The sequence below is a fragment of the Paracoccus sp. JM45 genome, from assembly GCF_003590715.1.
Lineage (GTDB): Bacteria > Pseudomonadota > Alphaproteobacteria > Rhodobacterales > Rhodobacteraceae > Paracoccus.
Genome location: NZ_QQVY01000006.1, coordinates 1 through 57,671, shown reverse-complemented (window position 1 = coordinate 57,671; position 57,671 = coordinate 1). Strand labels below are relative to the sequence as shown.

Below are 57,671 nucleotides of genomic sequence, written 5' to 3'. Positions count from 1 at the left end.
ATCTGCCACCCTGAACAATTCGACGAACATACGGGCAAGGGCATAGCCTGTCAGGAAAATGCCGAACTGCAGACCCGCACGACGCAAAGCACCTGCGCGCAAGGTGATCAACAGGATCAGTCCCAGCAGCAAACCTTCCAGCAATGCCTCGTATATCTGGCTGGGGTGGCGGGCGCAGACGCCGACAACGTCAGCACAGGTCTGGGCCGCTTGCCCCGGAAAGGCGACACCCCAAGGCATATCGGTAGGGCGTCCCCAAAGTTCGGCATTGATAAAATTTGCCAGACGCCCAAAGAGCAGGCCGACCGGCGCTACAACAGCCATCGCATCCGCCAGTCGCAGGGGCGGGATCGCGTTCATGCGGCAATAGATCGCGGTGGCAACAATGACACCCGCGAAACCGCCGTGAAAGCTCATCCCGCCTTGCCAGACCTTGATGATTTCCAAGGGGTTGGACAGGTAATAGGCTGGTTCATAAAACAGCACAAACCCCAGACGTCCGCCCAAGATCACGCCAAGAATGACCCATGTCAGCAGGTCATCAACCTTTGCGGGTTCCATCGGCGCACGGTCGCCCCAGATTGAAGGACGGCGCGTCATCAGAACAATCAATTGCCAGCCGATGATTAAACCGGCCAAATAGGCCAGCGCATACCATCGCAGGGACAGTGATAGCCCGCCCAGATTGATCGTAAAAATCTCGGGGGCGATATTCGGGAAGGGGATCATGGGGCCTCGGCTTTCGATTGCGGCGCACGCTAGCCAGCAAAGCGCCCATGTCAACATTGAACCCTGACGCATGTCGGACCATATTAAGCGCGACCAAGCTTGAAGGACAGGCAGACATGAGCACCGATAACCGCTTCTTCGATGACATTTCCAAGATGATGACCAATGCCATGGGCGTCGCCCAAGGCGCCCGCAGCGAGGCCGAGAACGCCATGAAAGGCTGGGTCGACCGTTGGCTGGCCGACCGCGACTTCGTCACACGTGAAGAATTCGAGGCTGTGCGCGAAATGGCCATCAAGGCCCGCACCGAAAATGCTGAATTGAAAGCGCGGCTGGACGCAGTCGAGGCTGGCCGTCAGGGCGACTGAACCGCCACCGACTGCTTCAATACGCCACTGCGATCATACAGCAGTACTTGTGCATCGTCTGTGACGACCACGATCCAGTCTGGCGCAAAGGTCACGGCCTGCACCTGAACATTGTCCGGCAACTTGATATTGTCGGGCAATTCAGGCAGCACGGGCTGATCCAAGCGCAGCCACAGCAGCGCGACGACCGCCACCATTCCAAATCCCATCACCAGCGTCAGCCCGGTGACAAGCGTTTTCAGGAACCTCAGTTCCGGCACCGCTTTCGCTGCTGCCTTCCAATCGGTATTATCTTCCGCCATGTCGAACCTTACTGTGATCATCCCGGCGAACCCGCCCGAACGTCTTGATAAGGCGCTTGCGCTGTCGGTGCCAGAGGATGCCGCACTTTCGCGGTCCCGCCTATCGCGTATGATCGCGGATGGTGCCGTCAGCGGCCCTGACGGCGTGGTGCGCGATGGAAAATCCCGCGTATCCGAGGGACAGGAATACACCATCACCCTGTCGCCCCCCGAATCCGTCGAGACCCTGCCCGAAGCCATTCCCCTGACCATTGTCTATGAAGACGATGACCTTATCGTGATTGACAAAGCTGCCGGTATGGTCGTCCACCCTGCCCCCGGATCGCCCTCGGGGACTTTGGTGAACGCGCTTCTGGCCCATTGCGGCGACACTTTGTCAGGCATCGGCGGCGAAAAGCGGCCCGGCATCGTGCACCGGATCGACAAGGACACCTCGGGGTTGCTGGTGGTGGCGAAATCGGATCGTGCCCATCACGGTCTTGCCGCCCAGTTCGAGGCGCATAGCGCCCAACGCCGCTATCTGGCTTTGGCACATGGCACGATCGACGCATCCGATCCGCGCCTGCGCGGCACGCCGGGGGTCAACTTCGAAGATGGTATGGTGTTGAAAATTACGTCCCGCCTAACGCGTCACCCCACCGACCGGCAAAAACAGGCGGTTTATTTCGATAAGGGCCGCCACGCCGTAACACGCGCCAAGCTGCTGGAAAGCTTTGGACGGCCACCGTCAGCCATGCTGGTGGAATGCCGGTTGGAAACCGGCCGCACCCATCAGATCCGCGTCCATATGGCCCATGTCGGCTTGGGGCTGATCGGCGATCCGGTCTATGGCGGGTCGCGCCGTGCATCAGCTAAAGCCCTGGGTGCCGCAGCGGCGGCCGTTCAGGCATTTTCACGTCAGGCACTGCACGCGGCGCATCTGGGGTTTGACCATCCTGTGACGGGTCAGCCGATGTCCTTTGACAGCCCCTTGCCCGATGATATGCAAAAACTTCTTGAACAATTACAGGCTGTCACCACTTGACGACGATGTGACCCGACCACAGGTTACAAATCGCAGATTGGCGCGCAAGATGGGCTGTCCCGGCTGACCACCGGGGGTGTCTGCGACGTTCTGACCGGAACCTGCAGGCGCCAAGGCGCGTTTTACGATCTCTGCGAAAGGCAAATTACATGGCGACTTACGGCAATCTTCCCGCCCCCAGCCCCGAACAGGGCATGAACCGCTACCTGCAAGAGATCCGCAAATTCCCCCTGCTTGAGCCGGAGGAGGAATATATGCTGGCCAAGGCATGGGCGGATCATGAAGACAGTGAAGCGGCGCATAAAATGGTGACAAGTCACCTTCGTCTGGCGGCGAAAATTGCCATGGGGTATCGCGGTTACGGCCTCCCACAGGCCGAGGTGATCAGCGAAGCCAATGTCGGCCTGATGCAGGCGGTGAAGCGGTTTGATCCGGAACGCGGATTCCGCCTGGCGACCTACGCGATGTGGTGGATTCGCGCTTCGATTCAGGAATATATTCTGCGATCGTGGTCGTTGGTCAAAATGGGCACGACCAGTGCGCAGAAAAAGCTGTTCTTTAACCTGCGCAAGGCCAAATCCAAAATTGGCGCGTTGGAGGATGGCGACCTGCGTCCTGAGAACGTGGAACGTATCGCCACCGAACTAAATGTCACCCAGAAAGAAGTGGTCGATATGAATCGCCGCCTTTCTGGCAGCGACGCCTCGTTGAACGCGCAGGTCGGGTCGGGTGATGGCGAATCTTCGGCGCAATGGCAGGATTGGCTGGAAGATACCGATGCCAATCAGGCCGAAGCTTATGCCGAGACCGAGGAACTGGACACCCGTCGCCAGATGCTGATGTCGGCTATGGATGTGCTGAACGACCGCGAACGCGACATTCTGATGGAACGTCGCCTGCGTGATGACCCCATGACGCTAGAGGATCTATCGGGCCGTTACGATGTCTCACGCGAACGTATTCGTCAGATCGAGGTTCGCGCTTTTGAAAAACTTCAGGACCGGATGCGCGTTCTGGCCCGCGAAAAGGGCATGCGGATCATGGAAGACGCGGAATAAAACCGGCTGCCGCATTGACGCGATGCGGCACTGCTTTATGTTGACGCCCAGTTGCGTCACGATCCGGAAAGCACGCCCACGATATGACTGCGCTGACGGAATTCCGACGTCTGGAAGCTCAGGGAGCTTGGAAAGAGACCCCTCGCGCAGGTAAACGCGAGGTTGTGGTGTCTTTGGGCGAAGCAACGCTGACCCTGATGGACCCGAAGTCGGATTGCCCCCTGTCGCATTGGTCATTGCCCGCTGTGGTGCGCCTGAACCCCGGACGGGTTCCGGCAGTCTATACCCCGACATCTGCCAAACCCGACGAAACGGTCGAAATCGACGATCAACTGATGATCGACGGCATTGCGCGGGTCCAGCGTGCAATTGCACATCACCGCCGGACACCTGGACGACTGCGCGGTGCAATCACAGGGCTTATACTGCTGGGCCTGCTGGGGGCGTTGGTGGCATGGTTGCCTGACGCGTTAATCCGCCATGCAGCACAGATTGCCCCGCCAGCGCAGATGCGGACCATCGGCACGGCTGTGCTGGCCGATCTGGAAACCGGTACGGGCTCGATCTGTCACAGACATTCCGGCCAACAGGTGCTGGACTGGATCACATCGCGATTGCTGGGGAAGCATACATTGGTGCAGGTCGTGCCCGGCCCACTGAATGGCGCACGTCGTCTGCCGGGAAACATGTATCTGATCGGCAACGACCTTCTTGCTTCGGCCACCGGCCCCGAGGCGACGGCAGGTCATCTGATTGCGGCCAGCATTGCCCAAGACGACCGGCAGGTGACGCAGGACGCGTTGGAATACGCAGGGGCCTTTGCGTCACTGCGGTTGATGACCTTAGGCACATTGCCCCGCCGCGCCTTGGAGGGTTACGGCAAGACGCTTTTGGAAAAGCCCCTACCGCGGCCTGATATGGGCAAACTCCCCGCCGCCTTCGAAGAACATGATCTGTCCACCGAACCCTATGCCCGCAGCCTCGATCCGACAGGTGTCACTGTCATGCCCTTGATCACCGGCGATCCGATGCGCGATGAACCTGCTGGCCGGCCATTGCTGACGGATGAACAATGGCTGGCGCTTCAGAAAATCTGCGCGGGCTGACGTTCAGACGAATTGTTCGCGCAGCAGCCGTTCTGCCAGCCCGTGGCCATCGTCGAACAGAAGGTGGTGCCTAATATCTGATGCGCTGCGGATTTCGACGCGGGTGACATGGCGGAACGACCGGCTGTCGGCATCGGCCATGACAGGACGGCGTTCGGGGTTCATCACTTCGATTACCACCTCGGCAGCTTTCGGCAACAAGGCACCGCGCCAGCGACGGGGGCGGAAAGGGGCGATCGCGGTCAGGGCCAGTACCTCGGATCCGATGGGCAGGATCGGACCATGCGCGGAATAATTATAGGCGGTCGAACCTGCAGGCGTGCTAACAAGCGCCCCGTCGCAGACCAGTTCCTCCATCCTCAGCCGCCCGTCGACATAGATCCGTAATTTGGCAGCCTGCGGACCTTCGCGCAGCAGGCTGACCTCGTTGATGGCCAGCGCCTCGTGGCAGGTGCCATTGGCGCAGGTCGCACGCATCCGCAGCGGGTTGATAACAGCTTCTTCGGCTGCGGCCAGACGTTCGGGCAAATCATCCACCGAATAAGTGTTCATCAGGAAACCGACCGTGCCGCGGTTCATCCCGTAGACCGGCATATCGCGCCCCTGCATCGCATGCAGTGTTTGCAGCATGAAGCCGTCCCCACCCAAAGCGACCACAACATCGGCCTTATCGGATGGCGCATTGCCATAACGGGCCACCAGTTCGACAAGGGCATTGCAGGCCGATGGGGCCTGACTGGCGGTAAAGTGAATGTTGCCCGTCATATACGGTATTTCCTCTGATTGCGGTGCAGCATCGGCTGCGGCCGCGCGGATGACAAGCCCCGCACGGAACAACCTGCGACGCTTGAACACCCCGACGGGTCGTTTTGTCACTTTCCGCATTCATATTGTTGCGATAGAAGGCCAGCATCCTCTGCCGCCCCAGCCATATAAGGACGCGAGACCGATGAACGCCCCAACACGCGACAACGGCTTTTTCACGGAAACCCTGGCCAGCCGTGACCCAGATATCGCCAAGGCCATCACGCAAGAACTGGGTCGCCAGCGCGACGAGATCGAGCTGATCGCCTCGGAAAACATCGTCAGCGCCGCCGTGATGGAGGCACAGGGCTCTGTCCTGACCAATAAATATGCCGAAGGCTATCCGGGCAAACGCTATTACGGCGGCTGCCAATATGTCGATATCGCCGAAAATCTGGCGATCGAGCGTGCAAAGGCGCTGTTCGGCTGCGAATACGCCAACGTGCAGCCCAATTCCGGCAGCCAGATGAACCAGGCTGTGTTTCTGGCGCTGTTGCAGCCCGGCGATACCTTCATGGGTCTGGACCTGAATTCGGGCGGTCACCTGACCCACGGTTCGCCGGTCAACATGTCGGGCAAATGGTTCAACGTCGTCAGCTATGGCGTACGTCAGCAAGACCAGCTGCTGGACATGGAGGCGATTGCCGAGGCTGCGCGCCAGAACAAGCCCAAGCTGATCGTTGCCGGCGGCACCGCTTACAGCCGGACGTGGGATTGGGCGGCTTTCCGCGCGATTGCGGATGAAGTCGGCGCCTATCTGATGGTGGACATGGCCCATATCGCCGGTCTGGTCGCGGGCGGTCAGCACCCCTCGCCCATCGGTCATGCGCATGTCGTCACCTCCACCACGCATAAATCGCTGCGCGGTCCGCGCGGTGGTCTGATCCTGACCAATGACGCCGATATCGCCAAGAAGATCAACAGCGCCGTCTTCCCCGGTCTTCAGGGTGGCCCGCTGATGCATGTGATCGCCGCCAAGGCCGTCGCATTCGGTGAAGCATTGCGCCCCGAGTTTAAAACCTATGCCGCGCAAGTCGTGAAAAACGCGCAGGCCATGGCGGATGAGCTGATGAAGGGTGGCATCGACATCGTTTCGGGCGGCACCGACAACCACCTGTGTCTGGCCGACCTGCGTCCCAAGGGCGTGACCGGCAAGGCGACTGAGGCTGCTTTGGGCCGCGCCCATATCACCTGCAACAAGAACGGCGTGCCTTTCGATCCTGAAAAGCCGTTCGTCACCTCGGGCATCCGTCTGGGTGCGCCTGCAGGCACGACGCGCGGTTTCGGCGAAGAAGAATTCCGCCAGATTTCGCGCTGGATCGTCGAAGTCGTGGACGGCCTTGCCGCACATGGCGACGAGGGCAACGCCGAAGTCGAAGCAAAAGTCCGCAATGAGGTTTCGGCCCTTTGCGCGCGCTTCCCGCTGTATTCGGGCATGTAATCTGCCCCGATGGCTGACAGGGAAACCCCCGCCACATGCGATGTGGCGGGGGTTTTCCTTTTTGGTCAGCTTGCCCAGCCGGGTTTGCGTTTTTCAAAAAAGGCGGAAATTCCCTCGGGGGCTTCGCCGCCTTCCCAGACGGCGACAAGACGGTCGATGCTGTCTTCGATCACAGCTTCGTTGATGGTCAGGCCAAGGGCGCGGCATTGTGCCTTGGCCGCGGCCACCGCACCGGGGGCAGCTTGCAGATAGGGTGCAACCTCGGCCTCGACCGCGGCATCCAGTTCTGCGGCGGGAACACTGCGGGCGGCAAGGTTCAGATTTACAGCCTCGGCCGCGCCGAACAGACGGGCAGAAAAGAAGACCCGCCGCGCTTTATCCTCGCCCATGCGGGCAAAGACATAGGGACCGATGGTGGCCGGGATCAGGCCCAGCTTGACCTCGGTCAGACCAAGGCGGGCGGTATCGGACACAATCGCCACGTCGGCCACTGACATCATACCCACGCCACCACCAAAAGCGTTGCCATGCACCCGCGCAATCAGCGGTTTGGGCAGCAGGTTCAACGCTTGCAACATCTGCGCCAGAATGCGGGCACCGGCACGCCGCGTATGGGCATCGGCGATCATCTGCGCTTTCATCCAACCCAGATCACCCCCCGCGCAGAATGTCGGTCCATCGCCTGCCAGCACAACAACGCGGACCGCTGGATCATTGCCAAGGGTGTCACAAGCCTCGATAATTTCATCCATCATCTGGCGCGACAGGGCGTTATGCTTATCTGCCCGCGACAGGGTCAGTGTGGCAACGCCGCGCGGGTCGGTTGTGATCCGGATGGTGTCAGGCATGGGTCTCCTCCCGCAGGGTTTTGGCAAAAGCGGCGGCGCGGTCAATGACCGCCATGTCCAATCCGTGGTGATAGCCTTGGCGGGACAGATGCGCGGCCAGCGCCTCGGTCGCGACATTGCCTGCGGCACCGGGGGCATAGGGGCAACCACCCAAACCACCGACCGCCGCGTCAAAGACCCGCAAGCCCCGCGCAAGGCTGGCATCAACGTTCTGTAACGCCCGACCGGCGGTGTCATGATAATGCCCCGCCAGCCGTTCAGGGGGCAGTTCGTCCAGAACCGCCGTCAGCATGGCATCAATTGCGTCCGGACGCCCCTGCCCGATGGTGTCGCCAAGGCTGATTTCATAGCACCCCATATCACGCAGCGCCGCAACGACCCGTGCCACATTGGACGGCGCAGTCGGACCGTCGAAGGGGCAGTCGGTGACCACGCTGACATAGCCGCGCAGCGGAATGCCATCATCACGGGCCGCCTTGGCGACCGGTTCGAAACGCGCCAAGGCATCGTTGATCGAGGCATTCAGATTTGCCCGACTGAACCCCTCGGACGCACTGGCAAAGATTGCAACCTCATCGGCGCGGGCGTGTCGGGCGGCCTGATATCCCTGCAGATTTGGGGTCAGCGCGGCATAGCTGATGCCCTTGGCACGGTGGATACCCGCCATGACCTTTGCGGCATCCGCCATCTGCGGCATCCATTTGGGGCTGACAAAGCTGGTCACCTCGATCCGGCGAAAGCCTGCCTGCGACAGCAGATCGACCAGCGCGATCTTATCTTCGGTGGGGATCAGGCGCTTTTCGTTCTGCAGGCCGTCGCGGGGACCCATCTCGAAAATTTCGACGCGGTCGGTCATTCGGCAACCTCATCCAACCGGATCAGGGCGGCACCGGCTTCGACCTGATCGCCATCCTTGGCCAGAACCTCGGCGACGATGCCGTCGCGGGTGGCCAGAAGGCTGTGTTCCATCTTCATCGCCTCCAGCACACACAGGCGGTCACCTGTTCGGACCTGCTGACCTTGGGTGACATGTACGGATTTGACCAACCCCGGCATGGGGGACCGCGTCAGCCCGTCACCGCCATCGTCGGTGCCAGCCCGATACAGCGGATCAACCTTTCGCAGATGCAGCGTGTTCGCCCCGAAAACACTGACACCCGCATCATGTGTAACAATGCGCTGGCGGCACGGATGACCATCCACCCACCAGCGGTCGCCCTGCCAACAGACGTCATGACTGCTGTGATTCAACGTCACGCGGAAATCTGCTGCACCCATGACCTGCAAAACCGCGCTGCCCCCGTCCCAGACGATCGTCCGGCGCAGCGGTTGCCATAACGTCATACCGCCAGAGGCCCCCGTCACGCCCGCCAACCCGATCACCCCCAAAGCGACCGATGCACCATCGGTGTCAGGCATCGCCGTCAGCCCCTCGATATCCCTGCCGATCAGGCCGGTATCGACCAGTTCCTGTCGAAAGCCGTGGTGCCGCGTCAGGGCGATCAGGAAGTCCAGATTTGTGACCAGCCCCGCAACATCCGTATCCACCAGCGCGCTTTCCAGCGATCGCAGGGCAGTTGCACGGGTGGCACCCCATGTGATCACCTTGGCAATCATCGGATCATACCAGGGCGAGATGACGTCTCCTTGCCGCACCCCTGTTTCGATACGCGCGCCATCCGGAAAGCCCAGATGCACCAGACGCCCCGTGGCGGGCAGGAAACCTGCGGGAACATCCTCGGCGTAAAGGCGCGCCTCGAAGGCGTGGCCGGTGATGGACAGGTCGTCCTGTTGCACGGGCAGGTCCTCGCCGCTTGCCACGCGCAGCTGCCATTCGACCAGATCGACGCCGGTGATCGCCTCGGTCACGGGGTGTTCGACCTGCAAGCGGGTGTTCATTTCCATGAACCAGAACCGGTCGGGGCGCAGACCGTCGCTGCCGTCGACGATGAATTCGATGGTACCCGCACCGGAATAGCCGATGGCCTCGGCGGCGCGGACGGCGGCATCGCCCATGGCCTGACGCATTTCGGCGGTCATGCCGGGGGCGGGCGCTTCCTCTATCACCTTCTGGTGGCGGCGTTGCAGGGAACAATCGCGTTCAAACAGATGCACGGCGCGCTTGCCGTCACCAAAGACCTGAACCTCGATATGGCGGGGTTGCAGGACGTATTTCTCGATCAGAACGTCGGGGTTGCCGAAGGCTGTCTGTGCCTCGGACCGTGCCGATTGCAGGGCATCGTCAAAATGCGCCGGATCATCAACGCGGCGCATGCCCTTGCCGCCGCCCCCCGCCACGGCCTTGATCAGAACCGGATAGCCGATGTCACCGGCCATCGCCGCCAGATGACCGGTATCCTGATTGTCCCCGTGATAGCCCGGAACGACCGGCACGCCCGCCTTTTCCATCAGCGCCTTGGCCGCATCCTTCAGCCCCATCGCACGGATCGCTGCCGCCGAGGGGCCGATAAAGATCAACCCCGCTTGTGCCACCTGATCCACAAACCCCGGATTTTCGGACAAAAAGCCATAGCCCGGATGGATCGCCTGGGCGCCTGTCGCCGATGCCGCATCAATGATCACCTGCCCGCGAAGATAGCTGTCGGCAGGGGCCGGACCACCCAAGTGCACAGCCTGATCCGCCATGGCGACATGGCGCGACAGGCGGTCGGCGTCGGAATAGACCGTGACCGTGGCCACCCCCAAACGGCGGCATGTATCGATGACGCGGCAGGCGATCTCGCCCCGGTTGGCGATCAGGATCTTGTCGAACATGGGCAACCTTTCATTCTGCGGCAGGCGCATGCAAATCCGGAATCACATCCGGAACAGGCCAAAGCGCGTCGGTTCAATCGGGGCATTCAGGCTGGCACGCAGGGACAGGGACAGCACCTGCCGCGATTTTCGCGGGTCGATGATCCCGTCATCCCACAACCGCGCCGAGGCATAGAGCGGGTGGCTTTGCCGTTCGAACATCTCGACCGTGGGGCGTTTGAATTCGGCTTCGTCCTTTGCCGACCACGTGCCGCCCTTGCGCTCGATACCGTCGCGCCGGACCGTCGCCAGAACGCCGGCGGCCTGTTCACCGCCCATGACGCTGATGCGGCTGTTGGGCCAGCTCCACAAAAAGCGCGGGGAATAGGCGCGGCCAGACATGCCGTAATTGCCCGCGCCGAAGCTGCCGCCGACCAGCATGGTGATCTTGGGGACATTCGTCGTGGCGACTGCTGTCACCATCTTGGCGCCGTGGCGGGCGATGCCCTCGTTTTCATATTTGCGACCGACCATAAAGCCGGTGATATTTTGCAAGAAGACCAGCGGAATGTTGCGCTGGCTGCACAGCTCGATGAAATGCGCGCCCTTCTGGGCAGCTTCGGAAAACAGCACGCCGTTATTGGCGACGATGCCAACGGGGCAGCCTTCGACATGGGCGAAACCCGTGACCAGCGTTTCACCAAAGCGCGCTTTGAATTCGTCGAAGCGGCTGCCGTCGACGATGCGGGCGATCACCTCGCGGATGTCATAGGGGGTGCGCAGGTCGGCGGGGACGACGCCGAACAATTCGTCAGGGTCATAGGCGGGGGCTTCGGGGCTTTGCCACAGGACCGTTTCGGGGCGACGGCGGTTCAGGCTGGCCACGGCGCGGCGTGCTTGGGCCAAGGCGTGGGCGTCATCTTCGGCCAAGTAATCGGCCACGCCCGAAAGGCGGGTATGGACATCACCGCCGCCCAGATCTTCGGACGTGACAACCTCGCCCGTCGCCGCCTTGACCAAGGGGGGGCCTGCCAGAAAAATGGTGCCCTGACCGCGCACGATGATGGTCACGTCGGACATGGCGGGCACATAGGCCCCACCCGCCGTGCAGGACCCCATGACGACGGCGATCTGGGGAATGCCCTTCGCGCTCATCCTTGCCTGATTATAGAAAATACGGCCGAAATGATCGCGGTCGGGGAATACCTCATCCTGATTGGGCAGGTTCGCGCCGCCGCTATCGACCAGATAGACGCAGGGCAAATGGCATTCCTCGGCGATTTCCTGCGCTCGCAGGTGCTTTTTCACCGTCATCGGATAATAGGTGCCGCCCTTGACCGTCGCGTCATTGGCCACGACCATCACATCCTGCCCATGCACCCGCCCGATGCCTGCGATCACACCCGCGCCGGGGGCTGCACCGTCATACATATCATGGGCGGCTGTGGCGCCGATTTCCAGAAACGGACTGCCAGCGTCCAGCAGGTTCGCCACCCTTTCGCGCGGCGGCATCTTGCCCCGACCGACATGGCGTTCAGTGGCCGCAGCCCCCCCGCCCGCCGCAGCGTGATCGGCGGCCTGTCGCACCGTCTCCAGCAGGTCCAGATGTGCCTGCCGGTTGGCGCGGAACTGGTCGGATGAGGGCAAGGCCTGACTGGACAGTTTCATAGCAGACTCTCTGACTGGGGGCGTTCGGTTTCCGCCAAGGCGCGCAATTCGCGGCGCATGACCTTGCCGGTGACGGTCATCGGCAGGCTGTCCAGAAACGCGATCTCGCGCGGGTAGGAATGGGCGGCGGATTGGCTGCGGGCATGGTCGCGCAGCTGATCGGCCATGTCGTCGCAGGCGGTGAAACCAGGGCGCAGCACCACATAGGCCTTGACGATCTGCGTGCGCAACGGGTCGGGCTTGCCGATCACACCGACCTGCGCGACGGCGGGGTGGCGCAGCAGGCAATCCTCGATCTCGGACGGGCCGATGCGATATCCGGCGGATGTGATGACATCATCATTGCGCCCGACGAAATGGATATAGCCGTTATGGATCATGCCCTTATCGCCGGTTACCATCCAGTCGCCACGAAATTTGTCTGCCGTCGCATCGGGGCGTTGCCAGTATCCCAGCATCATGCTGGCCGCACCGCGCCGGATGGCGATGTCCCCCTGAGTGTCGTCAGGTCGTGGCTGACCGTCATCATCAATAACAGCCACCTGAAACCCCGGCACGGCCTTGCCGATGGCACCGGGCCGCATCGCAAACATCTGCCCCGCCGCCGAGGCCACTATATTGCATTCGGTCTGCCCGTAAAATTCGTTGATCTGCAAACCAAAAGCCTGCTGACCCCAATCCAGCATAGGTGCGCCAAGTGTCTCCCCGCCGGAGGCCACACTGCGTAGCCCGTTGATCCTGACATTGGCGGCCTTCAGCATCTTCAGCGCCGTTGGCGGGAAGAAGACATTGCGGATCTTGCAGTTGGCAATCAGCCGCGCAACCGCCACCGGATCAAATTTCGACATCCGTGCCGCAACCACCGGCACCCCAAGCGCCAGCGCGGGCATGGCCACATCGAACAGCCCGCCGATCCATGCCCAATCGGCTGGCGTCCAGATCACATCATCGGGCTGGCCCAGCAGATCGTGGCTCATCTCGACGCCGGGCAGATGGCCGGTCAGCATCCGGTGGCCATGCAGCGCCCCTTTCGGCGCGCCCGTCGTCCCCGAGGTATAGATGATCACCGCCGGATCATCCGGCCCCGTGGGTCGTGTGGCAAAGGGTCCCGCGTCGGGCTGGCCATCCTCGGGGACGATGATCCGCAGATGGGGAAAACCGTCCAGCATCTGCCGGCCTTCGGCATCGGTGACCACTGTACGGATACCTGCATCCTCAAGTCGCAGAGCCAGCGCATCCGGTCCGAACAATTTGAACAGCGGCACTGAAATGGCCGCCGACTTCCAGATTGCCAGATGGGCCGCTGCCGTCCAGGACGATTGTGTCCGCAAGACGCCGACCCTTTCACCGCGCAAGACGCCCAGCTTATGGGCCAACCGGTCGGTCATATCGTCCAGTTGGCCGAAACTGACCGGTTGCGGGTTGCCGTCATAATCAATGACCGCGACGGCTGCCGCGTCATGTGCCAGACATTGATCGGCCATGTTCAACCGATCGGGCAGATCCCAGTGGAAATCGCAGCATAAGGCGTTGTAATCCACGCTGGTCAGGGTCCGCATCACTGTTCCCCGGACAGATAGGCGTTCAGCCACAGATACTGACGCGCGGTTTGGGTCAGCAGACATTGGGTTCCCGCCGGACCCGCACCCGTTCCCCCGCCCCAACGGCTGCCTTCGTAAGAACAGGCCGCATCGCGAAAGGCGATCCAGTTGCGCTGCATCTGTTGCAATAAGGGGGCCTGTTTCGGGGCAACAGAGCCCAAATCGTCCATCCGGGCATCGGCAGTTTCGGATTGGGCCATCACATCGGCATAGGCCGTGTTCAGCAATCTGTCCCATTGTGCCAATTCCTGTGACAGGCAATAGGACATGCCGACGGTTGAATATCCGCCCTCGGCGTTCATGCACAGATCTGCGGCTTTGTTGATACAGGCCTCGGGGGTGTCACCCTGTTCTGTCAGACATGTTGCCAACAGATCGTCCTGAAACTGAGGCATGCCATCCTGCGCCATCGCAGGTCCCGATAGGGCGATCACGACTGCCAAACCGGCACGCATCAGACCAGCCCTGTCAGTTCGCGCCCGATCAACATGCGGCGGATTTCGCTGGTGCCCGCCCCGATCTCCATCAGCTTGGCATCGCGGAACAGACGGCTGACAACGCTGTCGTTTAGAAAGCCCGCGCCACCCATGGCCTGCACGGCCTGATGTGCCTGCACCATGGCCTGTTCACTGGCATAAAGCACCGCGCCCGCAGCGTCCTGACGGGTAACGGTGCCCTTGTCGCAGGCCCGCGCCACTTCATAGACATAAGCCCGCGCGGTGTTAAGCGCGACATACATATCGGCAATCTTGCCCTGCATCAGCTGGAACGACCCGATGGGTTGGCCGAACTGTTTGCGTTCGGTCACATAGGGCATCACCTGATCCAGACAGGCGGCCATAATACCGGTGCCGATGCCGGACAGGACCACGCGTTCGTAATCCAGTCCGGACATCAGCACCCGAACGCCCCGGCCCTCCTCGCCCAGGACATTCTCGGGCGGGATTTCGACGTTGTCGAAAATCAGCTCACCCGTATTCGATCCGCGCATGCCCATCTTGTCGAAATGCGCGCTGGTGGTGAAACCAGCCATGCCGCGTTCGACAATAAAAGCGGTAATTCCCTTGCTGCCCGCATCGGGATCGGTCTTGGCATAGACTACAAGCGTATGTGCATCGGGCGCATTGGTGATCCAGTATTTATTACCGTTCAGGACATAGCCGCCGTTCGTCTTGTCTGCGCGCAGCTTCATGCCGACAACGTCACTGCCCGCGCCTTCTTCGGACATGGCGAGGGCGCCGATATGTTCGCCGCTGCACAGCTTTGGCAGATACTTCGCACGCTGTGCATCGGTGCCGTTCAGCTTGATCTGGTTCACACAAAGGTTCGAATGCGCACCGTAAGACAGGCTGATGCTGGCGCTGGCACGGGCGATTTCCTCGACCGCGATGACATGGGCCAGATAGCTTAGGCCGGAACCGCCCCAATCTTCGGAGACGGTGACGCCAAGCAGACCCAGATCACCCATTTCCCGCCAGAGGTCGTTGGGGAAGGCATTGTCACGGTCGACCTGACCCGCAATGGGGACGATGCGATCCTGTGCCCAACGGTGGACCATATCACGCAGGGCGTTCACATCCTCGCCCAGATCGAATTCCATCCCTCTGGTAAACATTGCAATCCCCCTCCCCGGTTATTGAACGTTTGTTCATTTCTTTTAACGCATATGCCCTGCCTGCGTCAAGACAAGCATGGTGATATGTCGGGCAGGTCTTGCCCTGCGCGGCAATGCGGGCCAGTAACCCCGCAAAGGGTGACCATAAGGTGTTCCATGCGTCTTTCCATTCTGCGCCACGCACCAAGTGTTACGGGCGGACGACTGGCCGGTCGTCGCGATGTACCGGCAGATTGCAGCGACCACGCGGCATTGACGCGCGCTGCTGCACGGGTCGGCACGCATGACCAGATCGTCTGCAGTGCGGCGCTGCGCTGTCGCCAGACCGCGCAGGCATTGGGACTGGTATGGGACCGGCTTGACCCGAAGTTGTGGGAACAGGATTTCGGTGCATGGGAAGGACTGCCTGCTGATCGGCTGCCCGATCTTGGCCCCCTACCCACGGTGGAATTGGCACGCCACCGCCCCGATGGTGGCGAAAGCTTTGACGATCTGGCCGCGCGTATCACGCCCGCCCTGCAATCACTGGATCGCGACAGCCTTCTGGTGGCGCATGCGGGAACGGTTCGGGCGGCATTGTCGCTGGTTGTGGGGCAAGCGGCGTTGTCTTTCGCTGTTGCCCCTTTATCGTTGACCATCCTGCACCGCCACGGCGACCTCTGGTCGGTCGAGGCGGTGAACTTGCCCGTCTCCAAGGACTGACCCATGGCCTTTATCGCAGTCACTGCGCTTTTCATCGATCTGGTCATCGGCTGGCCTGCATGGCTGTTCGCCCGCATCGGGCATCCCGTGACATGGCTGGGACGGCTGATCGCGACATTGGATGACCGTATGAACCACGGGCCGGATCGTCGTAAACGGGGCATGATCGCGTCACTGCTGGTCATTGCCGCGGCGATGGTGCCTGCGGCCATCCTGCAGATGTTGCTGGGCCCTTGGGCCGCGGCGGTTCTGGCATGGCCCTTGGTCGCGGCAAGATCACTGGATGATCATCTGCGCGCCGTGGCCACACCTTTGAGGATGGGCGATCTGCCAGCTGCGCGTCGGGCCGTGGCGATGATCGTGGGTCGCGATGTCTCCAACGCCGATGAACCGGCAATCGCCCGCGCCTCGCTTGAGAGTCTGGCCGAAAACGCCAGCGACGGGGTGGTTGCGCCCTTGTTCTGGGCGGTCGTTCTGGGGCTGCCGGGGATTGCGGCCTATAAGGCGATCAATACGCTGGATTCGATGATCGGCCATCGCACCCCAAAGCATGAAGAATTCGGAAATTTCGCTGCCCGTCTGGATGATTTCGTCAATATTATCCCCGCACGCCTGACCGCTGTGCTGATCGCGGTTGCGGGGATTTCCAAAAGGGCGGTGGAATGTGCTTTGGCCGATGGCCCGAAACACCGGTCCCCAAATGCAGGCTGGCCCGAAGGGGCGATGGCAGGCGCCTTGGGCGTCCGTTTGTCCGGTCCGCGCGTCTATGGCAGCCATATCAGTCAGGAACCATGGCTGAACGGCACAGCCCCCGATCCACACGCCAAAGACCTTCAGCGCGGCATTACCCTGTACCGCCGTGCCATCACCATCGGCGGGCTGTTGTTGGTGGTAATCGCGATCTAGATCCGGGTGACGGCCACGGTCTGCGTTTGCAGGTCGGCCATGCTGGTGGTGGTCAGAAAGGCCACATCAGCGGCGTCGCGCCCGACGGCAACCAGCGCCATGTTATCGGCCTGCGCCATGCCTGTCGGATCGACCAGATGCCATTCACCGTCCAGATAAACCTCGACCACGGCATGGAAATCCTGCGGTTTGACGCCGGGGGCATAAACGCTGGCAAAGCGCGTCGGAATTTGCGCCGCCCGACAAAGCGAGATCATAAGATGTGCATAGTCGCGGCAGACCCCGCGCCGGTCCAGAAACGTATCGGCTGCGGTTGTATTGGCATCGCTAGCCCCCGCGACATAGCACAGATTGTATTCGATCCAATCTCGCATCGCCGCAACCTTTCGACCGCCGCTTAACCCGCCAAAACGCGAATTGCTGTAGTGGAAAAAACGGTCGACCGGACAATAGACCGACGGCAGAAGATAGCGCAGGGCGTCGCCGGGCATATCCTCGACCTCGACCATATGCAGGTTTTCCAGATCGGGACGCGGGCGGGTGATGTGCAGTTCCGCGTTATAGCGGCACTGCAGACGGTCTTTGGCGCGGATGATGATACGCTCACCGATCCCCTCTTCAGCAGGCACGCGGGCGATGCGTTCAGGATTACCAAGATCGATTGTGCTTTGAACAACGTCCTGCCCCATGGCCCCCGCAGCCTCGATCACCAGCAATGCGGTGCCGGGCATCCGTAGCCTGTAATCAAGGACGACATCGATTAGCATCCGCATCTGCAGGCTCCTACGAGTTGGGATTATAGGTACAATGACGGGCGAGTGAATGAACGCCCGTCTTGCCAGTGTCAATCATTGCAGTCTCGATTTCGTTCCCCTGACCAAACGTAAAGCACGTACATTCAGGACAGGGGCCGGATTTTTCCCAGATCCTGCGCCTGCCCTGACAATCCATGCGCCAAAGGCAACAGATCGGCCTGCAGGGCGTGATAGATATCAGGCTTGCCCTGAAACTGGGTCATGACCGGCAGATTGTCGGATCCGACCTCATGATGCCAGCCGCCGTTTTCGGCATCGACCAGATAGCTGGCCGCAAAGCCCCAGATCTTGCGATACCACCCTTCCAGTGCAGGCGTCGGGTCAAGTTTGATCAATGCAGCAAGCGCACCCAAAGCCTCGGTCACGGGCCACCAATAGCGGGCGGGGTTGTCGACCGTTCCGTCGCGGTGCAGGGTATAGGCGATGCCGCCCAGATCATCGTTCCAGGCATCAGCCAGCCCCCTTTCGACCAGCGCAAGCGCCTGCGCGGGGGCGTCACCGTCAGGACGGCCCGCAAGGTCCCACCATTGCAACAGCAACCGTGCCATTTCAAAGCTGTGACCGGGTGTTGTCCCTGCGGGGCGGAACATCGGATTGCCGGAATAGCTGTGGTCCGGCTGCCAGTCCTGATCGTAATGTTCGGGAATGCGCCAGCTATGCCTTGCCGCCTGTCCTGCAATAAAGAACTCCAGAATGCCGCCTGCGCGCGTCAGATAGGTGCTGTCGCCCGTCGCCTCATATGCGGCCAGCAGGGCTTCGGTGCCGTGCATATTGGCGTTCATGCCGCGATAGTTGGAAAACGGCTGCCAATTGCGGGTGAATTCATCGCGGAACAGGCCCGCTGCCTTGTCCCAGTAATGGCGGTCCAGCACATCGCTGATATCAGCCAGCAGACGGTCGGCATCCGGATGGCCCGCCATCTTCGCGCTAGAGGCTGCCAACAGCACAAAAACATGCCCATAGGCCAGCTTGGTCCCGTCAACAACGTCCTTGCCATCAACCGCCCACAGATAGCCGCCATGTTCCGTGTCGCGATGTCCGTTCCACAGGAACTGCATTCCTTGGTCGATGATACCCGCCCGATCCGGACGACCTGCCATCTGTGCCAGCGCATAGGAATGCACCAGCCGCGTTGTGCTGTGCAATTCCTGAACGCTGCTGGCCAAGGGACGGCCTTTAGGGTCCAGCCCCGCAAAGCCACCAGCCGGCCTGATACTGGCGTCAAAGAAATCCAGCGCCCGATGGGCATCCGCGGCCAGAAAAGCGCGATGATCCGCATTATCCAGCCAGATGCCCGTGCTGTTCTGCGATCCTGCCTGCATCATAATTCCCCCCTTAGCGTTTTCTAAGCGCATCGGCCAAAGCCGATCCGAATGCCCCCTGCGAGGGCGCGGCTTGCATCTGTTTCGGCGCCCTGCCCTGCGGCTTTTCAGCCTTGGGCACAGGCTGTCGGCCCCCGTCCTTACGCATTGTCAGGCCGATCCGTTTACGAGGCACATCCACCTCGGTCACGCGGACCTTGACGACATCGCCGGCTTTGACAACCTCATGCGGGTCTTTGACAAAGCGGTCGGCCAACTGGCTGACATGGACCAGTCCGTCCTGATGCACGCCGATATCGACAAAGGCCCCGAAGGCCGCGACATTGGTCACAGTGCCTTCCAGCAACATGCCTGCGCGCAAATCCTTGATATCCTCGACCCCGTCCGCAAAGCTTGCGGTGACAAAGCCCGGACGCGGGTCACGGCCCGGCTTTTCCAGTTCCGACAGGATGTCGCGCACGGTGGGCAGGCCAAAGCTGGCATCGACGAAATCCTCGGCTCGCACGGATTTCAGGGCGCCACTGTCCCCCATCAGCGACCGCAGATCGCGACCGCAGGCGGCCACGATCTTGCGGGCAACGCCATAAGCCTCGGGGTGGACGGAGGAGGCGTCAAGCGGTTCTGTCCCGCCGGTAATCCGCAAAAAGCCCGCGCATTGTTCGAAGGCCCGCGGGCCAAGGCCGGTGACCTTCTTCAATGCCGCACGGGTCTTGAACGCCCCTTGGGCATCACGATGCGCCACGACCGATTGCGCCAGTGACGGCCCCAGCCCCGCGACATGGGCCAACAAGGGCGCGGATGCGGTGTTCAGATCGACGCCAACGGCGTTCACAGCGTCTTCGACCACAGCCTCTAAGCTTTTGGCAAGCTGGCGTTGGTCCACGTCATGCTGGTATTGCCCGACACCGATGGATTGCGCGGGCACTTTGACCAGTTCGGCCAAGGGGTCCTGCAAACGCCGCGCGATGGACACCGCACCACGGATCGACACATCCAGATCGGGAAATTCCTTGGCCGCCAGTTCGGATGCCGAATAGACCGAGGCACCGGCTTCGGACACGATCACCTTGGTCGGTGCCTTCATGCCTTTGGGCAAGCGTTTCAGCACATCCGCCACCAGACGTTCGCTTTCGCGGCTGGCGGTGCCGTTGCCAATGGCGATCAGGTCAACCCCGTGGCGGGTGATCAGCGACAGCAATGTCGCCTCGGCCCCGCGCAGGTCGTTTTTCGGCTGGAAAGGATAGATGGTGGCCGTATCGACCAGCTTGCCCGTCGCGTCGATCACCGCGATCTTGCAGCCGGTGCGGATGCCCGGATCAATCCCCAGCGTCGTGCGTGCCCCCGCAGGGGCGGCCAGCAGCAGGTCACGCAGGTTGCGGGCGAAGACGCGGATCGCCTCGTCATGGGCGCGTTTACGCAGGTCTGTCAGCAGGTCGATATACATGGTGTTCGACAGGCGCACGCGCCATGCCCATGCCGCGACACCGCGCAGCCAGTCCGCCCCCGCCCCGTCCGGCAGGTTGCCCAGACCACGCGCGACAATCCCTTCGGCGCGCGCGACGCCGGTTTCGGGTTCGGGTGAAATATCAATGGTGACAATTTCTTCCTTGGCCGCCCGCAGGATCGCCAACGCACGGTGGCCGGGAATATCGGACCATTTTTCGCGGTGGTCGAAATAGTCGCTGAACTTGGCGCCAGCTTCCTCTTTCCCCTTGGCGACGCGGGCGGCGATGAAGGCATCGCGCTGCATGAAGTCGCGCAAACTGCCCAGAACCTGTGCGTTTTCGGACAATTCCTCGACCAGAATATCACGGGCACCGGTCAGCGCGTCTTTCGGCGTGGCAACGGTTTCGGTGACAAAGCGCGGGGCAAGGTTGTCGGGATCGACCTTTGGGTCCGCCATAATGGCACGCAGCAGCGGCTCCAGCCCGTTTTCGCGCGCGATCATTGCTTTGGTGCGGCGCTTGGGCTTGAAGGGCAGATAGATGTCTTCCAGCGCCGATTTGGTATCAGCCTGTGTGATGGCGCGGGCCAGATCGTCGGTCAGCTTGCCCTGATCGCGGATCGACCCAAGGATAGAGGCACGGCGCGCCTCCATCTCTCGCAGATAGGACAGGCGCTCGGCCAGCGTCCGCAACTGGGTGTCGTCCAGCCCGCCCGTCACCTCTTTACGATAGCGGGCCACGAAGGGCACCGTGGCGCCCCCGTCCAGCAATTCGGCAGCAGATGTCACCTGCTTTGGTGTCGCCGAGATTTCATCGGCAATCTGGCGGGCGATGCGAAGGGCGGTGTCCATGAACTGGCCTTTGGTCGTGATCCTGAACCGCCGTTCTAGACCTTCGGATCGTCCCCGCCAAGCGGCGCATCGACCTGCAATTCCGGCAGGCGCAAAACCTCGGCGACTGAGGCTTTGCCCGCGGCGCTGTCACGCACCACCTGCCGCAATGCGGCTGACCGCTTTAACAGGCGGCGAAAGCCCGTTTCATCCAGCGCTAGCAGGCTGGTCGGCGTGATGGCGCGCACTTCCGCGCGGCGGATACGGCTAGTCAGAACGCCCATCTGGCCGAACATTTCGCCCCGACCCAGACGTGTTGTCTGGCCGGCCACCAGTTGTTCGACCGCCCCCGAGGCGACAAAGAACACCGTCCGCGCGGGTGTATCCTTGCGGGTAATCACATGGCCCGCATTGATGTAACGGGTCCGCACCTCTTTACTAAGGCGTTTCAGTTCGGCGTCGCCAAGATCGGCGAACAGCGGGAACTGCCGTACCAATTCATTCTTGCGCAAGGTCAGGTCCAGCTTGGGCCGCCGTTCCGAGGCGCTGCGCCGCTGGTCCAGATCATTCATCAGCTGTGTGTGCACCTCGGACCCGATCAGACCGTCGTCACGCATGGTGTTATATTCGCGTTCTTCCAAACGCAGGGCAGTCCGGCGGATAAATCGACGCTCCAGCTCCTCGGCATAGCCGGGGTATTGCAGGCGCAGACCTTCAAGGCCGGTTTCCACAGCCTCGATCCGGCGGTTCAGCAATTCGTGCAACAGTTCTGCCACGCGGCGGCCATGAATACGGCGGATGCGGCGGTCGATGAACCCGTGAAGGTCGCGCAAAATCAGACGCTTTGCCAGCAACATCTCGAACCGGTCGGCGGTCATGCCGGCCAATGGACCGGGAATGCCAAAGCGGTTGCGCAGGATCGCGGCCAGACGGAACGTCGGACCATATCCCAGACTGCTGCGCGAGGCGCGCTGATAGCCGGTGCGCCCCGTGCTGCGCGCGCCTTCGATCAAACGGTCTACATCGAACAGTGCCTGTTCGGACAGCCGCGCCGAAATCGCACGTTCGCGGAAACGTTGCAGGATCACCTCCCTTTCGTGGCCCGCAAGCGCGATCAGGCCAAGGGTAATGCGGTCGCGGTCAAGGATTTCGGCGTTATCTTCCGCCTCGGCCCGTTCCACAGCGGCGTCCAACCGCGCGGCGAAACGCTTGGCCTCGGACCGGACGGTTTCGCGCGTCAGATCATAGTTTTCAGTGGCCGAGGCAACGCCTTCACGCACCGTCTGCAAGGCCACGGCAACCACCTGATTGGACAAGGCACGATCCAGCGGCGACAGTTTGTCCAGCCCCAGAAGGCTGATCACCCCGCGCAGGGTTGTCCCCTGCACGATCAGTGTGAACAACGTAAAGCCGGTTGCCAGAATACCCACCAGACGCTTGGTTTCCACCGGCACGCGCAGGCTTTCGGTCACCGCCAGCGCCAGCGCCAGCGTCACCGCCCCGCGCAAACCGCCCCACATGATGGCAATGCGGTAAGGGCGCTGGATCTTGGGCGACAACCCCAGACGCGTCAGCAAGGGCAGCAATCCGAACAGGATGATCGCGCGGGCGACAAAGGCTGCAAGGATCACCACAACGACCAGCAGCAGATCCGCCAGCCTTACATCGCCCAACAGGCGCGGAATCAGCAGCGCGGCCAGAATAAAGATCAGCGCACCGGCCCAATGCGACAGCAGGCCCCAAACCTCTTTCAGGTTCATCCAGAAGGCGGGCGACAGACGGCCCGGACCCATGAAATTCAGCGTCAGACCGGCGGCCACGACGCCGATGACCCCCGATGCACCCAGCAGTTGTTCCGCGCCGATATAGGCCAGATAGGGCACCGCGACCGACACGGAAATCTGCGCCGTTTCGAACCGCGAAAACAGTCCCATCAGCATCAACGCCACCCGCGCCGAGAACCAGCCCGAAAAGATACCGCCGACAATCAGGCCGGGAAACTGGCCCAATGCCTCGGACAGGCTGGGGTTGGGAACGCCCAGCATCACATAGCTCATGAACAGGCCGAACAATGCGATGGCGGCGGCATCGTTCAGCAGGCTTTCGCCTTCGATAATGCGGGCAAGGCGCTTGGGGGCAGACAGCGACCGGAAGATGCTGACAACCGCAGATGGATCGGTGGTCGAGACAATCGACCCCAGCAACAGACAGACCATCAAGGGCAATCCACTAACCCATGACAGCGTATAACCGATGGTCAGGGTCGCCACGACCACCGCGACCACGGCCAGCGTCAGAATGGGCACCCAGTCATCCAGCATCCGCCGGATGTTCATTTCCAGTGTTGCCTGAAAGATCAGCGTAGGCAGGAAAACATACATGAAAACGCTGGACCTGATCGGCAGCGCAAGAATGCCTTCAGCCAATGGATTGAAGGCATCGGTCAATTCGGTGTTCAGCAGGAAAATCGCACCGCCGCCGATCAATGTTCCAACCGCCGCCAGCATTACGCTGAAGGGCAATGTCAATCGCGCGGCCAGCGGCTCGGCCGTGGCGATCAGCAGGAAAAGACAGGCGGTGAAGGTGGTCAGCAGTACAATATCCATGCCTTTGGGAATAAAGGCAGATGTCGTCGTTGGAAAGCCCGTCGCACGCCATATCTGGAAAGAACGCTGTCTTGTGATAGCGAATTGAGTGTTCACTAATTCCGGTGCTTGAAAAGCCATCGCGCCGCGCACAGCTGTCATCTTCGATGGTCACAAGACCATTATGATCAACAAGCCATGGAAAGGAGGACGCTATGTCCTCGATGTTTGAACCTTTGACGCTTGGCGCGGTGACGCTGAAAAACCGCGTTGTCATGTCGCCCCTGACCCGCAGCCGCAGCGGCGACGACCGTATCCCGAACGAAATGATGGCGGAATATTACGCACAACGCGCGGGTGCGGGGCTGATCATCTCGGAAGCGACCAGCGTGACGCCAATGGGTGTGGGCTATGCCGCCACCCCCGGCATCTGGAACAAAGAACAGGCAGATGCCTGGTCGCATGTCACCAAGGCCGTGCATGATCGCGATGGCAAGATCGTCCTGCAGTTGTGGCATGTCGGACGGATTTCCGACCCGGAATTTCTGGACGGTAAGGCACCTGTCGCACCTTCGGCCATTGCCGCAGAGGGCCATGTCAGCCTGCTGCGTCCCATGCGCCCCTATCCGACGCCCCGCGCGCTGGAAACAGATGAAGTCGTCGAGGTCGTCGAAGCCTATCGCAATGCCGCAAAACTGGCCAAGGACGCCGGCTTTGACGGTGTCGAACTGCATGCCGCGAACGGTTATCTGATCGACCAGTTCTTGCAGGACAGCACCAACAAGCGCAGCGACCGATACGGTGGCTCGATGGAAAACCGTGCCCGTCTGCTGATGGAAATCACGGATGCCGTCAGCGAGGTTTGGGGACCAGACCGCGTCGGTGTCCATCTGTCGCCCCGCACCGATGCGCATGACATGGGTGATACCGACCCCAAGACCCTGTTCACCTATGTTGCGGATCAGCTGAAACAGCGGAAGATCGCATTCATCTGTCTGCGCGAATACGTTGCCGAAGACAGCCTGATGGGCGATATCCGTGCCGCCTTTGGCGGACCGGTCATCGCAAACGAGGGGCTGACGAAAGAACTGGCCGATACACTTCTGGCCGAAGACAAGGCCGATGCGGTCGCATTCGGGCGTGATTATATCGCGACGCCGGATCTGGCTGAACGTTTCCGCGATGGTCTGCCGCTGAACGAACATAACAGCGCGACATTCTATGCCGGTGGTGCAGAAGGCTATACTGATTATCCGGTCCATACCGGCGTTGCTGCCGAATAATCATTGATAATGGAAAAGGTCGGGCGATTGCCCGACCTTTTTGACTTACATGCGATCGCGGCTGCTGTCATCCGGACGACCGCCGCTTGGAAATGACGACACGGATACCATCTTATCGGCATCAAAGCCCAAGGTGGCCAGCTCTCGGCTGGTATAAACCTCACCTGCGCGGCGTTCGACCTGCACGGTATTGGTTGCGCGGAAATCGTTCATTGCGGGCTTGTCACCCATGTTTTCTGCGGCGGCGGGGACAGCTACGAAGGCGGTCAGGGCGGCGGCGATATATGCGAAACGGGTCATCTGTATTCTCCTGTCATCGGATAAGTTTTCTTAGCGTCTGACCATAGACACGAGCCTGATGACGGATCTGATGCAGCATACACGAAACCGTGATTAAATTTCGTGCGCGATTGTTTATGACGCAAATGAATATTCTATCCAACCGATGCGAAAAGGGCGGCCCTGATGGGTCGCCCTTTCATTCCCGACAATACTGCTGTGATTAGCAGCTGTAATACATCGCGTATTCGATGGGGTGCGGCGTATGCTCATAGGCATAAACCTCTTCCCATTTCAGGGCCATGTAGCCTTCCAGCTGGTCACGGGTGAACACGTCACCTGCCAACAGGAAGTCCATATCCTTGTCCAGTTCTTCCAGCGCTTCGCGCAGCGAACCGCAAACGGTCGGGATTTCAGCCAGTTCTTCCGGCGGCAGATCGTAAAGATCCTTGTCGGAAGCGGCACCCGGATCGATCTTGTTCTTGATGCCGTCAAGGCCAGCCATCAACAGTGCAGCAAAGCACAGATACGGGTTGGCTGCGGGATCAGGGAAGCGGGCTTCGACGCGCTTGGCTTTGGGCGATTCCGTCCACGGAATACGGACACAGCCCGAACGGTTGCGTGCCGAGAACGCGCGCAGAACCGGGGCTTCGAAGCCGGGGATCAGACGCTTGTAGCTGTTGGTCGACGGGTTCGTCAGGGCGTTCAGCGCCTTGGCGTGCTTCAGGATACCACCAATGAACCACAGGGCTTCCTGCGACAGATCAGCATATTTGTCGCCCGCGAACAGCGGCTTGCCGTCTTTCCAGATCGACATGTTGACGTGCATCCCAGACCCGTTGTCGCCCTTCATGGGCTTGGGCATGAAGGTCGCCGTCTTGCCATAGGCATGGGCCACGTTGTGGATGACGTATTTGTACTTCTGGATGTTGTCGGCCTGTTCGGTCAACTTTCCGAAGATCAGCCCCAGCTCGTGCTGCGCGCTGGCAACCTCGTGGTGGTGCTTGTCGACCTTCATGCCCATGCGCTTCATCGTCGTCAGCATTTCGCTGCGGATGTCCTGCGAGGCGTCGGTCGGGTTGACCGGGAAATAACCGCCCTTATGGGCTGCGCGATGGCCGGTGTTGCCCATCTCGTATTCGGTGTCGGTGTTCCATGCGGCGTCGGCTGCGTCGATCTGGAACGCGACCTTCTGCGGCGTCACGGAATAACGCACATCGTCGAACAGGAAGAATTCCGCTTCCGGACCGAAGAATGCGGTGTCACCGATCCCCGAGGATTTCAGATAGGCCTCGGCCTTTTCTGCGGTTCCGCGCGGATCGCGGCTGTAAGGCTCGTTCGTGTCAGGTTCGACAACGTTGCAATGCACGCAAAGCGTCTTTTCGGCATAGAACGGATCGATATAGACCGAGGCCGGATCGAGGATCAGTTTCATGTCCGACTGGTCGATCGACTTCCAGCCCGCGATCGAGCTGCCGTCAAACATGAAGCCTTCTTCGAAGAAGTCTTCGTCCACCAGATCACGATCCAGCGTCACATGCTGAAGCTTACCCTTGGGATCGGTGAAACGAACGTCGACATAGGCGACATCTTCGTCTTCGATCAGCTTCAAGACATCCTTGATTTCCATCTCTTCCCTTTCTTCGTGGTAACGGCCCGGCGGCATTTTTCAAACTGGCCGGGCCGAGAGATTCTGGTTGTTTACCCTGCTGCGATCAGACCGCGTCGTCGCCGGTTTCACCGGTGCGGATACGGATGGCCTGTTCGACCGGCAGAACAAAAATCTTGCCGTCACCGATTTTTTCGGTGCGGGCTGCGCCCACGATCGCTTCGACGGCGGCTTCGACCTGATCGTCGGGCAGCACCATCTCGATCTTCACCTTGGGCAGGAAATCGACAACGTATTCAGCGCCGCGATACAATTCGGTATGCCCTTTTTGACGTCCAAAGCCTTTGACTTCGGTGACGGAAAGGCCCTGCACGCCAACTTCTTGCAACGCTTCCTTCACATCGTCCAGCTTGAACGGCTTGATGATCGCCTCGATCTTCTTCATCGCTCTGATCCTTCCTCGCGGCTTGCCTGAAGCTTGATTGGCGCGTTTGTATGATGGCGTAAATGCAGCAGCATGATCTTGGAAGAGCGGAAACGCTTTGTCGCCCCATACTGCGTATAATTCGTGCATAATGACTAAATTATAGGCATAAACAATGCTCCATACCGTCGAAGTTCTTACCCCCGCCCAAATGCGCGCCACCGAGGACGCAGCCATCGCCAGCGGTGCTGTGACCGGCGCATCCCTGATGGAGGATGCGGGAAAAGCCGTTGCAGACCGGATAAGACTTCGCTGGCCGGTTCCCGGACAGGCAACCATCCTTTGCGGACCGGGCAACAATGGCGGTGATGGATATGTCATCGCGCATCATCTGCATCGCGTGGGCTGGAAGCTGCATGTTTTGGGGATGCATACCAAAGCAGCAGGTGACGCTGCTACCTTTGCAAAGCGCTGGTTGCAATCAGGACCCGTTCTGCCGCTAGAGTTGTCCAATTTGCAGCAGGGTCCGCAAAGCGATGTCTATGTCGATGCCATTTTCGGCACCGGACTGCCCCGCGCCCCTTCCGAAGATATAGCAGCGATCCTGCATCATCTGGCCGACAATGTCGCCGATCGCATCGTGGCGGTGGATTGCCCCAGCGGCCTGAACCTGACCAGTGGAAAGATACTTGCGCGTTGCTACGCAGCGATGACCGTCGCCTTTGACAGCCCCAAGCCCGGCCATCTGACCGCCGATGGCCCTGCAGTATGCGGAAAGCTGGTGATCCATGATCTGGGCCTGCAAGCATGGCGTCAGATTGCCCACCCTTGCATCACCGCCGCCGGACCTGCGCTGGCAGGGTCTGACAAGTTGGACACCGCATGGCTGTCCAAACGCGACAGCAGAGGGCATAAATTCACCCACGGGTCAGCTGTTATTATTGCGGGGGATTCAGGCAAAGGCGGCGCTGCCCGCTTGTCGGCGCGTGCGGCCTTGCGGGTCGGCGCAGGGCTGGTCACAATCTGCCCGACATCGCAGGCTATGCCGGAACATACCGGCCAGCCGGACGCACTGATGCGCAAACCTCTGGATAATGCTACAGAACTGACCGATCTGCTAAAGGATGACCGCATCGGCGCGCTGTGCATTGGACCGGGCTGTGGCATTGCGCGCGCGGCCCAGTTGCTGCCCGCATTGCTGTTGTCGGGCAAACCCGCTGTTCTGGATGCAGATGCGCTAACTGCGCTTGCAGGCGACCCGTCCCTGAAGACGCATGCCGGTTGCATCCTGACCCCGCATATGGGTGAATTCACCCGATTGTTCCCCGATCTGTCCAGCCGGCTCTCTGAAGGAAACACTATCATCTTGCCCGAAGCTGCCCGACGGGCCGGTGGGGTTGTTCTGCTGAAAGGCCCTGACACCGTGATTGCCGATCCATTGGGGCGGGTGCATATCCATTCCGCCTTTGACATCCCATGGCTTGCCACAGCGGGCGCAGGCGATGTGCTGTCCGGAATTATCACGGGTTTGCTGGCACGCGGCCAATCGCCCTTTGACGCAGCATGTATGGGGGTGACCCTGCATGCGGCTGCGGCGCGGCGCTTTGGCCCCGGTCTGATCGCGGATGATCTGCCCGAAATCCTGCCCGCAATAATTAATTCGAAATAGATGATTTTCCCTCTCGCACTTCAGAAAATGCTTTGCTAGAAGCCGCCAGACGCGGGTATGGCGAAATTGGCAGACGCACCAGATTTAGGTTCTGGCGCCGCAAGGCGTGGGGGTTCAAGTCCCTCTACCCGCACCATATTGTTCAACGACAATCGAATATGTGCAGCGCAACCGCCGTATGCTTGCGGACGTTGGGCCAATGCCATCAACTTCTTTCATGAATGGCACCCTACTGCGTTCCAGGGCTTGATCCGCTGCGCAGATTTCGCGATAACCGCCAGATATCAGGTCGAGGAATATCCTTATGCTCGTGCGCATCTATCAACCCGCCCGCAACGCTATGCAATCGGGCATGTCCAAGACAACAGGCTGGGTGCTGGAATTCCCGCATGCAGATGCGCGTGAAGTTGACCCCCTGATGGGCTGGACAAGCAGCAATGATACCCAAAGTCAGGTTCGCCTGCGGTTCGACAGCTGCAAACATGCAGAAGATTATGCCCGCGAACATGGTCTGGAATATGTGGTCCAGCAGCCGCAAAAGCGCGGTTTGAACATCCGCCCCCGTGGCTATGGCGAAAACTTTGCCACCGACCGTCGGGTGCCCTGGACCCACTGAACACTGACAAATGCCACCATTTCGACGGAATGGTGGCATCTTTGTTTGTCCCGCATTTCAGGCCATATCAACCTGTCGCGGGTTGGTCCAGAATCAGGTTCAGGTCCCGCATCTGATCCATTGTCAGAATATTGATATCCTCGGGCGGGGTACGCAGGGCCAGTGGCATCAGGCGCAGATCCACACCCATTTGCACGAGATAATCCATGACACTTGCCTGCGCGCGCTGAACATCAGCAACCGCCATAAAAGCAGGCAGAATCGTGTTTTTGCCAAAGTAATGCTGATGGACGCCGACAATACCGCCATCTGCAACCTGACGCAGGGTCCCGCCTGCAAGGATATAGGGACAGGCGGACAGGCAGACCGCGCCATCCTCGATGCGTGTTGCATAGCTGGCCGAGCGGATTGTGCGGCCAATCGCCAAAGCATCCGAGACTGATCCACCCGAACTGTCCAGCATCACCTGCGACGCCTGTGGCCGGCTTCGTTCCAGCCATTCGACAAAGCGGTCAGCGTCGCCCGGGGCGATCTGGCCGGTGATCCGGATGGTGTCGTCTTCCTCCTCGAACTCTAGCGCGCTTGGCATGGGACGCATGGCCGGTGTATCAGGGCGGGACGGGTCCGAGGGCCGCAGGTCAGGGCGATAGGGCCGGACATTTGGTCCTTCTGTGGCGGGGTTAAACAGGCCCGGCGCCGGATTGCCCGGTGCACGCATCAGATCGACGCCGACAATCGCCAGCCCCATCACCACCTGAGAGACAAGCACCGCGCGGATCACCCGTTGAGGAGAGGAGAACAGCCCCACCCCTAATCCACTCTGTCCTTGGGATCATCATGCGTAACATCCGGCTTCGTATCAGCGCGATACAGCAGGTCCGATGCCACAAGTGCTGCGCGCAATTCACCGACTGTCATACGATCGTCTGTATGCCCCTCGCCCCGTCCGGAACGGATGGCGGCCTGAACAACCATGATGATAAAGACCAGAACCGCCGGAAGAAGGTCAATGGAAATTGCACCTGCCCATGCCGGAACGAAGTTCCCTGCATAGACGATCACCGCATCTGCCGCCGACATGGGCGTGTAAAGCGCATCGTCAGGGGCAGGCAGTCCGATGACGGCCCCTGCCGCATCGTTCAGGGTCTGGGCGCGTTGTGCAACAAGGGTCAGGACCGAATTGATGGTGCTGGACTGCCCTGCCCGCGTTTCGGCGGTCGATCCGTCCAGTTCCGGCAGAACCACCGCATCCGACAGATCCTGCGCCGCGCGGGATACCAGTGGCGCGGGGTTCAGCTGGCGCAACTGTGTGATCAACCCTGCCAGTTCGACAGCATCTTCGGAAAATCGGACCGTCCGATCCTCTAGCGGGCCGGGCTCAACGGAAATGCCGCGCATTTGCGACAGGATCGTATTTCCTTGGGTAAAGGTCTGTGCAATCGGATCCTCGGTCTGGGTCAGCTGTTCTTCCAGCGCCAGCAATTCGGCGCTTTTCTGGGTCAGGACACGGAAGACCGCCCCGCGTCCCGAAAAGCCGGACAGGGTGCCGCCAGCCTCTTGTTCGGACAGATCCTGAAAGGACTGACGCACACGGGCGACATCGCGAACCAGCGATTGTCCGGCCACTGCATTGGCATGCGCCCGCTCAAGCGAGGTTTGGTAATGCTGCACCGTCTTGGCCATATGCGTTTCAACGGCAGCCCCGCCCGCCAGGGCGGCGGCGTTCAGCCATGACGACATGGCAACAATCGCAACAGCCCCCAACGCCATGGTCAACAAAAGCCCCACCCGCGACGCTGCGGAACGGACCGCGGGCAGCAGGCGCAGAAGATAGGACCAGAAGACGAAAATTCCCACTGACACCGCGATGGAATAGGCCAGCGCTGCAAATGTCGTCCACATTCCCGGATCATCCAGCAGCGTCCGCACGCCCAGATAGGTATAGATGCCCGATGCCGCCGACAGTACGCCAAGCGCAGTCGAGGTAAAGCTGTCCAGCCAGTCCAGATGACGCTCCAGCTCTCGGGCATAGCGGTCACCGGCGCGGTCGGTATTGGATCGGGAATTGGGCATGCATGCTCCGATGGGTGGATGTGGTAATGCCTGTTAACCTGAAAACGGGAACTCTCTCAGCCCCTGCATCGTCACAACTGCGTCAGGGCTGACGGGGTTGTTCCTGATTGCGGGTCGGAACCGTCACGCTTTCCAGCACCATCTGTTCACCACCCGACCGCGTGATGGCAAGACGCGTCCGGTCCAGCACCCTGATCGAGCCGCGCCCGATGGCCACGATCCCCTCGGCCCGCAGCTGCGCCAATGTGCGGTTCGCCGTCTGGCGTGAACATCCGGCAAATGCTGCCAGTTCGGTCTGGCTGATCTGGACCGAGGGACTGTTGTCGCTGGTCATTCCCAACAGATGGATACGCAGGCGATCCTCGGCTGCATAGAACATGGCAACGGTTTGCTGGCGGTTGTCCCGACACAGGCGGTTGTGGAAAATACCCGCAAAATTACGCAAGATCATATCAGCGGACATATGGCGCAGAACCAGCGCCGCATCGAACAGCATGACTGTCGTATCAGGTAAAGTCGTGCAAGTCGCAGCGCAAGGCAGGCCGGAAAACTGCTCGACCTCGCCCAGAACCTCACCGGCGCGGGCTAGATGGGCAAGGATGCGGTTGCCGTTAATGTCGATGAAACTGACCTCGATCCGCCCCGCCAGAATAAGATAGCCCCATCGCGCGGCTTCGCCCTGACGCAGCAATTCTGTGGGACGGCGCAGGTGCTGGACCGTCGTTTCGTTCAGCAGCATCGCCATCTGCGCACGCGACATGCCGTGAAACAATGCGGGATCACATTTTTCGATAACACTCAACCAGTCGATATTGCCGGCACAACGCCTCCAGTCAGAGGCGGGCACCGCAGGCTTTCCTTGGTTGATCGCATCGATCACGCGCGAACCTCTCAGAATTATCGACTTTTCGAATATAGACTGAAGATCGTTCAGATATACAAGAAATAGCCGGATTATTCGAGCGTGAAATACGCATGCCAGCACTGATCAGGAAGTAAAACGTGGCACGGGTAATAAAAAACTACTCTTCCCGATCAGTGCTATACCTTTGTACTTCACCTTTGCGGACTGGTATGTAACATGCGCGACACTCGGGGCATTTTGTCAACGATTTGTTAACGCGGCAGGCAGGTTTTTCCCTGAAACTTTCAGCTACGGCAGAAATTGCCCGCCTTCTTAGGGAACCGGTGCCGAATCCTGATGTCCGATATCCCAGAAAATGCCCGCCATGATCTGCAAAGCCTCGCGGCAAAGCGGCTTCAGGGCGTGTTCATCCGGTGCGTGTTGCGAACATCCCCGATAGGAATGCGGCACCCATATCGTCGGCAAGCCCAGAATATCGGCAAAACAGTCATTGGGCAGCGATCCGGCCAGATTGGGCAGGATGTGGGGATCACGCCCCACCGTCGCACGGACAGAGGCTGCGACAAAACCCACCCAAGGATGGGTCGGGTCCAGACGTGTCGCCGCAAAGATGCTTCGGTCATGCGCTTCGATCATGACATCAGGAAAGCCTGCGCGATCCAGATGTGCGCGCAAGGCCGGCAGGATCGCATCGGGATCAGTGCCGACAACATAACGCAATTGGCAGGTCGCACGGGCATGGCCGGAAATGGCATTCACCGGCGCTTCCGGAACGCCCGATTTCATCGCAAGGATGGCAAAGCTGTTCCAGCCAAACGCACGTTCGGCGGGCGTCAACGCTTCCTCGCCCCAGTCGCGGTCGATCTGCGGGCCGTCCCCCCCGTCGATCGGCAAGTCTTTCAGCGCGGCACGGACATCGTCGGTCAGACTGTCGATGCGCCATTCCGGAACCAATATCTGCCCCCGCTTATCGGTAACAGAGGCAAGCGCATGCGATAGGATCATCGCGGGATCAGCCAGCAACCCGCCCCAATTGCCCGAATGATGCGCCCCGTCCCGCAGATTTACCACCAGATCGAAGGTTGCCCCGCCGCGCGACCCCATGAACAGCGTCGGCACATCGGGTTGCAATCTTGGCCCGTCCGAGGCGATCAGCACATCCGCAGCCAGTTCCTTCTTGTGATCGCGAAACACCTGCGCCAAACCGCCTGATCCGACCTCCTCGCTCATCTCGATGACGATCTTGATGTTGAACCCCAGACAGCCGTTTTCTGCCAGCACCGCCTCTAATGCGGCGATATTGATCAGATGCTGGCCCTTGTTGTCGGCTGTGCCGCGACCGTAAAGGCGGTCGCCCTCTACGGTCAGAACAAAGGGCTGCAATCCTTCCCGCCACTGGTCGTGCTGGGCGCGGATGACATCACCATGACCATAAGTCAGCACCGTGGTCAGATCGTCGCCTTCGTGTCGCGTGCCAAGCAGCAAGGGGCCGCCGCGCGGATCGGGGTTGTCGATGATCCGGCAGGTGAAACCCATTCCCGTCAGCCGCGGCAGCATCGCCAGATCCAGATAGTCACGCAGCTTCGGCGCTGATGCCGGTTCCTGACTTTCCGTTTCGAAGGCGACCAGATCGCCCAGTTCGGATTGAAACATGCCCTTGTCGAAATAGGTCTGAACGCGTTGCAGGGCGGCATTTCGGGTCATTGTATTTCCTTCACGCTATACGGCGGCAATGTCGCTGTGATGATTTATATCAACGGGGCATCACATGGCATGCGCGGATCGTCGCCATATCCGGTCGACCGTCCAGCGATATCTGCAACAACGGCAATTTCCCCCCGTGTGACGCAAATATAAAAGCGTATTAAATCATCAGCCTTATTGTTGACTGTAATACTAAAGAATAATAGGTCTGCCTTAGCCAGCATTCGCCAGCCTCATAAGTCACTGCAATCCCAAGCGGTTGCAAAATACCCGAGGCGATGATGCTAAATTGCGACCCCTGTGCCGACACTGATCCCGACTATATTGCCGATCTGGCCAGTCTGCGCGCCCTGCTGATCTGCACCAAACGAGAGTTGGGCCTGAACCTGTCGCGGATACCGGTTGCCGATGGCTGGATGCAGGTCGAACTGGACCAGGATATGCAGACCGGTTTGGGGCGTATTACGTCGCTGACGCTGCATGGCACCCAAGGGGCGGCGGACATCGACGCAGGTCAGGCCTTGGCCTTGATGCTGGAGTGGCTGTCGGTCGAACAGGGGGCGGCGGCGGATCTGCTGGTGTCGCGCATTCTGAACAGCCGTGACCGCATCGCCGATATGGTTCCCGCACGTCTGGCCGCACCGCAGACCGAACCCGATTTCCTGACCGCCGAACAGGCATTGATCTTCGGTCACTGGATGCACCCCTGCCCCAAAGCCCTGACGGGAATGAGCGATGCCGAAGAACGTGCCATAACCCCCGACTGGCATGGCCAGCTGCGCCTTCATGCGCTTTCGGTCCGCGCGGATCTGGTTGACGGCACCGACCCTGATGTCATTCGTGAACTGTCCGGTATGGATCTCGACGCAGGTCCGGGTCGTGTCATCCTGCCCGCGCATCCCTTGACATGGGACCGTGCAAAGCAACAGCCGCAGATTGCCGCGATGCTGGAAAACGGCGACATCCGCGATCTGGGGCCTGTGGGGGATGCGTGGTGGGCGACATCCTCGGTCCGGACGCTGTGGCAGCAAGACAGCCAATGGCAGGTCAAGGTATCCTTGCCCGTGACCATCACCAATTCGCAGCGCGTGAACAAGCGGCATGAATTGCTGGCAGGTGTTGCCATGTCGGCGCGGATCGGCAAGCTGATGTCGCGCTTTGGTCCACTGCGGCTGATCGGTGATCCGCATTGGCTGACCCTGCGCCTGTCCGGCCAGCGTGAATCGGGGCTGGAGGTGATCTTGCGCGACAATCCGTGGCAGGGCGGAAAGGTCATGCAAGTGGCGGGGCTGGTGGCCGAACCACTGCCGGGGCAGAAATCGCTTCTGGCGCAGGTGATGCAGGGTCATAAACCCGCTGCGTGGTTTGACGCCTATCTGGCCTGCGCAGTTGCGCCCCTGCTGCGGATGTATGACGCCACAGGCATCACCGTCGAGGCGCATCAGCAGAACGCCCTGCTGGATCTGTCCCACGGGTTGCCGCGCCGCTGCGATATCCGCGACAACCAGGGCTTCTATGTCGCCCACGATATGGCCGACGCCGAATTACGTGCCATTCCCCAGCTTGTCTATCCCCGCCCCGAGGCGGAAGACGCGCTGGCCTATACCCTGATCGTCAATCAGGTCTTTGGCGTCATCCACCGGATGGCGCTGGACGATCTGCTGCCCGAAGCTTGTGCATTGGACCAATTGGCCGCGCATCTTGGCAAGCTGGCCCATCTTCCCGGTCATGGCGGGACGCTGGCATTGCGTTGGCTGACGGAAGCCTCACTTCCAGCCAAAGGCAATATGCTGACCCAGCTTGGCGGCACCGACGAGTTGCTGATCCCCGGTGAACGTGCGCCGATGATCAGGGTACCCAATCCCCTGCCGCAGCATATCGCAGCCAAGGTCCTTGCCGATGTTGCCTGAAACCCGCGCCCTGCGCCAAACAATCGAGGCTTTGGCATTCGAAGGCATCCTGCATCCCGCCCCCAACGGCTGGACCATCGGCAATCTGACGATCCGCGCGCCCCATCGCGTGCAGATGACCGGTCGGGTGCGACTGCTGGCTGGTCCGCTGGACCATCAGGGAAACCCGCTGACGCTGGAGATGCTGGGCGGCGGTCTGCAAAATGCCGGCTATAATGCCGATACCCTGCTGCTGGCCGTAAGCCGCAGCGCGGGTTTTCTGCGCGCCGCCGGACCGGTTATGCCCGACCGCCTGTCCCTGCGCGGGCAGGCGTTAGAGGCGGCGCTGTCCGAAGGCCACCCCTATCACCCCGGCTTCAAAGCCCGCATCGGATTTTCCGACGCCGATAACGCCGCTTATTCCCCCGAGGGCGCGGCGCCTATCCGTCCCCTGTGGCTGGCAGTCGATAACGATCTGATCACCCGCACGGGCAGCGATGTCGCGGCGGGGTTTGCGCCAGCTGGCGCGATACCGGTCCATCCGTGGCAATGGAACCGCCTGCGTGACAATCCGGTGATCGCGGGCTGGATGGCGCAGGGCCGTATCCGATTGCTGGACCACAGCGGTCCCGCAATGCAGGCGACCGCATCCCTGCGGACACTGGCCCCCGCAACGGGTGATCATCTGAAGCTGGCGCTTGGGGTCGGGGTCACGTCATCTATCCGCAATCTGGTGCCGTGGTCGGTGGCGGTCGCCCCTGCGATATCGGAATGGCTGATGCAGGTGGTGGCCAGCGACCCGCAGCTGTCCGGCTTGACGATCCTGCCCGAACATAGCGCGGCCATCGTCGGGCGTGACGAACTGGGCGGGCAACTGGCCGTCATCCGCCGCATCGCCCCACCCGATGATGCGGTGCCACTGTCGATGCTGTCGCTGACCGAACCCGATGGCAGCCCCGTCATCGCCCCATGGCTGGCCCGCCACGGCACCCGTGCATGGGTGGCGCAACTGCTGTCGGTCCTGCGCCCCGTCTGGCATCTGATGACCCATCACGGCATTGCGCTGGAGGCGCATGGCCAGAACATGCTGATCCGGCATGAAAACGGCTGGCCCATCGGCCTGATCGCCCGCGATTTCAGCGAAAGTCTGGAATATGTCCACGACCGTCTGGCCCGCCCCGACCTGCTGCCCGACCTGACCGTGATTGAGCCTGCAATGGCCGATGCCCCCGATGGTGAATATCACCGCATGGGGTCGCCCACCGATTTGCGCGATCTGGTGATGGACTGCCTTGTGACGCATGTGCTGTCCGATCTGGCCAATCTGTTGCACCGGCGCGGGCTGCTACCGGAAACGGCATTCTGGGCAATGACCCGCGATGTGCTGTGCCCTGTGGCCGGCTTTGACACCGACCTGCCGACCTATCGCGCCGAAAGCCTTGCTGCGCGTCTGCTGGGCGTGACGGCCACCCACCCTGCCCCAAATCCGCTAAGGACACCCGAACCGATGCCCGACCTGTTCTGCCTTGATGACCGCATCGTGGACCCCAACGACGCGGCCCTGCCCGATTTGATGCAGGGCCGCGACCCTGAACACAGCCGCATCGCATTGCACCTGACCGACAAGGCGGTGTGCCTGTCACAAATCCTGCGGCTGCGGGATGCAGGGGCGTCCTGTTATCCGATCCATCCCGAAACCCCCGCCGAACAGGCGCTGGATCTGGCACGTCGGGCGGGCTGTGACGCGCTGGCTCATGACAGCGGCATTACCAATCTGGGCCAAACGGCCCCCCACACCCCCGGCGGCGTCCTGATCCAGATGAGCAGCGGCACCACCGGCACCCCCAAGATCATCGCCCGCAGCTGGGCCACCATCGCCACGGAAATCAACGCCTATATCCGCGCCTTCCCCGAGGCAGCCGAGATGACCCCCGTTATCGCCGCTCCCGTCACCCATTCCTATGGGTTGATCGCGGGCGTCATGGTGGGTCAGGCGCGCAGGCATCGCCCAGTTGTGCTGGACAGCGCCAACCCCAAGGCCGTGCTGCGCCACCTGAAGGCCATTGACCGGCCCCTGCTTTATGCAGCACCACCGTTGCTGCATATGCTGTCACGCTTTGCAGGGCCGGACGGGCTGCATGCGGTGATGTCATCGGGAACGGTGCTGCCACAGGCGTGGTTTGACGATATCCGCACAGCAAGCCGCCATATGTTCCAGCAATACGGCTGTTCCGAGGGCGGTTGTCTGGCGATTGCCGCCGCCCCCATCAGCCCACAGGATATGGGCGCGCCCCTGCCCCATATTCGCATTACGGCGGGTGGCGATACGCCCGATGCGGTGATGATCCACGGTGCGGGTAACGATATCGACACCGGTGATCTGGGCACCATCGACGCGCGCGGGCACCTGATCTATGCGGGCCGCGCCGCCGAGGTGATCGATGTTGCGGGCCTGAACGTCTATCCCGACCAGATCGAGGCCGTTGCGATGGCTATGCCCGATATGCAGGATGCCGTTGCCTTTGCCATCCCCGATGCTGTGTCCACCCAACGTCCCGCGCTGGCCTATGTCGGTCAGGTGACCGAACAGGCGCTGGACGCCTATCTGGCCGACGCCCTGTCGCCCCGCCAGCGTCCCGCATTATTGATCCGTATGGAGCGCCTGCCGCGCGGCGCGAATGGCAAGATTGCCCGCCGCGATCTGGCCGCATCACTGACAAAGGCCACAGCATGAACCAGCCTAATACCATCCCGAACCCCGACGCCGTGCTGCAGACGATCAAGTCGATCCTGTCTGGCCCGATGGCCAACCCGCGCATGGATGCCTTTGGCCCCGACGCACGACTGGGCCATGACCTTGGACTGGATTCCGTCGCGCTGATGACGCTAATGCTGCATCTGGACGAAGCGGGCATCGACATGGCCGAGGATACCTTCGACCGCGCCCCCACCATGACCGTACAGGCACTCGCGCAGGCTTTGGCAGGCGTCACCCCAGCCAATGACGAACCTTTGGACATCAAGGTCCATTGCGTCGTCAGTTGCCTGTGTCAGGCGCTGAAGGATAAGGGCGGTATCGATCACCGGCCTTTGTATATGGGGTTGTGGGACGGTCAGGTGATTGTCGACGACAAGATGCGCCTTTCCTATCACGCCGAAAACATCGACCACGGGTTCTATCTGGACTGGGCGCAGCGGTTGTTCGGGCTGGATGTCACCCGCTGGTATGATGATGCGGCCCCCAAGGCCGACAATCTTGCGCGGCTGCAAAGGCTGTTGGCCGACTGGCGACCCGGCCTCTATGTCATGCCGATGGTGGATATGTTCATGTTGCCATCGCGCGACAATAAATTCGCGCAAGATCCATTCCCGCATTACGCCCTGCTGCAACCGACCGCGGACGCCGCGACATGGCTGATGCGCGACCCTGATTTCCGGTGGGAGGGCGACGTCCCCGCCGCTGATCTGCGTGCGGCCTTTACGCGTGGTACCGTCGCGGGCGGCTTTGCGTTCGACAACGCCGATGCACATGCGGCCAGCGACGCAAATATTCAGGCGATGTATCAGGCAACATTCGACGCCGATGCCACACCGCTGATCGACGCCATCCGCCGGATTGTACAGGCGCACGCGACATTTTTGCCCCGCGCCGATCTGGAAAACGCCCTGCGCGAACTGCCAGTGATTGCGATCCGAAAATACGCCTATGAACATGCGCTGGCGATTTTTGGTGATATCGAGGGCGATGATTATGACACCTTCGAGGAATGCTGCGACCGGATCGCGGCACTGCATGGCGGGCTGAATGCGGTACATCTGCGCGCGGTTGCCTATGGTCGCAACGGCGATGCCGGTGATCTGGCACGCGTGATGCAGGAACTGGACCGTCTGACCGAACTGGAGCGTGGCATCAAGGCGACACTGGCCGAATGGCATGCCCGCTGGTGGGGGGGCCGCGCATGAGCATCCACGCCTGTTCCGTCGCATTCCGCCACAGCAGTCCCACAGCAGCGGGACTGGCCGCCTATACCCGCCAGCACGGCTTTGACGGGATCGAGATCTGGGCACCCCACGCCCGCGAAATGGCTGATGACTGGGACGCACTGCCCGAACGCCCCGATGTGGCGATGCTGTCGGGATATCTGCCGCTTGGGACATCCGGTTTCGATCTGGTTGAGGCGCAAGGTCTGGTGGATCTGACAAGCCGCTGGCAAGCCCCGAAACTGCGCTTGTTCGCGGGCCAGATGGGCTGGGATCAGGCAAGCGCGGTTGATCGTGCGGCTATTATACGCGACCTGCGTCTGGTCGCCGGTATGGCGCAGGATCAGGGACTGCAGATCGCCATCGAAACCCATCCCGGTACGCTGGCCGACAGTCTGACCGCAACCTGCGATCTGATGCAGATGCTGGACCATCCGGCCATCGGCCTGAACTTCGATGTCCTGCACGTCTGGGAAGGCGGCACCGATCCTGTAGCCGCATTGGACAGGTTGGCACCCTATCTGTGCCATGTGCATCTTAAAAACGTGACCACGCGGGACAGGTTGACCGTCTTTGCGCCCGGAAATGTCCATGATGCCGATGGCGACCGCACAGGCATGTGCCGCTTGTTTGACGGCGTTCTGGATTATGACCGTATCCTGCCTGCCCTGCCGCAGCGCTTGGATATGTCGCTGGAATGGTTCGGTCCCGATCCGGCGCAGGTGATGGCCGGTGATCTTGCGGTGATCCGACAAACCGCCAACCGCAAAGCCGCATAGGAAAAAGGCCCGACGGAATGTCGGGCCTTTCGCTTTTCAGAAGCTGCGTTCAGAAGCTGACAGACAGCGACAGACCGATGCTGCGTCCGGCCTCTTTCTGGCCATAGACTTCGGCGTAATCACCACCATAGCTGGCGCGATCGATGTAATCGCGATCAAACAGGTTGTTGACCTCGGCGCGGACGGTCACGTTGTCATATTGTGCGGGTTCGTATTCCGCAAAGACATCGACGACGGTATAGCTGGGCCAGTCGCTGGTCGCATCTGAACCGGTGGCTTCTTCGTCCAGCGTGTGCTGGATGACGCCGCCCAGTTCCAGACCCGACATCACCTCGTGACGTGCTTCCAGCGTCAGGATACGACCGGGGATCGTGCCCAGATCCAGCAATTCATAGGTGGTGGCAGCGCCGCCATCGACCTCGACGTCGGTATCGCTGTAACGCAGCGTGGCATAGCCGCCCTGCCAGTCCTGACGCGCCGACAAACGGAAACCTTCGCTGTCCACGTCATGGGTGACCAGTTTCTTGCGGGTGTTGTTCAGACGGGTGCGGAACAATTCACCGCCAAGGGTCGTGTTGCCCGTGGTCCATTCGACGCCCAGAATGGTGTTATGTGCCCGCGAATGGGTCAGGTCGTCATAGGCGTCATCGGCCTCATAGGCGTCATAAAGGTCATAGACAGCAGCCAGAGGCGTGCCGCCGAAGACCGTCGAATAGCCCGCGTCGAATTTCAACGCATCGGTTGCATGCCACGTCACCGAGGCATTGGCGCTTGCACCTTCGGTATCGACCGACTGGCCACCGGCACCGGTGAAGCGGCTGACATCATAACGCACACCGGCGCCGTAATCGAAACGGTCATAGGTACCGCGTGCTTGGGCGTATGCGCCCGTGTTGGTCACATCTTCGCGGTAATAGCCATAGGCGTCGTTATAGATGCCTTCATAGATGGCCTTGCTGCGGCTGTGTTCGACACCGGCAGTGACATCCATCATTCCCAAGGCAAAGTGGTTCTGGGCCTTGATGGTAAAGGTATCGGCGTCACCCTCGTTATAGTTCGAGGAATAGCTGCCGTCATCGTTCAGGTCATAGGTGTCCAGATCGCTGTTGGACTGGGTCACGATGAATTCCGGGTCAAACAAACCGTCGGCGGTCAGACGGCGCAGGTTCAGGGTCTGGGTCGTCTGTTTCAACGAATAACGGCGTGCCTCGTTCGTGCGGCCTTCGACACCGCCAAGGTTGGCGCGATAGGGGCGAAGGGCATCATCGACGACCTGCGTCAAACCGAATTCGGCACGCCAGTCGCCCATTTCGGCGCCCAGCTTCAGCGCATAGCTGTCCAGATCGGCACCCGAATAATCGACATCATCACCGGCGCCGTCTTCGTAATCATCGCCCGTGACGCGCTTGACGTAAAGCATCGCATCCACCGGACCCTGACGGCCATAAAGCGTCAATGCACCTTCCGCCGTGCTCCCGTTCGAGGCATAGCCCGTCGTGACCACGCCGCCGAAGGTCTGTCCGTCTTCCAGCAGATCCAGCGCGGATTTGGTTTCATAGGCGATGCTGCCTGCCAGCGCGCCAAAACCTGCATCCGCAGGTGCGACGCCTGCATCGACGGTCACTGCTTTCAGCAGGTTCGGGTCGATGATATTGGTGCCGGTATGGTGGAACATGCGGTTGTTCTGGGCCGCACCGTCAACTGTCACCGACAATTGCTGCTGGTCGATCCCGTTGACGAAAACACGTTCGGTGATCGCCATGCCGCCGCCGACAATGACGCTGGGTTCGGCGCGGAAAACATCTTTCAGGGTTCCGTTGCGCGCATCGCTGATCTGGTCCTCGGTCACGCCCACCTGACTGGTGGACAGCTGATCAGCGGTCAGCGTGATCGGCTCTAACACGATGGGTTGTGCGAATGCGAAAGCAGGGAAAACGGCAGTGCCAAGCAAAAGCGCTGCCAGACTGGTTCTGGACATGGGACGTCTCCATCGAGTGCAAAGATTGGCTTGCGATGGCGACGATCCGCTGTCCGCTGGCTGGAAAGCGTTTTAGTCGGATTTATTCCTGCAAGTAAGTGCATATGTCACGCAAATGCGAGGTGTTGCACATTCGCATGCCTTCACCAAGGTTCGGGCGCTTTGCCGCGTCAGCCGGTTCTGACGCGGCAACAGGGGTTATTCGTCTTTCGTTGCCTCTGTCACGGCCAGATCGGCCAGCTGCATCACGGCGTCGCGTGATGAGGCGACTGCGATAAAGCGGGCGTTGTGACAAAAAATTGCACCCTTAACGCCCGAGGCGGCTTCCAGCGCCTCATCTGTCAGACCGGCCCATGCGGCAGGCAGATCGGCGCGCAGCTCGAACCCGTCATCGGCCAAACGGATGCCAGTCAGCGTCCATTCGGTGCCGCGCGGGGTGGCCACAAACAACAGATGGTCGGCACCCGCCTTCAGCACGGCAGACCGGAAAGGCATCCCGCGCGGCAGCTCCAGCACTTTGCCATCACCGGCTTTTTCGATCGCCTCCATTACTTGCGATTCAGCGCGCAGCTTGGATGATTTGCGCAGGATACGCGCCTCGGCAAAGGCGCGGGCGATGTGCAGCGCGGCGTGGAAAGCCTTGTCATCGGCGTCGGGATCATCATTGTCGAAAACCGGCTTCAGGCCTTCCAGCAATGATGGCAGGGTCATATCCGACAGCAACGGCCCTGCGGTCGAGGGACTTAGCTTACCGTTATCGACCAGATCGATCGGCAGAACAAAACCACGGTCGAAAGAGCCGTGGACCTCGGCCAGATCATGTTCGGGGATATCCATATCGCGCAGGTAATCCATGCCGAAATGCTTCCAGATCAACCCGAAAGAGCTGTAGGGCTGGCCATCTTCGCGCAAGGGGGCGTCGGGCTGGTGGTGGTCGAAGATGTTCTTATCGGCATCATAATCGCGGCCCACGTCATAGATCACGCGCCCTTCGGCGGGGGTGGTCAGATCGCGGTCGCGGGTGCGGATCAGCGTTGAATCGGGGAACAGGCGGGTCAGGATGACGCTGGACATCAGTTCATCTGCGTGGAACGCGCCGGAGTGGGTCACAAGTTGGGTAACGGACATGGACGGGGTCTTTCGAATAAGGACCGCCGCCCGAACCCAAGGCTCCTGACGGCGTTTGACGGGCTGTTTGCCCTAAAATCTTGCCAAGCTCAATCAGGCAGGCTGATAGCCCCCTGATGCGGTGATCAGATGGCGGGTGTATTCCTGTTCGCCCGCACCGCTGCGCAGGGCATCGACCGACATCACCTCGACAATGCGACCGTGCTGCATGACCGCCAGCCGGTCGCACATATGCCCCACCACCGACAGATCGTGGCTGACCATCACATAGGTCAACCCGTGTTCACCCCGCAGATCGGCCAGCAGGTTCAGGATTTCGGCCTGAACGCTGACATCCAGCGCACTGGTCGGTTCATCCAGCAGCAACAGACGCGGTTCAGCCGCCAGCGCCCGCGCAATGGCCACGCGCTGACGCTGACCACCCGATAGTTGGTGCGGATAGCGGAAACGGAACCCTTTGCCCAAACCGACATCGTCCAGCAGCTTGGTGATGCGGCTGTCGATGTTGTCCATGCCTTGCAGGCGTAAGGTTTCGGCCAGAACCGCATCGACGGAATGGCGCGGGTGCAGGCTGGCATAAGGGTCTTGAAACACCATCTGCACGGTCTTGAAGAACGCACGGTCGCGGCGGTCGGTTTTCAACGCCTTGCCGTCAACGGTAATATCCCCCGACCATGTCGGGATCAGCCCCGCAATCGCGCGCAGGATGGTGGACTTCCCCGAACCGGATTCCCCGACCAGACCAAAGCTTTCGCCCGCAGTCACGTTGAATTCGACGTTTTTGACCGCATTGACGCGGTCAGGCACAAGCCCGAACCAGACGTTCAGATTTTTGACGTTCAGCATGGCTTACAACCCTCCGGGCAGGTCGGTGTCAGCATGGGGCATCAGTGTTTCCCCGTCGCGCCAGCTGTCCTGACGTTGCAGAACCGGCAGGCGTTCCATTGGCGCCTCCAGTCGCGGCAGGCTGGACAGCAGACCGCGGGTATAGGGGTGCTGCGCGTTATGCAGGTCCTTGGCCGCCAGCGTTTCGACGATACGACCCGCATACATGATCAGCACGCGGTCGCAGAATCGCGCCACAAGGTTCAGGTCGTGGCTGACAAAGATCAACCCCATCCCGCGATCACGCACCAGACGGTCCATGATGTTCAACACCTCGGTCCGGACGGACACATCCAAGGCGCTGGTCGGTTCGTCGGCGATCAGGATGCGCGGATCGGGGGCCAGCATCATGGCGATCATGATGCGCTGGCCCATGCCGCCCGAAACCTCGTGCGGATAGGCGTTCATCACGCGTTCAGGGTCGCGGATCTGGACAGCCTGCAGCATCTCCAGCGCCTTTTGACGGGCGGCGGCACGCGGGGCCTTGGCGTGCAGGCGATACGCCTCGATGATTTGCTGGCCGACGGTCATCACGGGGTTCAGGCTGAACTTGGGGTCCTGCATGACCATACTGATGCGCCCGCCACGGATTTTCCGCATCTGGCGGTCGGAGAGGTTCAGGATGGATTCCCCCTCCAGCGTCATCGATGTGGCGGCGACCTGCCCCGGTGGCCGGACCAACCCCAGAATGGCGCGGCCCGTCATCGATTTGCCGCTGCCGGATTCGCCGACCACGCCCAGACGTTCGCGGCCCAGATCAAAGCTGACCCCGCGCACGGCCTGAAAGCTGCCCTGACGGGTCGGAAAGGTCACGCGCAGATCGCGCACGGAAAGAAGCGGAGCGTCGGTCATGACTTGTCTCCTTTCGGGTCAAGGACGTCACGCAGCCCGTCGCCCAGCAGGTTGAACGCGATCGAGACGGTAAAGATCGCCAGACCCGGCATGGCGGCGACCCACCAGAAGTCCAGAATATAGGTTCGACCATCCGAAATCATCGCCCCCCATTCCGGCATCGGTGGCTGTGCGCCAAGGCCAAGGAAACCAAGACCCGCCGCCGACAGGATGATCCCTGCCATATCCAGCGCCACCCGCACGATCAGCGAACTGACGCAAAGCGGCCAGATATGACCGATCAGCAGCCGCAGCCGCCCCGCGCCCTGCAAACGGGCAGCGGCGATGAAATCGGCGTGGCGGATGGTCAGCGTTTCCGCCCGCGCAAGGCGCGCATAGGGCGGCCATGCGGTCAGTGCCAAGGCCAGAACCGCGTTGCCGATGCTGGGGCCAAGGGCGGCGACGAATGCCAGCGCAAGGATCAGCTTGGGGAAGGCCAGAAAGATGTCAGTGATCCGCATCAGCACCTGATCGACCCAGCCACCGGCAAAGCCTGCAACCGTGCCGATGAACAGCCCGATGATCGGCGCGATCAGCGCCACTGTGCCGACGATGAACAGCGTGATCCGCGACCCGTGGATCAGGCGGGACATGATATCGCGCCCCAAGCCATCGGTGCCCAACCAATGCGCGGCAGATGGCGGTTGCAAACGCGACCCCAGATCCTGCGCATAGGGGTTTTGCGGGGCGATCCATGGTGCAAAGATCGCCATGCCGATCAGCAGCACCAGAATGATCAGCCCGACCATCGCCAGTTTATTGGCGCGAAAGGTCAGCCAGCCTTGATAGATGGCCCCAAGGCGCGCCTGTCTGCGGGTCTGGGGGGCGTCGGACAGCAGCCAGTCGCGACGGGATAAGGTGTTGCTCATTTCGACCTCGGGTCAAGGACGCGGTACAGCAGGTCGCTGAATAGGTTCAGGACGACGAAACAGACGCCGACGACGACGGTGCCGCCAAGAACCGCGTTCATGTCGCCCGACAAAAGGCCGCGTGTGATGTATTGGCCAAGACCGGGCCAGCTGAAGATGATCTCGGTCAGGACGGAGCCTTCCAGAAGCGAGCCGAAGGACAGCGCGATGACCGTGGTCAGCGGAATAGCGATATTGCGGAAGGCGTGACGCCAGATGACCGCGTTTTCTGACATACCCTTGACGCGGGCGGTGATGACATATTCCGCCGACAGCTGTTCCAGCATGAAGCTGCGGGTCATGCGGCTGATATAGGCAAGGCTGTAATATCCCAGCAGGCTGGCCGGCAGGATGATGTGGCTGAAGGCATCGCGGAAAGATGCCCAGTCACGCGCCAGCAGGCTGTCCAGCAGGATCATGCCGGTGACGTTCGGCACCATCCCGTCATAGATGATCCCCTGACGGCCCGGTCCACCGACCCAGCCAAGAATGCCATAAAAGATCAGCAGGCCCATCAGGCCCAACCAGAAGATCGGCATGGAATAACCAACCAAGGCCACGACGCGGGCGACCTGATCGATAATCCCGCCCTTGCGTGCGGCAGCAATGACGCCAAGCGGCACACCGATAAAGATGCCGATCAGGGTGCCAAGGAAGGCCAGCTCGAACGTGGCGGGGAAAACGCGTTTGATATCGTCACTGACCATTTGACCTGTCGAGATGGAGCGTCCGAAATCGCCCGTCAGCACGTCGCCGATATAGCCGATGAACTGCACGATCAGCGGGCGGTCCAGCCCCATGGCGATATAGGCGGCGTCATATTGCGCTTGGGTCGCGCGGTCACCGACCACCTTCAGCACGGGGTCAATGGGCATCACGCGACCGATGATAAAGGTCACCAGCAACAGGCCCAGCAGGGTCAGGGCCAATGACAGAACCGTGCCCGCGATACTGCGGGCCCGCCGCCTGCGGATGGCGCTGCGATGCGAGGGGTCGGGACGGTTTGCGCCGGAGGAATCCCCCCCGGCGCCCGTGGTGTCGGTCATAGACAAAGCTTATTCGCCCTTCGTCACCTGACGGTAAATGACCGAGGTCACCGCGCCGCCGCTGAACCAGTTCTGGACGTTATCCTGCAAACCGGCCTGTTCGATCCGCTGGAACAGCGGGATGATAGGTGCCTCGGCCTGATATTGCGCCTGAATGTCCTTATACATCTGGGCGCGCTTTTCGGCGTCCTGTTCCAGCGTTGCGGCCACGGTCGCCTCGTTCATTTCCTCGGGAACGGCGTAAGCGTTGCGCCATGCCAGCAGACCGACGGCATTCGCCTCGTCGCTGTTGTCGGGGTTGAAGGCGAAGGTGGCGGCGTTGGTGTTGGGGTCGGAATAGTCGGGGCCCCATTCGCCGATAAAAATCGGCACTTCGCGCGCCCGATAGGCGTCCAGCACCTGCGCGCCGGTCATCTGTTCGATCTCCAGCGTCAGGCCGGCCTGCGCCATGGATGCCTGCAAGGTCTGCGCGACGTCGATATATTCGCGCAGATCGCGGACACGCGTGGTAATGGTGCCACCTTCGACGCCAGCGTCGGACAGTATCTGCTTGGCCTTTTCAACGTCATAGCTCCAAGGCTGGTCTTCCAGCACGCCCAGATAGCCAAGCGGCAGAAAGGCCTGATGGGTGGTGAACTGACCTTTCAGGAAGCTGCCGGTGATGCCTTCGTAATCGACCAGATATTTCATCGCCTCGATCACGGCGGGGTTGGACAGCAGTTCGTCCTTCTGGTTCAGACCCATATACATCATACGGCCACGCGGTTCGTCCTGAACCTTGACGCCATCAACCGATCCGACGCTGTCTACATCCGTCGGCGTCAGGTTGCGGGCCACGTCGATGTCGCCCTGTTCCAGCAGCAAGCGCTGTGCGCTGGATTCGGCGACGTTGCGCACGATCACGCGCTTCATTGCGGGCGCGCCCTGCCAGTAATCCTCGTTCGCGGTCAGTTGGACAGCTTCGTTGGGACGCCAAGTGGCAAGGGCATAGGCCCCCGACCCTGCTTCGTTCGTATTCAGCCAGCCATTGCCCATATCTCCGTCCTGTTCATTGGCAAGGACGGTTTCCTTATCGACAACACTGGCAATATTCGCGGTCAGGCAGTTCAGCACAAAGGACGGCGCATAGGCCTTATCCAGATTAAGGGTCAGGGTATTGCCGTCAAAGGTCACCATCTCATCGACATTATCGGCGGTAAAGCCGAACTGGGTCAGGATAAAGGCGGGGGTCTTGTCCAGCTTGACCGCGCGGCGCAGCGAAAATGCCGCGTCTTCCGCACGGACCGGATTGCCCGAATGGAAGGTCACGCCTTCGCGCAGCGTAAAGGTGATCGAGGTGCCGTCCTCGGACACTTCCCAGCTTTCGGCAAGGCTGGGTTTGAAGCCTGCTTCCATATCCAACGGGTCGAAATCGACCAAACGGTCATAGGTGTTGTTGTTCACGTCGTTGCCCGAAAACTCGAACGTCTGGGCGGGATCAAGGGTGATGATGTCGTCGATGGTATGCGCCACAACCAGCGTATCAGCAGGCGTTTCGGCATAGGCTGCCGTCGAAAACGCCAATGCGGAGGCCAGCAACGCGGCGCGTGTGGTCAATTGAAATGTCATGCTTTTCTTCCCTGAAGATGTCCGTCTGATCCCCGCTTGATGGGGGCTTCACGCCACGCAGGTTGACCCAAGGATAAGCACTTCGCAAGTGCGACCGGCCTTGCAGCCCAAAATAACGCCTAAAAAAGGTGCACTTGGATAAATATGCATGGTATGCACATCTAGCAACCCAAGGTTGTTAGTGGATATTTTAAAAACTATGCACAAATTGGGGAAATTAAATGGCTGGTATTTTCCATTCAATTACTTGCATGACTGTTACCGATATTACAGCATATCGTTAGTTACTGCTGATTTGACTTTTTAAAATGAAGTTAAACGTGTTGAAAGGCAGATAATATGGCTCTGACCATTGTTGATCCAAGCGCAACCGATATCGAATATACGTCTACGGTAAGCGTTAAGTTTTCGGGTGTTCATATCGGGGGCGGCATTTACTTCAGCGCCAACCATGATCCGAAATCCGGTGGTGGTTATACAGCAACCCCCCAAAAAAGTCTGGACGGTGAATCGGAAAGTCATCGCGCAAACGAATATGAATATACCTTACCCGACGATGGTTCACCTTGGAACGAATATCGTGACGATTTCGCCAGTGGAACAGACTATGTAAAAGCCGGTTTCGATATGAGCCTGCAAGCCGGCCATCGCCTAACGAGCACCGGCGAATTTTACGACGGGCCGGCAGCATCGCTGTTGATTGCAAACGATCCGGACGATCTGTCGGGCACCGTGACCATTACAGGATATCCTTCGGCTACCTACTCTGAAAACGGAGAGGCAGGTGTCTTGCACGAGACCACGGGCGAATTACTATCAAGCAGCTATACGGAACAAGATATTGATGGTGATATAGGCGGTTATTTCACGGTCTATGGTGCAACGGTCGTTGGGGGGATGAGTGGATCCGGCAATTATCTGGATTACGACGCTGACGGGGACGGAGTTGCGGAAACCTACCTGATCGGCACAACGTCCCGTACGGGGACGATTACATATTCCGACGGCACAGTTACAACTTATACCCAATCAGCATCTTTTTCGCCCCATTACGCGGATCTGGCTGAAACCATCGAAGGATTATCCGGAAATAACGCCCGTGACGCCGATGATTTCGCCCGCATGACAATGTTATCTGCCCAAAGCTTGGGGTCGACAAACACCACTGTTCAGGGCCAATTTTTCCACGAGGACATCTATGGTGGTGTTAACGCTGACACATTACTTGGCGCAGGCGGCAATGACTATCTTTACGGGGCAGCCAATGATGACAGCCTTGATGGTGGCACAGGCAATGACACGCTTGATGGGGGTTCAGGAAACAATACACTGACAGGCGGCGAAGGGACGGACCTGTTCAGAGTTAGCAGCGGGTCAAATACCTACATTACCGATTTTTCGAATAATGATGGCGATATCATTGATTTAAGCTCGTATTTCACTACTATGGATGAGATGATCTCCGCCTCCTCGGAACAGGACGACGGATCATTGCTGATTACTCTGCCAAGCGACTCGGCCAGCGGCAGCGTCACCATATACGATACAACAATTGCAGATCTGAACCGGCTGAATATCAATGTCGTTTGTTTCTGTGCAGGGACCACTATCCAGACTCCTACTGGCGCGCGATTGATCGAAACGCTTAAGGCCGGTGATCCCGTCACCATATATGACGGCAGCATCCGCATTTTGCGTGCCATAAATCGGCGGGTTCTTGGTTATAACGAATTATCCACCCGCCCCTATCTATGGCCCGTCAAGATTGCTGCTGGTGCATTGGGGAACGCGGTTCCTGCGGCAGATCTGCATGTCTCGCCCCAGCATCGAATTTTGTCGAACAGCCAGATTGCAACCCGCATGACAGGTACATCCACCCTGATTGCCGCAAAAGAGTTTCTGAATATAAAAGGCGTGTCACAGCCGCAACCGGATGGCCCGATTACATATATCCATCTGGTATTTGACCAGCACCAGATTATTTGCGCTGAAGGTTGTTGGTCGGAAAGTTTCTTTCCGGGAAAACAGGCAATGGCCGCACTGCCTGAAAAGATGAAACGGGAATATAACGAAATATTCGTTTCGGCAGAAAGTCGAATGGCGGCAACGAATATTCTGAAGGGGCATAAAGCGAAAAAACTGGTGATGCGGCATATTGGGAATGGAAAGCCGTTGCAGATGTCATATGATCAGAATTCTGCATATGCATAATGAAGATAGTGGAAACGCTGGTTATTTTTATGAAATGGACAGGCGGCAGAAAAGCACACCCATAACGTGCAACCCTGTTCGGTAGCCCATCTTGTCGAATAGCGCGCTTTGTCAGGTTTCGAACACCATCCGTTAAGCCGCGGATGGCAAATCCACCACCATGCCAAGCAACATTGACCAATTGCCCGTTCAGGAAGTAGCAGTCTGCATCACAGCAAGACATTCTTCGGGACTGGCGGGATATGCAGGATAATACGGCGGCTTTGACATGACCCGCATCCCCGAGGAACTGCGTATCGACTTTGTCGGCGGGGCGGTTGGCCATCGTTTGCGCTTTGGTGGTGGTCGCGGGCAGGCTTTGGCAAAAGCGATGGGACTGCGTGCGGGCAAGACACCGGCCATTGTCGATGCCACGGCGGGGCTGGGGCGGGATTCATTCCTGCTCGCCTCGCTTGGGGCGCAGGTCACAATGATCGAACGCTCGGCCAGAATGCATGCTTTGTTGACGGACGGCATGCAGCGCGCCTTCGATGAGGGGGGTGAGCTGCGCGATATTATCTCTCGTATGACGCTGCTGCATGGTGATGCCAAAGACCTGCTGCCCGAATTGGCAACCGAAGCGATCCTGATCGATCCGATGCACCCGCCGCGCAAAACCTCGGCCTTGGTTAAGCTTGAGCTGCGGCAGGTGCGCGACATTGTTGGCAGTGATGACGATGCAGCTGATCTGATGCGGGTCGCGTTGGAGTATGCGCAAAAGCGGGTGGTTCTGAAATGGCCTGCAAAAGCCGATCCGATACACGGGCTGCGCGCACCGTCACATCAAATCGGCGGGAAAACGACGCGCTATGATGTGTTCATGATCGCTTGACGTCCGCGCCCATGTTTTGGGCCAGATTCCCTGATCCACTGACGTGCTGCTATTGCCACGCCCTTGCCCGGCTGGCGGAGCGGATAAAAACACGTGGGTTGACGCGCGTCAGGGGATGGAACGCAGCGGGTTCCTGAGCTAAGGGGGTGCACTTGGACGGTTACCGTCGGCAAGGGCGGTCCGGACAGCAAGAGAATGGACAATATGACAGACACATCAAACGACTTTCGTCGCTCCATCGCGAAAATGGACGACGAACAGCTTCCCGTGCCCCGTCATCGCCTGCACGGCCCCCAGCATTTCCTTGGTCTTTATGCGGCAGAGCATGTCGCCGCGACCGAATTTGTCATCGGCGCGGCATTCGTGGCGCTTGGCGCAACGATGCATGACATCCTGATCGGCCTGCTGATCGGTAACGCCTTGGCGGTGCTCAGTTTCTGGCTGATCACGGCACCGGTCGCGGTGAAGACACGATTAAGCCTTTATACCTATCTTGAACAGAACATGGGCGAGCTGTTCTCGAGGTTATATAACGGTGCCAATGTATTAATTTTTGTTGTTATATCGGCTGCAATGATCACCGTATCGGCAACCGCGCTTAGCGTATTGTTCGACCTGCCGCCACAATTACATGCCTATCCGACCAGCCTGTCGTTTGTCGTTGTCGCGACATCGGCAAGTATCGTCGCACTGCTGGTCGCCTATTACGGGTTCAATATCCTGAGTGAGTTCGCATCGATCTGTGCACCATGGCTGATGGTCATGTTTACAGCAGGCGGGATGATCCTGATCCCTGCCCTAAGCGAATCGCTGAATGGCCAGACCACGCTGACAAGCTTTGCCGATTTTATCGACCTTGGCAGCGCCACCGTCTTTACCGGCATCAATGCCGCCGGAGAACCGGGCATCGGCATCTGGGAAGTCATCGGCTTTGCATGGGCTGCGAATACCTTTGCGCACTTTGGTCTGATCGACATGGCACTGTTCCGCTATGCCCGTAAGGCACGATATGGCATTTGCACCGCAACCGGCATGATGTTCGGCCATTATGTGGCATGGATTTCGGCGGCACTGATGGGGGCGGCGACAGCAGCCGTGATGAAAACCTCGATCGCGTTCGTGTCCCCAGGTGATGTCGCCTATCTTGCACTCGGCACTAGTGGATTTGTTATTGTAATCGTGGCCGGTTGGACTACGGCAAACTCCAACCTTTACCGTGCGGGTCTTGCCGCCCAAGCGGTCTTCCCCAATACTTCGCGGACCAAGGTGACGTTGATTGTTGGCGCAGCGGTCGTTGCAGGCAGCTGTTTCCCAATCATCTATCGCAGCTTCCTGCCGCTGGTGACCTATGCCGGTCTGCTGCTTGTGCCTGTCGGTGGCATTGTCTTCGCCGAACAGCAGCTGTTCCCTCGCCTTGGCATGAAGACCTATTGGCATAAGCTAAGCGGTTCGCGCCAGAACACGCCCGCGATTATCACATGGGCGGTGGCGTTGATCTTTGGCTTCGGGCTGAACCTGATCAATATTTTCCCGTTCTATTACCTATTCATTCCGACGTGGATCCTGTCGGTTGTGCTGTATACGCAGCTTGCCAAACGCGCAGGTGCCAATGGCAGCTGGCCCCGGGCCGAGGCCGAGCTGGCCGAATTCAACACCGCCGTGCAAGGCCACCATCGGGACCTTGCAGCGCGCGAGGTTCTTCAGCCGGTCAAAGATGATACTTTGGTCACCAAGATCATCCGTACTGTCTGGATCTTGATCGGTCTGATCCTGCCGATGGGACTTGCATGGCGGGTGCTGTTCAACAGCCCCGATACGGTGGCCTATCTGGCAAACCGCGAAATGTTCTATGATCTGACGATCTGGTGCACCCTTGTGTATTTCGTCTTTGCCTGGTGGGATCTGCAAAGGGCAAAGTCCTTCCAGCGTCTGGGCGATCTGATGAACGAACACGCGATCTGATCCATTTACTCGCAAAAAAAAAGCCGCCCGTCGAACATCGACGGGCGGCTTTTTTTTATATGATCAGCGGCGGCCCGTGATCCCCTCGATCGGTTGGGGTGGAACGGGCTGTGTGACCAGTTCGGGCCTGCGGCGTTCATAAAAAGCGTTCCCGCCAGTCACCAGCACATAGTGCATATTATTATAACCCGCCCGATATCCGGCTGTGTGGAAAAATTTCGCCTGCTGGACCATAGGATGGCGTTCCCCGCGCATGACCGAAACTGCCGCCTCTCTGATCAGCGGGGCGGATTTGGGATTCATTTTCTTGGTCATCACGCCGGGGGCAAACTGTCCTTTTTGCGAAACAACCCCGCAAACCGATCGCGGATAATCCCCAGAGGTCGCACGGTTCATCACCACGGTCCCCACCGCCACCATACCGTCGCGGCTGGAACGGTTGGATTCGAAATACATCACCCGCTCCATACACTCCAATTCACTAGGCCGCCCGAAACCGCCACAGGCCGAAAGAGCAGTTACAGCAGCAAGCGAAAGTACAACGGGCAGTTTGATATTCAGAAATCTCATTCGCGGCACTTCCTGCGGCTGGTTCAAAAGCGGTCCTTTGGAACCTAGCAGCATCCCCGCCCGCCCCTCAACGTCGAAACCGCTTCGCATTTGACAGACGGCCCGCCATCATGTGGTGGCCCGCCCGATGCCGATAGACAAATACCAAACGCCGATAGGACGCTGACAGACGCAGGTTTCTGCACCACAATAGGATAACCATCGCCCTGCACGGATCACGGACATCACATCCTATGGACCAGACCTTCATCGACCAGCTTGTCACCCTTGGTCAGTACCTGCTGGCACAGGGACAGATATTGGTCGCAAATCTTCTGCGGCCCTGGAATACCTATCAAGTTATCATTGCGTTGGTTTTGCTGGTCATGGCCCATATTTTACGGGCGGTTTTCGGCCCCCGCCTGCGCCAATGGATGCAATCACGCGAGGGGTGGCCGATGTGGCGCTTGCGCGTTCTGGTTCTGGCATACCGGCGCCTGCGATCTATATTCTTCGTTATTCTGGTCTGGATCACCGTCAGCATCATGCAGCAGGTGACATGGCCCAGTCGGTCCTATCTGCTGCTGTCCCTATGCAATCTGACGTTTGCATGGTTGATCATCGCCTTTGCAACGCGGTTGATCGCAAACCCCCTTTTACGCAGGGCCGTGCGATGGGCCGCATTGATCTGGGTGACATTGCGCCTGCTGGGGCTGACCGGCAACATGGCGCGGTTTCTGGACCAGCTGGCCATCGAGATGGGCGAGATCCGCATTTCGGCCCTGATGGCCCTGCATATGGTCACCACGCTTGTGGTCTTTTTCCTGATCGCGAAATTTCTGTCGCGCTGGCTATCAGCCCGCATCGCCGCCAGCGAGAACCTGTCGCCATCCATGAGGGTCCTTTCCGTCAAGCTGCTGCAGACCGCCCTCTTCATTCTGGCCTTCATTATCGGCCTGCGTGCAATCGGCGTTGATCTGACGGCTTTGGCATTCCTGTCCGGAGCGATTGGTCTGGGCATCGGTTTCGGTTTACAAAAGGTTGTTTCCAATCTGGTGTCAGGTGTCATCATCCTGATGGACAAATCCATCAAGCCGGGCGACGTCATCTCGATTGGGGAAACCTTTGGCTGGATCAACCATCTGGGGGCGCGCTATGCATCGATCTCGACGCGGGATGGCCGCGAATATCTAATCCCGAACGAGGATCTGATCACGGGACAGGTCGTTAACTGGTCGCATTCGGATGAATTCGTCCGGCTGGATATCCATTTCGGCACATCCTATGCGGATGATCCCCATCTGGTGCGCCGCATCGCCACCGAAGCCGCACTTACCGATGACCGCGTTCTAAGCACCCGCCCTCCGGTTTGCCACATAACCGGATTTGGCGATTCAAGCGTCGATTATGTGCTAAGGTTCTGGATCAAGGACCCGACCGGCGGACTAACTAACATACGCGGAAAAGTCTTTCTGGCGCTATGGGATACATTCAAAGTCCATAACGTCAGCATCCCTTTTCCGCAACGCGAAGTCCGTCTGCTGGATCGGCAATCAGGCCATCCAGCCTGATCCGGTGTTTTCAAATCCAACGGCGCATTTGATCCGGTTTAAGCACTTGCCGAGAGCGATCAGTGCCACTTCCAAAGCGGGGCTGCACTCAGATTGTTCGGCCCGAACTTCTACTCATCAACAACGGCATTATCAGGTAGTTTGGAAAACAAAACCCGGCTGCCACATCCGCGCAGCCATTAACTTCCCGGACCCCGACAGCCGAGAATGCAGACTGGTAAAGAACGCGCGGTTAAGCGTTCAAGTCTTATTAATAAAAACGGTATTTGGCGGAGACGAAGGGATTCGAACCCTCGAGACCCTTTCGGGCCTGCGCCCTTAGCAGGGGCGTGCCTTCGACCACTCGGCCACATCTCCGCTGATCCGTATATGGATGTCTTACAGAGGTGGCAAGGGCATTTTGCCAAGATATTTATTATTCTTTTTGTCGTAAAAATTTGCGGGTGGAGCAAAGAAGAATTTTCGACACCGTGACCGCAACATGCTGATTCAATAGCTCATTATAAATCGATCTGCCTACGTTCCGTATGCTGTACGACTGTTGCCGTTCTAGACCAACAACTAGGGCCCGTGGACATTCATCTTGAAGCAATCAGGGCTGCGGCGAGGTTCCAATTGGCGGTGTAGCTGCAATCGGTCTTGTCATAGCGTGTTGCTATACCTCGGAATTCCTTGATCTTTGCGAAGTAGTTTTCAACCATATGGCGCCACTTGTAAGCGTCTGCGTCGTAGTTACGCTGTTGCTTTCAGTTTGATTTCGGTGGGATCACGGCGCATGCCCCACGTGCATCCAGTTCTTCCAGGAGCCAGTTCGCGTCAAACGCTTTGTCTGCCAGAAGAGCCCCGAAGGGAACGTTACAGATCAGTGGCGCGACGCCTTTTGTGTCATGTGCCTGCCCGGGCAATAATAGGAAACGGATCAGATTGCCGAGCGCATCCACTAGCGCGACGATTTTAGTCGTCAGGCCG

General features: G+C 59.8%; 47 protein-coding genes, 2 tRNA genes and 1 pseudogene (1 of these 50 running past the window's edge). 19 read left to right on the top strand and 31 right to left on the bottom strand.

Annotation, left to right across the window (positions count from 1 at the left end; translation table 11 throughout):
- Positions 1 to 729: the 5' portion of a prolipoprotein diacylglyceryl transferase gene (lgt, locus tag DWB67_RS10280; protein ID WP_119807459.1), read on the bottom strand. 159 nt of this gene lie to the left of the window's left edge; only the first 729 of its 888 coding nucleotides appear in the window; the start codon lies at positions 727 to 729; the stop codon falls past the left edge of the window.
- A 116-nt stretch (positions 730 to 845) separates the two neighbouring features.
- Here lgt and DWB67_RS10275 point away from each other — a divergent pair, with 116 nt between their 5' ends.
- Positions 846 to 1,097 (top strand): accessory factor UbiK family protein, encoded by a 252-nt coding sequence (locus DWB67_RS10275; RefSeq protein WP_119807458.1) that lies wholly within the window; start codon positions 846 to 848, stop codon positions 1,095 to 1,097.
- Here DWB67_RS10275 and DWB67_RS10270 read toward each other — a convergent pair.
- On the bottom strand, positions 1,085 to 1,399 hold the full coding sequence (locus DWB67_RS10270; protein WP_119807457.1) for a DUF6476 family protein: 315 nt from the start codon (positions 1,397 to 1,399) through the stop codon (positions 1,085 to 1,087). The genes DWB67_RS10275 and DWB67_RS10270 overlap by 13 nt on opposite strands.
- On the opposite strand from DWB67_RS10270, the gene DWB67_RS10265 reads away from it, so the two are divergent.
- From DWB67_RS10265 to DWB67_RS10255, 3 genes are all read left to right on the top strand, one after another.
- Positions 1,398 to 2,423 carry an RluA family pseudouridine synthase gene (locus tag DWB67_RS10265; protein WP_119807456.1) on the top strand — a complete coding sequence of 342 codons (1,026 nt, stop codon included), beginning with the start codon at positions 1,398 to 1,400 and terminating at the stop codon, positions 2,421 to 2,423. The two genes, DWB67_RS10270 and DWB67_RS10265, sit on opposite strands and share 2 nt — an antisense overlap.
- Before the next feature lie 149 nt (positions 2,424 to 2,572).
- Positions 2,573 to 3,481, top strand: coding sequence for an RNA polymerase sigma factor RpoH (gene rpoH / locus DWB67_RS10260; protein WP_119807455.1), 909 nt, complete (start codon positions 2,573 to 2,575; stop codon positions 3,479 to 3,481).
- A gap of 83 nt (positions 3,482 to 3,564) precedes the next feature.
- Positions 3,565 to 4,587 (top strand): hypothetical protein, encoded by a 1,023-nt coding sequence (locus DWB67_RS10255; protein ID WP_119807454.1) that lies wholly within the window; start codon positions 3,565 to 3,567, stop codon positions 4,585 to 4,587.
- Between the two features lie 3 nt (positions 4,588 to 4,590).
- On the opposite strand, the gene DWB67_RS10250 is transcribed toward DWB67_RS10255, so the two are convergent.
- On the bottom strand, positions 4,591 to 5,352 hold the full coding sequence (locus DWB67_RS10250; RefSeq protein ID WP_119807542.1) for an NAD kinase: 762 nt from the start codon (positions 5,350 to 5,352) through the stop codon (positions 4,591 to 4,593).
- 184 nt (positions 5,353 to 5,536) lie between these two features.
- Between DWB67_RS10250 and glyA the strand changes: the two genes are divergently transcribed.
- Positions 5,537 to 6,832 carry a serine hydroxymethyltransferase gene (glyA, locus tag DWB67_RS10245; RefSeq protein WP_119807453.1) on the top strand — a complete coding sequence of 432 codons (1,296 nt, stop codon included), beginning with the start codon at positions 5,537 to 5,539 and terminating at the stop codon, positions 6,830 to 6,832.
- 65 nt (positions 6,833 to 6,897) lie between these two features.
- On the opposite strand, the gene DWB67_RS10240 is transcribed toward glyA, so the two are convergent.
- The 7 genes from DWB67_RS10240 to DWB67_RS10210 are packed head-to-tail and all read right to left on the bottom strand — an operon-like array spanning position 6,898 to position 15,318.
- Entirely contained in the window at positions 6,898 to 7,680 is a 783-nt protein-coding gene (locus DWB67_RS10240; RefSeq protein ID WP_119807452.1) for a crotonase/enoyl-CoA hydratase family protein, read from the bottom strand.
- On the bottom strand, positions 7,673 to 8,536 hold the full coding sequence (locus DWB67_RS10235) for a hydroxymethylglutaryl-CoA lyase (protein WP_119807451.1): 864 nt from the start codon (positions 8,534 to 8,536) through the stop codon (positions 7,673 to 7,675). The genes DWB67_RS10240 and DWB67_RS10235 overlap by 8 nt, the downstream gene beginning before the upstream one ends.
- Positions 8,533 to 10,455, bottom strand: a complete 1,923-nt coding sequence (locus DWB67_RS10230; RefSeq protein ID WP_119807450.1) for an acetyl/propionyl/methylcrotonyl-CoA carboxylase subunit alpha — start codon at positions 10,453 to 10,455, stop codon at positions 8,533 to 8,535. Before DWB67_RS10230 ends, DWB67_RS10235 begins: the two co-directional genes overlap by 4 nt.
- 42 nt (positions 10,456 to 10,497) lie before the next feature.
- Positions 10,498 to 12,102 (bottom strand): carboxyl transferase domain-containing protein, encoded by a 1,605-nt coding sequence (locus DWB67_RS10225; protein WP_119807449.1) that lies wholly within the window; start codon positions 12,100 to 12,102, stop codon positions 10,498 to 10,500.
- The gene (locus DWB67_RS10220) at positions 12,099 to 13,661 is read right to left on the bottom strand and encodes an AMP-binding protein (protein ID WP_119807448.1); all 1,563 of its coding nucleotides are present in this window, start codon (positions 13,659 to 13,661) and stop codon (positions 12,099 to 12,101) included. The genes DWB67_RS10225 and DWB67_RS10220 overlap by 4 nt, the downstream gene beginning before the upstream one ends.
- A complete protein-coding gene (locus tag DWB67_RS10215) occupies positions 13,661 to 14,158 on the bottom strand; it encodes a lysozyme inhibitor LprI family protein (protein ID WP_119807447.1) in 498 nt (165 codons plus the stop codon). The genes DWB67_RS10220 and DWB67_RS10215 overlap by 1 nt, the downstream gene beginning before the upstream one ends.
- Positions 14,158 to 15,318 (bottom strand): isovaleryl-CoA dehydrogenase, encoded by a 1,161-nt coding sequence (locus DWB67_RS10210; RefSeq protein WP_119807446.1) that lies wholly within the window; start codon positions 15,316 to 15,318, stop codon positions 14,158 to 14,160. The genes DWB67_RS10215 and DWB67_RS10210 overlap by 1 nt, the downstream gene beginning before the upstream one ends.
- 156 nt (positions 15,319 to 15,474) lie before the next feature.
- Here DWB67_RS10210 and DWB67_RS10205 point away from each other — a divergent pair, with 156 nt between their 5' ends.
- Both DWB67_RS10205 and cbiB read left to right on the top strand, forming a co-directional pair.
- Entirely contained in the window at positions 15,475 to 16,020 is a 546-nt protein-coding gene (locus tag DWB67_RS10205; RefSeq protein WP_119807445.1) for a histidine phosphatase family protein, read from the top strand.
- A gap of 3 nt (positions 16,021 to 16,023) precedes the next feature.
- Positions 16,024 to 16,926 carry an adenosylcobinamide-phosphate synthase CbiB gene (gene cbiB / locus DWB67_RS10200; RefSeq protein ID WP_119807444.1) on the top strand — a complete coding sequence of 301 codons (903 nt, stop codon included), beginning with the start codon at positions 16,024 to 16,026 and terminating at the stop codon, positions 16,924 to 16,926.
- Here cbiB and DWB67_RS10195 read toward each other — a convergent pair.
- The 4 genes from DWB67_RS10195 to DWB67_RS10180 all read right to left on the bottom strand — a co-directional run bounded on the left by DWB67_RS10195 (position 16,923) and on the right by DWB67_RS10180 (position 23,944).
- Positions 16,923 to 17,699 (bottom strand): transglutaminase family protein, encoded by a 777-nt coding sequence (locus DWB67_RS10195; protein ID WP_119807443.1) that lies wholly within the window; start codon positions 17,697 to 17,699, stop codon positions 16,923 to 16,925. The genes cbiB and DWB67_RS10195 overlap by 4 nt on opposite strands.
- Before the next feature lie 125 nt (positions 17,700 to 17,824).
- Positions 17,825 to 19,063: an AGE family epimerase/isomerase gene (locus DWB67_RS10190; protein WP_255418632.1), complete on the bottom strand. Its 1,239-nt coding sequence runs from the start codon at positions 19,061 to 19,063 to the stop codon at positions 17,825 to 17,827.
- A 13-nt stretch (positions 19,064 to 19,076) separates the two neighbouring features.
- On the bottom strand, positions 19,077 to 21,359 hold the full coding sequence (locus tag DWB67_RS10185; protein WP_119807441.1) for a Tex family protein: 2,283 nt from the start codon (positions 21,357 to 21,359) through the stop codon (positions 19,077 to 19,079).
- 35 nt (positions 21,360 to 21,394) lie between these two features.
- Complete coding sequence (locus DWB67_RS10180; protein ID WP_119807440.1) at positions 21,395 to 23,944, bottom strand: cation:proton antiporter; 2,550 nt, start codon at positions 23,942 to 23,944, stop codon at positions 21,395 to 21,397.
- A 194-nt stretch (positions 23,945 to 24,138) separates the two neighbouring features.
- On the opposite strand from DWB67_RS10180, the gene DWB67_RS10175 reads away from it, so the two are divergent.
- Complete coding sequence (locus tag DWB67_RS10175; protein WP_119807439.1) at positions 24,139 to 25,206, top strand: alkene reductase; 1,068 nt, start codon at positions 24,139 to 24,141, stop codon at positions 25,204 to 25,206.
- A 45-nt stretch (positions 25,207 to 25,251) separates the two neighbouring features.
- On the opposite strand, the gene DWB67_RS10170 is transcribed toward DWB67_RS10175, so the two are convergent.
- The 3 genes from DWB67_RS10170 to DWB67_RS10160 form a co-directional block, all read right to left on the bottom strand.
- Positions 25,252 to 25,506, bottom strand: coding sequence for a hypothetical protein (locus DWB67_RS10170; RefSeq protein WP_119807438.1), 255 nt, complete (start codon positions 25,504 to 25,506; stop codon positions 25,252 to 25,254).
- 202 nt (positions 25,507 to 25,708) lie between these two features.
- Complete coding sequence (glnA, locus tag DWB67_RS10165) at positions 25,709 to 27,115, bottom strand: type I glutamate--ammonia ligase (protein ID WP_119807437.1); 1,407 nt, start codon at positions 27,113 to 27,115, stop codon at positions 25,709 to 25,711.
- An 85-nt stretch (positions 27,116 to 27,200) separates the two neighbouring features.
- Positions 27,201 to 27,539, bottom strand: a complete 339-nt coding sequence (locus DWB67_RS10160) for a P-II family nitrogen regulator (protein WP_022707998.1) — start codon at positions 27,537 to 27,539, stop codon at positions 27,201 to 27,203.
- A 154-nt stretch (positions 27,540 to 27,693) separates the two neighbouring features.
- Between DWB67_RS10160 and DWB67_RS10155 the strand changes: the two genes are divergently transcribed.
- The 3 genes from DWB67_RS10155 to DWB67_RS10145 all read left to right on the top strand — a co-directional run bounded on the left by DWB67_RS10155 (position 27,694) and on the right by DWB67_RS10145 (position 29,803).
- Entirely contained in the window at positions 27,694 to 29,187 is a 1,494-nt protein-coding gene (locus tag DWB67_RS10155) for an NAD(P)H-hydrate dehydratase (RefSeq protein ID WP_119807436.1), read from the top strand.
- A gap of 51 nt (positions 29,188 to 29,238) precedes the next feature.
- Positions 29,239 to 29,323, top strand: a tRNA-Leu gene (locus tag DWB67_RS10150).
- Positions 29,324 to 29,491: 168 nt separating this feature from the next.
- Positions 29,492 to 29,803 carry an ETC complex I subunit gene (locus tag DWB67_RS10145; protein ID WP_119807435.1) on the top strand — a complete coding sequence of 104 codons (312 nt, stop codon included), beginning with the start codon at positions 29,492 to 29,494 and terminating at the stop codon, positions 29,801 to 29,803.
- Positions 29,804 to 29,870: 67 nt separating this feature from the next.
- Here DWB67_RS10145 and DWB67_RS10140 read toward each other — a convergent pair whose 3' ends face one another.
- The 4 genes from DWB67_RS10140 to DWB67_RS10125 form a co-directional block, all read right to left on the bottom strand.
- A complete protein-coding gene (locus DWB67_RS10140; RefSeq protein ID WP_119807434.1) occupies positions 29,871 to 30,611 on the bottom strand; it encodes a hypothetical protein in 741 nt (246 codons plus the stop codon).
- A gap of 2 nt (positions 30,612 to 30,613) precedes the next feature.
- Positions 30,614 to 31,876, bottom strand: coding sequence for a hypothetical protein (locus DWB67_RS10135; protein WP_255418631.1), 1,263 nt, complete (start codon positions 31,874 to 31,876; stop codon positions 30,614 to 30,616).
- 82 nt (positions 31,877 to 31,958) lie between these two features.
- Entirely contained in the window at positions 31,959 to 32,756 is a 798-nt protein-coding gene (locus DWB67_RS10130) for a Crp/Fnr family transcriptional regulator (protein ID WP_119807433.1), read from the bottom strand.
- A gap of 297 nt (positions 32,757 to 33,053) precedes the next feature.
- Entirely contained in the window at positions 33,054 to 34,445 is a 1,392-nt protein-coding gene (locus DWB67_RS10125) for a M20 family metallopeptidase (protein WP_119807432.1), read from the bottom strand.
- Positions 34,446 to 34,723: 278 nt separating this feature from the next.
- Between DWB67_RS10125 and DWB67_RS10120 the strand changes: the two genes are divergently transcribed.
- Genes DWB67_RS10120 through DWB67_RS10105 form a run of 4 tightly spaced genes read left to right on the top strand, consistent with a single transcriptional unit; the run spans position 34,724 to position 41,094 of the window.
- Entirely contained in the window at positions 34,724 to 36,355 is a 1,632-nt protein-coding gene (locus DWB67_RS10120) for an IucA/IucC family siderophore biosynthesis protein (protein ID WP_119807431.1), read from the top strand.
- Complete coding sequence (locus DWB67_RS10115) at positions 36,345 to 39,068, top strand: IucA/IucC family protein (RefSeq protein WP_119807430.1); 2,724 nt, start codon at positions 36,345 to 36,347, stop codon at positions 39,066 to 39,068. The genes DWB67_RS10120 and DWB67_RS10115 overlap by 11 nt, the downstream gene beginning before the upstream one ends.
- Positions 39,065 to 40,297, top strand: a complete 1,233-nt coding sequence (locus DWB67_RS10110) for a DUF6005 family protein (RefSeq protein WP_119807429.1) — start codon at positions 39,065 to 39,067, stop codon at positions 40,295 to 40,297. The genes DWB67_RS10115 and DWB67_RS10110 overlap by 4 nt, the downstream gene beginning before the upstream one ends.
- Positions 40,294 to 41,094 carry a sugar phosphate isomerase/epimerase gene (locus DWB67_RS10105; RefSeq protein ID WP_182911549.1) on the top strand — a complete coding sequence of 267 codons (801 nt, stop codon included), beginning with the start codon at positions 40,294 to 40,296 and terminating at the stop codon, positions 41,092 to 41,094. The genes DWB67_RS10110 and DWB67_RS10105 overlap by 4 nt, the downstream gene beginning before the upstream one ends.
- Before the next feature lie 49 nt (positions 41,095 to 41,143).
- Here the strand turns inward: DWB67_RS10105 and DWB67_RS10100 are convergent, their stop codons facing one another.
- The 7 genes from DWB67_RS10100 to DWB67_RS10070 form a co-directional block, all read right to left on the bottom strand.
- The gene (locus DWB67_RS10100) at positions 41,144 to 43,072 is read right to left on the bottom strand and encodes a TonB-dependent receptor plug domain-containing protein (protein WP_119807427.1); all 1,929 of its coding nucleotides are present in this window, start codon (positions 43,070 to 43,072) and stop codon (positions 41,144 to 41,146) included.
- Between the two features lie 198 nt (positions 43,073 to 43,270).
- On the bottom strand, positions 43,271 to 44,200 hold the full coding sequence (locus DWB67_RS10095; RefSeq protein ID WP_119807426.1) for an MYG1 family protein: 930 nt from the start codon (positions 44,198 to 44,200) through the stop codon (positions 43,271 to 43,273).
- A gap of 93 nt (positions 44,201 to 44,293) precedes the next feature.
- Positions 44,294 to 45,046, bottom strand: coding sequence for an ABC transporter ATP-binding protein (locus tag DWB67_RS10090; protein WP_119807425.1), 753 nt, complete (start codon positions 45,044 to 45,046; stop codon positions 44,294 to 44,296).
- Positions 45,047 to 45,049: 3 nt separating this feature from the next.
- Positions 45,050 to 45,937, bottom strand: a complete 888-nt coding sequence (locus tag DWB67_RS10085; protein WP_119807424.1) for an ABC transporter ATP-binding protein — start codon at positions 45,935 to 45,937, stop codon at positions 45,050 to 45,052.
- The gene (gene nikC, locus DWB67_RS10080) at positions 45,934 to 46,845 is read right to left on the bottom strand and encodes a nickel transporter permease (RefSeq protein WP_119807423.1); all 912 of its coding nucleotides are present in this window, start codon (positions 46,843 to 46,845) and stop codon (positions 45,934 to 45,936) included. The genes DWB67_RS10085 and nikC overlap by 4 nt, the downstream gene beginning before the upstream one ends.
- A complete protein-coding gene (locus DWB67_RS10075) occupies positions 46,842 to 47,930 on the bottom strand; it encodes an ABC transporter permease (protein WP_119807422.1) in 1,089 nt (362 codons plus the stop codon). Before DWB67_RS10075 ends, nikC begins: the two co-directional genes overlap by 4 nt.
- A gap of 9 nt (positions 47,931 to 47,939) precedes the next feature.
- On the bottom strand, positions 47,940 to 49,538 hold the full coding sequence (locus DWB67_RS10070; protein WP_119807421.1) for an ABC transporter substrate-binding protein: 1,599 nt from the start codon (positions 49,536 to 49,538) through the stop codon (positions 47,940 to 47,942).
- 339 nt (positions 49,539 to 49,877) lie between these two features.
- Here DWB67_RS10070 and DWB67_RS18575 point away from each other — a divergent pair, with 339 nt between their 5' ends.
- The 3 genes from DWB67_RS18575 to DWB67_RS10055 all read left to right on the top strand — a co-directional run bounded on the left by DWB67_RS18575 (position 49,878) and on the right by DWB67_RS10055 (position 54,582).
- Positions 49,878 to 51,749 carry a Hint domain-containing protein gene (locus DWB67_RS18575; RefSeq protein ID WP_119807420.1) on the top strand — a complete coding sequence of 624 codons (1,872 nt, stop codon included), beginning with the start codon at positions 49,878 to 49,880 and terminating at the stop codon, positions 51,747 to 51,749.
- Between the two features lie 268 nt (positions 51,750 to 52,017).
- Positions 52,018 to 52,620, top strand: a complete 603-nt coding sequence (locus DWB67_RS10060) for a class I SAM-dependent methyltransferase (RefSeq protein ID WP_119807419.1) — start codon at positions 52,018 to 52,020, stop codon at positions 52,618 to 52,620.
- Positions 52,621 to 52,824: 204 nt separating this feature from the next.
- On the top strand, positions 52,825 to 54,582 hold the full coding sequence (locus DWB67_RS10055; protein ID WP_119807541.1) for a cytosine permease: 1,758 nt from the start codon (positions 52,825 to 52,827) through the stop codon (positions 54,580 to 54,582).
- Between the two features lie 63 nt (positions 54,583 to 54,645).
- On the opposite strand, the gene DWB67_RS10050 is transcribed toward DWB67_RS10055, so the two are convergent.
- Positions 54,646 to 55,152 (bottom strand): cell wall hydrolase, encoded by a 507-nt coding sequence (locus DWB67_RS10050; RefSeq protein ID WP_119807418.1) that lies wholly within the window; start codon positions 55,150 to 55,152, stop codon positions 54,646 to 54,648.
- A 233-nt stretch (positions 55,153 to 55,385) separates the two neighbouring features.
- On the opposite strand from DWB67_RS10050, the gene DWB67_RS10045 reads away from it, so the two are divergent.
- Positions 55,386 to 56,702, top strand: a complete 1,317-nt coding sequence (locus DWB67_RS10045) for a mechanosensitive ion channel family protein (protein ID WP_119807417.1) — start codon at positions 55,386 to 55,388, stop codon at positions 56,700 to 56,702.
- A gap of 267 nt (positions 56,703 to 56,969) precedes the next feature.
- Here the strand turns inward: DWB67_RS10045 and DWB67_RS10040 are convergent.
- Both DWB67_RS10040 and DWB67_RS18310 read right to left on the bottom strand, forming a co-directional pair.
- Positions 56,970 to 57,059 (bottom strand) — tRNA-Ser (locus DWB67_RS10040).
- Between the two features lie 221 nt (positions 57,060 to 57,280).
- Positions 57,281 to 57,671 (bottom strand): annotated as a pseudogene (locus DWB67_RS18310) (IS5 family transposase); the annotation flags it as partial.

Excerpts from the sequence above, each read along its gene's own strand:
- DWB67_RS10055 (WP_119807541.1), top strand. The coding sequence starts at position 52,825 with ATGACAGACACATCAAACGACTTTCGTCGCTCCATCGCGAAAATGGAC.
- DWB67_RS10225 (WP_119807449.1), bottom strand. The coding sequence starts at position 12,102 with ATGAAACTGTCCAGTCAGGCCTTGCCCTCATCCGACCAGTTCCGCGCC.
- DWB67_RS10135 (WP_255418631.1), bottom strand. The coding sequence starts at position 31,876 with ATGCCCAATTCCCGATCCAATACCGACCGCGCCGGTGACCGCTATGCC.
- DWB67_RS10120 (WP_119807431.1), top strand. The coding sequence starts at position 34,724 with ATGATGCTAAATTGCGACCCCTGTGCCGACACTGATCCCGACTATATT.
- DWB67_RS10070 (WP_119807421.1), bottom strand. The coding sequence starts at position 49,538 with ATGACATTTCAATTGACCACACGCGCCGCGTTGCTGGCCTCCGCATTG.
- DWB67_RS10045 (WP_119807417.1), top strand. The coding sequence starts at position 55,386 with ATGGACCAGACCTTCATCGACCAGCTTGTCACCCTTGGTCAGTACCTG.
- DWB67_RS10050 (WP_119807418.1), bottom strand. The coding sequence starts at position 55,152 with ATGAGATTTCTGAATATCAAACTGCCCGTTGTACTTTCGCTTGCTGCT.
- nikC (WP_119807423.1), bottom strand. The coding sequence starts at position 46,845 with ATGAGCAACACCTTATCCCGTCGCGACTGGCTGCTGTCCGACGCCCCC.
- DWB67_RS10175 (WP_119807439.1), top strand. The coding sequence starts at position 24,139 with ATGTCCTCGATGTTTGAACCTTTGACGCTTGGCGCGGTGACGCTGAAA.
- DWB67_RS10240 (WP_119807452.1), bottom strand. The coding sequence starts at position 7,680 with ATGCCTGACACCATCCGGATCACAACCGACCCGCGCGGCGTTGCCACA.
- DWB67_RS10145 (WP_119807435.1), top strand. The coding sequence starts at position 29,492 with ATGCTCGTGCGCATCTATCAACCCGCCCGCAACGCTATGCAATCGGGC.
- DWB67_RS10170 (WP_119807438.1), bottom strand. The coding sequence starts at position 25,506 with ATGACCCGTTTCGCATATATCGCCGCCGCCCTGACCGCCTTCGTAGCT.
- DWB67_RS10265 (WP_119807456.1), top strand. The coding sequence starts at position 1,398 with ATGTCGAACCTTACTGTGATCATCCCGGCGAACCCGCCCGAACGTCTT.
- DWB67_RS10220 (WP_119807448.1), bottom strand. The coding sequence starts at position 13,661 with ATGCGGACCCTGACCAGCGTGGATTACAACGCCTTATGCTGCGATTTC.
- DWB67_RS10110 (WP_119807429.1), top strand. The coding sequence starts at position 39,065 with ATGAACCAGCCTAATACCATCCCGAACCCCGACGCCGTGCTGCAGACG.
- DWB67_RS10205 (WP_119807445.1), top strand. The coding sequence starts at position 15,475 with ATGCGTCTTTCCATTCTGCGCCACGCACCAAGTGTTACGGGCGGACGA.
- DWB67_RS10115 (WP_119807430.1), top strand. The coding sequence starts at position 36,345 with ATGTTGCCTGAAACCCGCGCCCTGCGCCAAACAATCGAGGCTTTGGCA.
- DWB67_RS10195 (WP_119807443.1), bottom strand. The coding sequence starts at position 17,699 with ATGCGGATGCTAATCGATGTCGTCCTTGATTACAGGCTACGGATGCCC.
- DWB67_RS10270 (WP_119807457.1), bottom strand. The coding sequence starts at position 1,399 with ATGGCGGAAGATAATACCGATTGGAAGGCAGCAGCGAAAGCGGTGCCG.
- DWB67_RS10180 (WP_119807440.1), bottom strand. The coding sequence starts at position 23,944 with ATGGATATTGTACTGCTGACCACCTTCACCGCCTGTCTTTTCCTGCTG.
- DWB67_RS10255 (WP_119807454.1), top strand. The coding sequence starts at position 3,565 with ATGACTGCGCTGACGGAATTCCGACGTCTGGAAGCTCAGGGAGCTTGG.
- DWB67_RS10105 (WP_182911549.1), top strand. The coding sequence starts at position 40,294 with ATGAGCATCCACGCCTGTTCCGTCGCATTCCGCCACAGCAGTCCCACA.
- glnA (WP_119807437.1), bottom strand. The coding sequence starts at position 27,115 with ATGGAAATCAAGGATGTCTTGAAGCTGATCGAAGACGAAGATGTCGCC.
- DWB67_RS10060 (WP_119807419.1), top strand. The coding sequence starts at position 52,018 with ATGACCCGCATCCCCGAGGAACTGCGTATCGACTTTGTCGGCGGGGCG.
- DWB67_RS10210 (WP_119807446.1), bottom strand. The coding sequence starts at position 15,318 with ATGTTTACCAGAGGGATGGAATTCGATCTGGGCGAGGATGTGAACGCC.
- cbiB (WP_119807444.1), top strand. The coding sequence starts at position 16,024 with ATGGCCTTTATCGCAGTCACTGCGCTTTTCATCGATCTGGTCATCGGC.
- DWB67_RS10075 (WP_119807422.1), bottom strand. The coding sequence starts at position 47,930 with ATGACCGACACCACGGGCGCCGGGGGGGATTCCTCCGGCGCAAACCGT.
- DWB67_RS10215 (WP_119807447.1), bottom strand. The coding sequence starts at position 14,158 with ATGCGTGCCGGTTTGGCAGTCGTGATCGCCCTATCGGGACCTGCGATG.
- DWB67_RS10160 (WP_022707998.1), bottom strand. The coding sequence starts at position 27,539 with ATGAAGAAGATCGAGGCGATCATCAAGCCGTTCAAGCTGGACGATGTG.
- glyA (WP_119807453.1), top strand. The coding sequence starts at position 5,537 with ATGAACGCCCCAACACGCGACAACGGCTTTTTCACGGAAACCCTGGCC.
- DWB67_RS10125 (WP_119807432.1), bottom strand. The coding sequence starts at position 34,445 with ATGACCCGAAATGCCGCCCTGCAACGCGTTCAGACCTATTTCGACAAG.
- DWB67_RS10085 (WP_119807424.1), bottom strand. The coding sequence starts at position 45,937 with ATGACCGACGCTCCGCTTCTTTCCGTGCGCGATCTGCGCGTGACCTTT.
- DWB67_RS18575 (WP_119807420.1), top strand. The coding sequence starts at position 49,878 with ATGGCTCTGACCATTGTTGATCCAAGCGCAACCGATATCGAATATACG.
- DWB67_RS10275 (WP_119807458.1), top strand. The coding sequence starts at position 846 with ATGAGCACCGATAACCGCTTCTTCGATGACATTTCCAAGATGATGACC.
- DWB67_RS10230 (WP_119807450.1), bottom strand. The coding sequence starts at position 10,455 with ATGTTCGACAAGATCCTGATCGCCAACCGGGGCGAGATCGCCTGCCGC.
- DWB67_RS10100 (WP_119807427.1), bottom strand. The coding sequence starts at position 43,072 with ATGTCCAGAACCAGTCTGGCAGCGCTTTTGCTTGGCACTGCCGTTTTC.
- DWB67_RS10250 (WP_119807542.1), bottom strand. The coding sequence starts at position 5,352 with ATGACGGGCAACATTCACTTTACCGCCAGTCAGGCCCCATCGGCCTGC.
- DWB67_RS10235 (WP_119807451.1), bottom strand. The coding sequence starts at position 8,536 with ATGACCGACCGCGTCGAAATTTTCGAGATGGGTCCCCGCGACGGCCTG.
- DWB67_RS10190 (WP_255418632.1), bottom strand. The coding sequence starts at position 19,063 with ATGCAGGCAGGATCGCAGAACAGCACGGGCATCTGGCTGGATAATGCG.
- DWB67_RS10090 (WP_119807425.1), bottom strand. The coding sequence starts at position 45,046 with ATGCTGAACGTCAAAAATCTGAACGTCTGGTTCGGGCTTGTGCCTGAC.
- DWB67_RS10155 (WP_119807436.1), top strand. The coding sequence starts at position 27,694 with ATGCTCCATACCGTCGAAGTTCTTACCCCCGCCCAAATGCGCGCCACC.
- DWB67_RS10095 (WP_119807426.1), bottom strand. The coding sequence starts at position 44,200 with ATGTCCGTTACCCAACTTGTGACCCACTCCGGCGCGTTCCACGCAGAT.
- rpoH (WP_119807455.1), top strand. The coding sequence starts at position 2,573 with ATGGCGACTTACGGCAATCTTCCCGCCCCCAGCCCCGAACAGGGCATG.
- DWB67_RS10185 (WP_119807441.1), bottom strand. The coding sequence starts at position 21,359 with ATGGACACCGCCCTTCGCATCGCCCGCCAGATTGCCGATGAAATCTCG.